Genomic DNA, 56,708 nt, shown 5'->3' with positions numbered 1-56,708 from the left:
CCCAGCGGGCCCGTCTCCGCCTCGGTGGTGACGACCGAGCAGGTCACCCACCACGCGGAGGGGTGGTCGTCGGCCAGCGTGCGGTCGCGCCAGAACTCGTAGAGCCCGGCCATCGCGAAGACCGAGCCGTCCGCCGGGGTCACGAAGTACGGCTGCTTCCGCGGCCGTTTCCGCTTCCCCTCGACCTCCAGGTCCCGCTCCCCCGCGCCGGTCACCCATTCGTAGTAGCCGTCGGCGGGCAGGATGCAGCGGCGGGCCGCGAACGCGCGTTTGAAGGAGGGCTTCTCGTGCAGGGTCTCCGCGCGCGCGTTGATCATCCGGGCCGCCCCCTCGGGCGACTTCGCCCAGGACGGGACGAGGCCCCACTTCAGCGCGCGCAGCTGGCGAACCGGACGCCGTGATCCGGCGTCTTTCAGAGGACGCTCCAGAACGGCCCAGACCTCTTTGGTGGGGGCCACGTTCCAGTCGGGGGCCAGAGTCTCCTCCGGCTCCCACTTCTCGATCCCGAAGGTCTCGACGAGATCCTCGGGCCTCCGACTCGCTGCATACCGTCCGCACATACGTGCCACACTGCCACGATCCCCGACCTCCCGAGGAGCGGCCCGAACGATGGACCTCTTCAGCCCGCAGGCCGCCCCGGCCGAGTGGCTGGTGATCGCCACCGCGGTCGCCGCCCTCGCCGTCACCGTGCCCCGCCGCGCCTGGCTCCTCGCCCGGAACGCGATCACCATCGCCCACGAGGGCGGCCACGGCCTCGTGGCCCTCGCGACCGGCCGCCGCCTCGAAGCGATCCGGCTGCACTCGGACACCAGCGGGCTGACCGTGACCCGGGGCCGCCCGACCGGCATGGGCGTGGTCCTCACCCTCGCCGCCGGATACACCGCGGCCCCGCTGCTCGGCCTCGGCGGCGCCGCCCTGCTCGGCGCCGGCCTGGTCACCCTGCTGCTCTGGATAGCGACCGGCCTGCTGCTCGCGATGCTGGTGATGGTCCGCAACGCGTACGGGATCCTCACCGTCGTCCTGACGGGCACGGCCTTCCTGCTGGTCTCCTGGCTGACCGGTCCCGAGGTCCAGTCGCTCTTCGCCTACGCGGTGGTGTGGTTCCTGCTCCTCGGTGGGGTCCGCCCGGCCTTCGAGCTCCAGTCGAAGCGGCGCCACGGCGGGGCCTCCGACTCGGACGCGGACCAGCTCTCGCGCCTCACCCACGTGCACCCGGGGGTGTGGCTGTTCTTCTTCCACGCCGTCTCGATCTGCTGCCTGATCGGCGGCGGCCGCTGGCTCCTGGGCTTCTGACTCACCCGTACAGTGATTCCATGACCGCAGCAGCTTCCGTGCGCCCCGACCCGTCCACCGACCTCTGGCCCGCCCCGTATGCCCGCGGCGCCGTCGACGCGACCGTCACCGTGCCCGGATCGAAGTCGGTCACCAACCGCGGTCTGGTCCTCGCCGCGCTCGCCGCCGAACCCGGCTGGCTGCGCCGCCCGCTCCGCTCCCGCGACACCCTCCTGATGGCCGAGGCGCTGCGTACCCTCGGTGTGAAGATCGAGGAGGGCGTGGGCCCCGACGGCACCGGCGAGGCCTGGCGGATCATCCCGTCCCCGCTGCGCGGCCCGGCCTCCGTCGACGTCGGCAACGCGGGCACGGTCATGCGCTTCCTGCCCCCCGTCGCGGCGCTCGCCGACGGCCCCGTCCGCTTCGACGGCGACCCCCGCTCCCACGAGCGTCCGCTGCACGGCGTGATCGACGCGCTGCGCGCGCTGGGCGCCCGGATCGACGACGACGGCCGGGGCGCCCTGCCCCTGACCGTGCACGGCGCCGGGGGCCTGGACGGCGGCACGGTCGAGATCGACGCCTCCTCCTCGTCCCAGTTCGTCAGCGCCCTGCTGCTCTCCGCGCCCCGCTTCAACCAGGGCGTCGAGGTACGGCACGTGGGGACGAAGCTGCCCTCGCTGCCGCACATCCGGATGACGGTCGACATGCTGCGCGCGGTCGGCGCCCAGGTCGACGAGCCGGAGCACGGCGGCGAGCCGAACGTCTGGCGGGTGGCGCCCTCCGCGCTGCGCGGCCGTGACCTCGTCGTCGAGCCCGACCTGTCGAACGCCCAGCCGTTCCTCGCCGCCGCCCTCGTGACCGGCGGCCGGGTGACGATCCCGGACTGGCCGGAGCGCACCACCCAGCCGGGCGACGAGCTGCGCCGGATCTTCACCGAGATGGGTGGCTCCTGCGAGCTGACCGAGGCCGGTCTGACCTTCACCGGCACGGGCCGGATCCACGGCATCGACGTGGACCTCGGCGAGGTCGGCGAACTGACCCCCGGCATCGCGGCGGTCGCGGCGCTCGCCGACTCCCCCTCGACGCTGCGCGGCGTCGCGCACCTGCGACTGCACGAGACGGACCGTCTCGCGGCGCTCACCAAGGAGATCAACGAGCTGGGCGGCGACGTGACGGAGACCGAGGACGGTCTGCGCATCGACCCGCGCCCGCTGCACGGCGGCGTCTTCCACACGTACCACGACCACCGCATGGCGACGGCGGGCGCGATCATCGGCCTCGCCGTCGAGGGCGTCGAGATCGAGGACGTGGCGACGACGGCGAAGACCTTGCCGGACTTCCCGAGGATGTGGACCGAAATGCTCGGGGTCTGAACCATGCGGCGTTACGGCAAGCACACCGACGAGGACGACATCCGCCAGCGGCCCAACCGCAAGGGCACCCGTCCCCGTACGTCCATCCGCCCGAAGCACGAGGACGCCGTCGAGGGCATGGTCCTCACCGTCGACCGGGGCCGGCTGACGTGCCTGGTCGAGGACCGGATCGTGACCGCGATGAAGGCGCGCGAACTGGGCCGCAAGGCCGCCGTGGTCGGTGACCGGGTCCAGATCGTCGGCGACCTCACCGGCGAGAAGGACACGCTCGCCCGGATCGTCCGGATCGGCGAGCGCAGCTCGGTGCTCCGGCGCACGGCCGACGACGACGACCCGTACGAGCGCGTGGTCGTCGCCAACGCGGACCAGCTGGCGATCGTCACCGCGCTGGCCGACCCGGAGCCGCGCCCGCGGCTGATCGACCGCTGTCTGGTCGCCGCGTACGACGGCGGGCTCTCCCCGCTGCTCGTCCTGACCAAGTCGGATCTGGCCTCCCCCGACGCGCTCCTGGAGATGTACGGGGCGCTCGGTGTCCCGTACGTGGTCACCACCCGCGACGAGTTCGTGGACGGAGTCGCCGCCGAGCGGGTCCACGAGCACCTCCAGGGCCGTACCACCGCCTTCGTCGGGCACTCGGGCGTCGGCAAGACGACGCTGGTCAACGCCCTGGTCCCGGCCGACCGGCGACGGACCACGGGTGTCGTCAACGCGGTCACGGGCCGCGGCCGGCACACGACCACCTCGGCGCTCGCCCTCCCCCTCGACTCCGAGGAGGGCGGCTGGGTCATCGACACGCCCGGCGTGCGCTCCTTCGGACTGCACCACGTCGACCCGTCCCGGGTGATCCTCGCCTTCCCCGACCTCGTACCGGGGACGGAGAACTGCCCGCGCGCGTGCAGCCACGACGAGCCGGACTGCGCGCTCGACGCGTTCGTGGCGGAGGGGCACGCGGACCCCGCGCGGCTCTACTCGCTGCGGCGACTGCTCGCGACGCGCGAGCGGCGCGAGGGTGACTGACCCGTCGGCGTTTCAGGTCGACCGCCACCGGTAAGTGCATAATCGCACCAAGTGCGACGAAAGCGGTCACCGAAGGCGTGGGAGGCACTGACGATGGCGTGGCTGCTGGTGGTGGTGGCCGGTCTCCTGGAGACCGGCTTCGCGGTCTGCCTGAAGCTCTCGCACGGGTTCACCCGGCTATGGCCGACGATCGCCTTCGCGGCCTTCGCCCTGGGCAGCTTCGGACTGCTCACCCTCGCGCTGCGGAAGCTGGACGTGGGTCCGGCCTACGCGGTGTGGACGGGGATCGGCGCGGCCGGAACGGCGATCTACGGAATGATCTTCCTCGGGGACGTCGTCTCCACCCTCAAGATCGTCTCGATCAGCCTGGTCATCGTGGGGGTCATCGGGCTCCAGCTGTCCGGCTCCTCGCACTGAGCGACCGTCGGCGGGACCGGCGCGACCACATGACTGAGGGCGAGCCGGAGGGCGAGCTCGCAGCCGGCCGCCCACCGCTCGCCGGCGCAGGCCGCGGTCGCCGCGACCAGCTCACCCGGCGCGGGCGGCCCCTCGTCGGCGCGCCGCTGGGCGGGTACGGGGGCGGGGCGGGCGCCCGGCCGGACGGGCCGGGGCACGGGGAGCCGTTCGTTCCAGGCCCCGGTGAGCAGGGCGCGCAGTATCGGGCGCGCGGCCGCCCGGGTGACGGTCCACTCGGCGACGGCGACGAGGTTCCGCTCGGGCGGGGCGGGCTCGGCGAGCAGCCGCCGCACCCCGTGGAGGTAGGCGTCGGCCTCGCGCCGGACGAGGGCGCGGGCGAGGCCCTCCTTGCTGCCGAACTCGTTGTAGAGGGTCTGCCGGGAGACCCGGGCGTCGACGGCGAGGTCGGCCATCCGTACGGCGGACCACGACCGGTGCGTGAGCGCGGCCAGCGCGGCGTCGAGCAGGGCCTCGCGGGCGTGCGCCATCGCCACCTCCAGGAGGGAACGGTTCTGCGCTCAGCGTCGACAGACGCCCCCGCCCTGTCAAGGGACTTCGAGGGAGTTCGAGGGAGTTCGAGGTGCTCCGGAGGACTTCGGGTGCCTTCGGGAGCCTCCGGGCGGGTCCCGGCCGTCCACCGGGGGCCACCGGGGCCCTCGACGGCCTCCGACGGCCTCCGACGGCCTCCCGGTGGACGGTTCTCCGCGCGGGGATCACGCGGGGATAGAGTGCCGACCATGGCCGATTACCACGATGACCTGCGTCTCGCCCACGTCCTCGCCGATGCCGCCGACGCGGCCACCATGGACCGGTTCCAGGCGCTCGACCTCAAGGTCGAGACGAAGCCGGACATGACCCCGGTGAGCGAGGCGGACAAGGCGGCGGAGGAGCTGATCCGCGGCCAGCTCCAGCGCGCCAGGCCGCGTGACGCGATCCTGGGCGAGGAGTACGGCGTGGAGGGCTCGGGCCCGCGCCGCTGGGTGATCGACCCGATCGACGGCACCAAGAACTACGTGCGCGGGGTGCCCGTCTGGGCGACCCTGATCGCCCTGATGGAGGCCGGCGAGACCGGCTTCCAGCCGGTGGTGGGCGTGGTGTCCGCCCCGGCGCTCGGCCGCCGCTGGTGGGCGGCGAAGGGCCTGGGCGCGTACACGGGCCGCAGTCTGGCCTCGGCGACCCGGCTCGGGGTCTCGAAGGTGTCCTCCCTGGAGGACGCCTCCTTCGCGTACTCCTCGCTGAGCGGCTGGGAGGAGCAGGGGCGGCTCGACGGATTCCTCGACCTCACGCGCGCGTGCTGGCGGACCCGCGCGTACGGCGACTTCTGGCCGTACATGATGGTCGCCGAGGGCTCCGTGGACATCTGCGCCGAACCGGAGCTGTCCCTGTGGGACATGGCGGCGGTGGCGGTCGTCGTTCAGGAGGCCGGCGGCACGTACACGGGCCTCGACGGCCGGCACGGCCCGCACAGCGGCAACGCGGCCGCGTCCAACGGCCTGCTCCACGGCGAACTGCTGAGCTACCTGAACCAGGAGAGCCCGGAGGCGTAGGGAGCGCCGGGCGGCCCGGCGCCGCCGTCACTCCCCGGGAGCGCCTCGCGCGCCCCCTTGTCGGGCCCCTCCCCCGGTGTCACTCTGAGAGTCCCCCCACTTGTGAACTTGTGAATCGGTTCTCGTTGAAGGCGGGAACGGTTCACGAAGGAGGTGGCTCCGTCCATGCTCGTCCGTGACGCCATGAGCACCGTGGTCCTCACCATCGGCCCCGCACACACCCTCCGGCAGGCGGCCCGGCTGATGTCGGCGCGCCGCGTCGGCGCGGCCGTCGTCCTCGATTCCGATGCCGGCGGCCTCGGCATCCTCACCGAGCGCGACATCCTCAACTCCCTCGCCAGGGACCAGGACCCCGACGTCGAGACCGCGGGCTCCCACACCACCCACGACGTCGTCTTCGCCGCGCCCACCTGGACCCTGGCGGAGGCGGCCGAGGCGATGACGCACGGCGGCTTCCGCCACCTCGTCGTCCTCGACGACCGGGGACCCGTCGGGATCGTCTCCGTGCGCGACATCATCCGCTGCTGGATCCCGGTGCACAGCGTCGCCGGCCGATGAACGAGACCGGGCCGGACTCCGTACGGAGTCCGGCCCGGGCCCTACCTACGACAAGCGCCCTCAGCCACGCAGGGCCTGGACCGCGGCGTCGAGCCGCTTGCCGAAGTCACCGTCCGCCTGGCGGAAGTTGTCGATCGCCCGCTCGGCGATGTCCTCGCGCGAGACCTTGGCGATGAAGCCCGCCAGGTTCTCGACGAGACGGCCCTTCTCGTCCTCCGACATCAGGCGGTAGAGGTTGCCCGCCTGGACGAAGTCGGTGTCCTCGGAGTGCGAGGGGGCCGCGTGGTCACCGGTGAGGCCGGTGACGGGGAGCGGCTGCCACAGCGCCCGGTCCGTCTGGTGCGGGCCGCCGAAGCTGTTCGGCTCGTAGTTCTTCGAGCCCTTGTGGCGGCCGTCGTAGAGGTGGCCGTCACGGGAGTTGGTCCGCGCCTCGGTGGCGTGCGGGCGGTTCACCGGCAGGTGGTCGGCGTTGATGCCGACGCGGTAGCGGTGGGCGTCGCCGTAGGCGAAGAGGCGGCCCTGGAGCATCTTGTCCGGGGACGGGCCGATGCCGGGCACGAAGTGCGCCGGGCTGAAGATCGACTGCTCGACCTCGGCGAAGACGTTCTCCGGGTTGCGGTTGAGCTCCAGCTTGCCGATCTCGATCGGCGGGTAGTCCTCGTGCGGCCACACCTTGGTGAGGTCGAACGGGTTGAAGCGGTACTCGGCGGCGTCGGCCGCGGGCATGATCTGGACCTGCACGGTCCAGGTCGGGAAGTCGCCGCGCTCGATGGCCTCGCGCAGGTCGCGCTGGTGCGAGTCCGGGTCCTCGCCGGCGAGGCGGTTGGCCTCGGCCTGGGTGAGGTTCTTGATGCCCTGGTCGGTCTTGAAGTGGTACTTGACCCAGAAGACCTCGCCGGCCTCGTTGTTCCACTGGAACGTGTGCGAGCCGTAGCCGTTCATGTGGCGGTACGAGGCGGGGATGCCGCGGTCGCCGAAGAGCCAGGTGACCTGGTGCGTCGACTCCGGGGAGAGGCTCCAGAAGTCCCAGACGTTGTCCGCCTCCTGCGAGCCCGTGTACGGGTCGCGCTTCTGGGTGTGGATGAAGTCGGGGAACTTGATGGCGTCCTTGATGAAGAACACCGGGGTGTTGTTGCCGACGAGGTCGTAGTTGCCCTCTTCGGTGTAGAACTTCAGCGCCCAGCCGCGGGGGTCACGGACCGCGTCGGCCGCGCCGAGGTTGCCCGCGACGGTGGAGAAGCGCAGGAACGTCTCGGTCTCCTTGCCGACCTCGGAGAGGAACGCGGCGCGCGTCCACTGCGAGACGTCACGGGTGAGCGTGAAGGTGCCGTAGGCGCCCGCACCGCGCGCGTGGACCACGCGCTCCGGGATGCGCTCGCGGTTGAAGTGGGCGAGCTTCTCCAGGAGGAGCTGGTCCTGCACGAGGACCGGACCGCCGACGCCCGCCGTCTCGCTGTTCTGGTTGTCGGCGACCGGCGCGCCGGCCTCCGTGGTGAGCGGTCCCTGCGTCACGTGCGCCTCCTGCGTCATGTCCTGCGAGTCCTGTCCTTCGGCCCGACCCCGTTCCGGGTCTTAGCCTGTGCCGGTCTCGATCCTACGATAGACATTGTCTAAGTCAAGTGCACTTCCAAAGTCACACCCGTTCGGGACCCGTTCCCGCCGACTGTTAGGCTGACCCCCATGAGTGACCTGTTGGAACGACTGCGCGGCCGCGGCTGGCGGATGACCGCGCAGCGTCGTGTCGTGGCCGAGGTGCTCGACGGGGATCATGTGCACCTGACCGCCGACGAGGTCCACGCCCGCGCCGTGACGCGGCTGCCCGAGATCTCGCGCGCGACCGTGTACAACACGCTGGGCGAGATGGTCACCCTCGGCGAGGTCATCGAGGTCGCCACGGACGGTCGCGCCAAGCGGTACGACCCCAACGCCCACCGTCCGCACCAGCACCTGGTCTGCGGCCGCTGCGGCGCCATCCGCGACGTCCACCCGGCCGGCGACCCGATGGCCGACCTCCCGGACACCGAGCGCTTCGGCTTCACGATCTCCAACGTCGAGGTCACCTACCGGGGCATCTGCCCGAGCTGCGCCACCACCGCCTGACCCGTACCCGAGAAGCCCCCGCCGCGGCGGGGGCTTCTTCGTACCCCGACGAGCCCGCGGAACACGCGCACATACGACGAAGACCCGGATCCGATGTGATCGGATCCGGGCCTTCGTTGCTACTGAGTAGCGGGGACAGGATTTGAACCTGCGACCTCTGGGTTATGAGCCCAGCGAGCTACCGAGCTGCTCCACCCCGCGTCGGTGAACCCAACCTTACGGGTCCCCCGTCACCAGCGCAAATCCGTTAAGCGGTGAGCTCCTGGTGCAAGGCCTCGCTCAGCCGGGCCGCGCGTTCGGCGACCTCCGCCGGGCCCAGCTCCACCGCGCGGGCGCACCAGTGCCGCCCCTCGGTGAGCTCGCCCCGGCGCGCCGCGAGCAGGGCGAGCCGGAGCGCGGCGCGGCCGTGGCCGGCCCGGGCGGCCCGGGTCCACCAGAGCGCCGCCTCGCGCTCGCTGCCCTCGCGGGCGAGGAGCAGCCCGAGGTTGAAGGCGCCGTTGCGGCTGCCCGCCTCCGCCGCCTCGCGGTACCAGCGGTCGGCCTCGGCGAGGTCGCCGCGGCCCGCCGCGAGCATCCCGACCCGCACCTGGGCGCGCCGGTGTCCCTGCTGGGCGGCCCGCTCGTACCACTCCTCGCACTCGGTCTTCTCCTCCCGGGGCGCGCCGAGCACGGCGGGGCCGGGCTCGGGGCGGCGCGCGTCGAGGACCGTGGCGAGCCGGAAGGCGGCCTCGGCGCTGCCGCCGCCGGCCGCGCACCGCAGGTGGCGCTCGGCGGTCCGCTCGTCGCCGTCGCGCAGGGCGGCGATGCCGACCTGGAGGGCGGCCTCGGTGTGCCCCGCGGCGGCGGCCCGCTCGTACCAGACGAGGGCCGTGCGGTCGTCGTCCCGGCCCGCGTGGAGGATGCCCAGGTTGAAGGCGGCGTCCACGCTGCCGGCCTCGGCGGCCTTGGAGAACCACGGCTCGGCGCCGTTCGCGTCGCCGGCCTGGAGGAGCAGCACCGCGAGCGCGTTGGCGGCCTCGCGGTGGCCCGCGTAGGCGGCGCGGCGGTACCACTGCTCGGCCTGCGGGATCCGGTCCTGGGCGGCGCAGAGCAGCCCGAGGTTGTACGCCCCGTTCACATCGCCCGCGTCCATGGCGGCGCGGTACCAGCGCTCGGCGGTCTGCTGCTCGCCCCGGGCGGCGTGCAGCGCACCGAGGGCGTTGGCCGCGTTGCCGTCGCCGTCCTGGGCGGCGCGCAGCCACCACACGGCGGCGCTCTCCTGGTCACCGGCATCGCGCAGGAGGAAGCCGAGGGCGCAGGCGGCCTTGGCCTCGCCCTCCTTGGCGGAGCTGAGGTACCAGCGGCCGGCCTCCTTGAGCTCTCCGCGCTTCTCCAGGATCACGCCGAGGTGCAGCGCGGCGCGCCGGTGCCCGCGGGCGGCGGCCTGCCGGAACCACTGCTCGGCCTCGGTCAGCTCGCTCTTCGGCGGCGCGGGGTCGGTCACGCCGCCGGGCGCCGCGCCGGCCGGGGCGATCGCGCCCGCGTCCGCGGCGCCACCGGGCACCCGGAGCCGGGAGCCGGTGTCGTGCGGCCCGCGACCGCCGTCGTGCGGCCCGCGGCCGGGTTCGGTCGCGCGGCGCTCCAGGGCCAGGGCGAGGCGGTAGGCGGCCTCGCGGTGGCCCTGCTCGGCGGCGGCGCGCAGCCAGCGTTCGGCGCCGACGTCGCTGCGGTGCTCCAGGAGGTCGGCCAGGGCGTAGGCGCCGAGGGCGTGGCCCTGCTCGGCGGCCTGGCGCAGCCAGTACTCGGCGGCGGGCTCGTCCCCGCGCTCGCGGTGGTGGCGGCCGAGGGCGTGGGCGGCGGGCGCGGAGCCGGCGACGGCGGCGACCCGCCACCAGCCGGCGGCCTCTTCGGCGTACCCCCGCTGGTGGAGCAGGACGCCCAGGTTGTTCGCGGCGGCCCGGTCCCCCTCGGCGGTGGCGCCGCGCAGGAAGGGCTCGGCGCCGTCGAGGTCACCGCGGCGCAGGAGCAGCGCGCCGAGCGCGCTCATCGAGGCGAGGTCTCCGCGCTCGGCCGCGCGCCGGTGCCGCGCCTCGCTCTCGGTCTCCGTCTCGTGCTCGGTGTCGGCATCGGTCCGGGCGGTGGTGTCGACGGCCGCATCGACGGCCCCCACTGCCTCGATGATCTCGTCCGCGGCGTTCCTGGCGTGCCGCTGCACAAACCGCCCTGTCTCCAACAGAGTTGCCCTGTCCCCCATAAATACCATCGTCGCACCACCCGCAACCCGAGCACACCTGGTATACCGCAGCCAGTGAGGTCACTCAGCGTTTTGTCGACATGCCCACAGAGAGACAAGTCAAACACGCCTCACACCAACTCGCCCCCTCCGTACCGCTCTTAGGCGCCCTCCGTCACGTCGACACACGACGAGGGCCCGGATCCTTATGGATCCGGGCCCTCGTTCTGAGTAGCGGGGACAGGATTTGAACCTGCGACCTCTGGGTTATGAGCCCAGCGAGCTACCGAGCTGCTCCACCCCGCGTCGGTGAAACCACAGTATCACGACGCGGGGACGGAAAACCTCAGGTCAGCCGCCTGCTCCCGTGCTCTTGAGCTTCGCTCCGGCGTCCGCCGCGCGCTGGAGGGCGTCCTGGAGGTCCTCCTGCGCCTTGCCGTACGCCGTCCAGTCGCCCTTCTGGAGGGCCGCCTCGCCCGCGTCGTACGCCTTCTGGGCGTCGGCGATGGCCGCCTTCAGCGCGGCGTCGTTCGACGTCGGCGGCGGGGGCGTGGTGCCCGGGGGCGGGGTGGTCGGCGGGGTCGGCGCGTCCACGCCGAAGACCGCGTTCAGCGCGTCGGTGAGGTTGTCCTCGAACACGGTGGTGTCCTTGGTCGTGTCACCGTCCGGCTGGTCCGCGTCCACGTAGGACACCGCGACCTTCTTCAGGAGCGGGTACAGGGCGTTCCGGCCCTGGGCGTACACCGGCTCCACGTACAGGAACCCGCCGTCGAGCGGCACGGTCAGCAGGTTGCCGTACTGGATGTCCGAGTCGGCGCCCTTCATGTCCCGGACGAACTGGGCGACGTCCGGGAGACCGTTGAGCTTGCTCTGCACCTGGGCCGGGCCGGGCACGTCCTCGGTGACCCGCAGCAGTCTCAGCCGGCCGTACTCCTTGCTGGTGGCGTCGGCGTCGACCGCCATGAAGCCGCCCAGGTTGGGCCGGCCGTTCGGCGTGAACGTCGTCGTCAGCGAGAAGCGCTGCGCCGTGTCCCCGGGCATCTTCATGCTCAGGTAGTACGGCGGGACCGCGTTGCCGTCCTTGTTGGTCGGGTCGTCCGGCACCTGCCAGGCGTCCGAGCCGCTGTAGAACTGCGCGGGGTCGGTGACGTGGTAGCGGGTCAGCAGCTCGCGCTGGACCTTGAACATGTCCTGCGGGTAGCGCAGGTGCTTCATCAGGTCGCCGTCGATCGCGGACTTCGCCTTCACGGTGCCCGGGAAGGCCTTCATCCAGGTCTTGAGGACCGGGTCCTGCGTGTCCCACTGGTAGAGGTTCACCGTGCCGTCGTAGGCGTCGACGGTGGCCTTCACCGAGTTGCGGATGTAGTTGACCTGGTTCTGCTGGGCGACGACGGCGCGCTGCTGGTTGCCGACGGTCAGGGAGTCGGCCGTGGTGTCGCCGAGCGTGGTCCGCGAGGCGTACGGGTAGCCGTTGGTCGTCGTGTAGGCGTCGACGATCCACTGGATCCGGCCGTCGACGACCGCCGGGTAGGCGTCGCCGTCGATGGTCAGCCAGGGCGCGACGGCCTCGACGCGCTCCTTGGGCGTGCGGTTGTAGAGGATCCGCGAGCCCTCGCCGATGGCCCCCGAGTAGAGGATCTGCGGCTCGCTGAAGGCCACCGCGTAGGCGGCGCGGTTGAACGCGCCGGAGAGGCTGACGCCGCTCTTCTCCTTGTAGCTGGTGGTCTTCTCGCCGTTCTCCTCGTAGTCCAGCTCCTTCTGCGGGCCGCCCACGATCGAGTACTGGTCGGTCTTCTCGCCGTAGTAGATCCGCTGCTGGTACTCGCCGACGTCACCGGTCGTCGGCAGCCCGGACTCGGTGAAGACCGGGGAGCCGTTGGCGTCCGTCTGCGTGCCCATGGCCATGATCGCGCCGTAGCCGTGGGTGTAGGTGAAGTGGTCGTTGATCCAGTTCCGCTTCGGGATGCCCTTGATGTTGAGCTCGCGCAGACCGATGACCGTGTCCCGGCCGTTGTAGCGGTCCACGTCCAGGGTCGTCGGGAACTGGTAGTACTTCCGCTTCTGCTCCAGCTGCTGGAACGTGGGCGAGACGATGTTCGGGTCGAGGACGCGGTAGCTGGCCGCCGAGTCGGCGTCCGTCCGGAGCTGGTCCTTGGCCTTGACCGTCGACTTGCCCGAGTAGTTCTCGGGCTTCGTCGAGTCGATCGCGTACGCCTTGCGGGTCGCGTCGATGTTCTTCTGGATGTACGGCGCTTCCTTGGCCTGCTCGTTCGGCTGGACCTGGAACTTCTGCACGATGGCCGGGTACAGGCCGCCGATCAGGACCGCCGAGAGCACCATCAGACCGAAGCCGATCACCGGCAGCTGCCAGGTGCGGCGCCAGAGCGTCGCGAAGAACAGCACCGCGCAGATCGCGGCGATGCAGAACAGGATGGTCTTCGCCGGCAGGTACGCGTTGGCGTCGACGTACCGCAGGCCCGTCCAGTTGCCCGTGGCCTTGAAGTCGCTGGACTTCACCGCCAGGCCGTACCGGTCGAGCCAGTACGCCACGGCCTTCAGCGAGACGAAGACGCCGAGCAGCACCGAGAGGTGCCCGGTCGCGGCGGCGGTCGCACGGGCGCCCGGGCTGGTGATCCGCAGTCCGCCGTACAGGTAGTGCGTGAGCGCGGCGGCGATCAGCGACAGGACGGCGGCGGCGAAGCCGAAGGCCAGGAGGAAGCGGTACCAGGGCAGATCGAAGGCGTAGAACGCCACGTCGAGACCGAACTGCGGGTCCTTCTGGCCGAACTTCACGCCGTTGACCCACATGAGCCAGGTGCGCCACTGGCCCGAGGCGGAGGCGCCGGCGATCAGCCCGACCAGGACCGTGACCGCGAGGAGCACCCACTTCTTGAAGGGGGCCACGCCCATCCGGTACCGGTCGAGGCTCTGCTGCTCCAGCGACATCGCACTGAGCGGCGGACGCAGCCGGTACGCCAGCCAGATGTTCAGGCCGACGGCGAGCCCCATGAGGAGACCGAAGACGGCGAAGAGGCCGATCTTGGTCCACAGGGTGGTGGTGAACACGGACGAGTACTTGACCGAGCGATACCAGAGCCAGTCCGTCCAGAACCCGGCGAACATCACGAACGCCATGGCCAGGACGGCCAGCACCCCGAGTGTCATGAGCAGGGTGCGGGCCCGCCGGGACGGCCGGCCGACTCTCATCCTCGGTCCGGACGGGCTACCGCCGCGGTCCGGCATCTGGAAAGCCAACGTGCGCCCCTCGATGTTGATGCGTCTGAAAGCAGGCCCCGCGATCGTAGAGCCCAATGGTGCAACTTACTGAGGCTTTACCTAGTTCCCGTCTTCGGGGCAAGACGAGGCAGGATATTGGTCATGTCCAACGTTTCCCCCTCAGGCCCGGCGATGGCCGCGAGCCCCCTCACCCGTGCCGTACTCGAGATCGACGAGTACGCCTCGGGTCTCGGCTGGGACCAGCCGGCCCGTCTCTTCGCCCTCGTCGACACCGCCCGGCTCCGCGCCAAGGAGCCCGCCCTCGCCTCCCAGCTCGGCCTGGGCGACGACGCCACCGCCTTCACCCCGATCGAGCAGGAGAAGCTGCCGCGCGGGAAGCCGCTCGACGAGTTCCTCGGCACGATCGCCTGGCCCTCCTCCGTGGCGGGCTGCGCCCTGACCGTGGAGCGGCTGATGCTGCCGCCGTCGGCGGAGTCCCAGGTGCCGCAGGGGCTGAACGAGAAGCAGCTCGCCAAGTGGGTCGCCGCCCACCCGGACCGCCAGGAGGTCCGGATGACCGTGGCGGTGCTGCGCGGCGGCGCCCGTGAGGCGGCGATCCGGCTGCGTGAGAAGGACTCGACGACCGAGGTCCTGACCGGCCCCGACCTGGTGCCGGGACTCGCCGAGGCGCTGTCGGCGACCTTCGAGTCGTAAGGCCCGGGGCCGCGCCGTTCCCCGGCCGCGGTACGAGAAGGGGGCGCCCGGTCGGCCGACCGGGCGCCCCCTCGTCCGTGCCGGGCCGGTCAGCCCGTGGAGCAGCGCGGCAGGTTCGCCGTGTCGCCCTTGCGGAGCTTCTCCAGCGACTTGGCGGCGTCGTCGATCGTGTCCACCTTGATCAGGGTCAGGCCCTCGGGGGTGTCGGCGGCGGCGGACGCGCAGTTGTCGGCGGGGGTGAGGAAGTACTCCGCGCCCGCGTTCCGCGCGCCGACGAGCTTCATGTCGATGCCGCCGATCGGGCCGACCTTCCCCTTGTCGTCGATGGTGCCCGTGCCGGCGATGAACTTCCCGTCGGTGAGGCTCCCCGGGGTGAGCTTGTCGACGATGCCGAGGGCGAACATCAGACCGGCGCTGGGGCCGCCCACGTCGGCGAGGTTGATGTCGATGGTGAACGGGAAGACGTGGTCCGTCCCGGCCTGGATGCCGACGACGGCCCGGTCGCCCTCCTCCGAGGTGGCGGTCTTGATGACCACCTTCCGGGTGACGGTGGGCTCCTTGCGGGCCTTCTCGGCCTCGGCGGCCTCCTTGGCGGGGACGATCGTGAACGCGACGTCCTGGCCGGGCTTGCGCTTCGTGACCTGCTCGGCGACGTCGCCCGGCTCGGTGACCTTCACGCCGTCGACGGCCCTGATGACGTCACCCGCGTGCAGCTTGCCCTCCGCCGGGGAGTCCTTGACGACCGTGGCGACGACGACACGGCTGGTCACCGGGATCCCCAGCTCCCCGAGGGCCGCCACCTTGGCGCTCTCCTGGGACTGGCTGAACTCCTCGGCGTTCTCCTGGCTCGACTGCTCCTCGGTCTTGCCGTCCGGGTAGAGCGTGTCGTGCGGCACCACCACGTTGTCGTGGGCGAGCCAGCCGTAGACGGCCTCGACGGCGTTCATCTTGTAGTCCGCGCTGGTGACGCGGACCGTCGTCATGTTGAGGTGGCCGTCGGTCGGGTAGGTCTTGCGTCCGGAGATCGAGAGGACGGGCTCTCCCCTGGCCTCGCCCAGGGTGTTGACCGTGGGACCGGGACTCATCTCCGCGTACGGCACCGGGATCAGGACGCCTGCGATGAGCAGACAGATCAACACCAGGGTGGAGGCGAGCATCGTCGCGGTGCGGCGTGGCATGGAACGACAGTACGGGACTCGCCTGTGGGTGCACCGCTGGGGCGGTCCGTACGGGGCGGCACGCCGCGGCGGGTGTCGGGCGTGACAGGTGCCGGGTACGGAGGCGGCCGACGGGCCGCGTCAGCTGGACGGTGTCGACAAGGGGGTGACCGTCGTGGCCGTCTCGCGCTCCTGGACCTCGGAGCCGGCGGTGGTCGCGGTGGTGGTGTGGGACCGCTCCATCGCGTCCCGGAACCGGGCGTAGCCGGCGAGCTCGGCCACGTCACCTATCGTCTTGTTCCTCGAAGCCCAGCTTCCCCATATCGCCGCGCCGACGACTGCGAAAAGCGGAATCAGCAACCAGGCCAGCGCTGCCATCCCGACCTCCCATCCCCAGTGAGTTGATCAGCAGACTATTCATCTGTGGCATCAACGCTGCTGCCTGGGGGCCGGTTACGCAAATCGGGCGTTCGGCTACGCGCTGTCGGCGCGTCGCCTTGCGGACGAGGACCGCTCCCTGCCGGGCCTCAGCAGGCCCCGACCCACTCCTCGGTGCCGTCGGAGAAGGTCTGGTGCTTCCAGATCGGAACCTCGTGCTTGAGGTCGTCGATCAGCTTGCGGCAGGCCTCGAAGGCCTCGCCGCGGTGGGGGCAGGAGACGGCGACGACGACCGCGATGTCGCCGATCCGGAGGTCGCCGACGCGGTGGACGGCGGCCAGCGCGCGGACCGGGTAGTCGGCGACGACCTTCTCCGCGACGCGGCGCATCTCCGCCTCGGCGGTGGGGTGGCAGGAGTAGCCGAGGGCATCGACGTCCGCGCCGCCGTCGTGGTTGCGCACGGTGCCGACGAAGAGGGTCGTGCCGCCGGAGGCGTCGTCGCCGACGGCCCGGAAGACCTCGTCCACGGAGAGCGGGGTGTCCCGGATCGCGAGGAGCTTGATCGGGTCGGCGGCGGCCTGCTCGCCGGGGTGGTCATGGGTGCGTGCCATGCGCCCATGGTGCCGTACGCCGCCGACATCCGGAATTGCGGTTTCGACCGGTCGTCGAAACCCTCCGTAGGAGGGTTCTACAGACACCTCCCCCGGGCCGGCCCCGGGAGCAGCCCCCGGCCGCCCGCCCCGGCTCCCCGGCGCGGGTCAGATCCCGCGCCGCTTCCGCATCTGCCGGACGAGCGCCGCCGTGCCCAGCAGCGCCACCGTCGCGCCGGCCGCGCCCGCCGCCGTCGCGTCCTTGCGGCCCAGGCGGCGGCCGGCGACCGTGTGGCGGCCCTCGACCTCCTCCAGGAGCGCGGTGAGGACCTCCTCGTTCGTCCACTTCGGGCGCCAGCCGGCGTCGTGGAGCCGCCCGACGCTGACCACCCAGGGGTGCATCGTGTACGCGAGGTCGCCCGCCGGGGACGGGGTGAGCCCGATCCGGTGGAGGCGGGCCGCCGCGCCGAGGGCGACGGCGGAGGGGAGCTCCATGCGCCGGATTCCGGAGAGCTCCTCGACCTCCTCCTGCTCCAGCCAGCCCTCGCAGCCGACCGCGAACTCCCCGTCGACCTTCTCCAGGGCCGCGTACTCCAGCGCGCTCACCAGGTCGTCGACGTGGCAGAACTGCCAGGTGGGGCGGGATCCGGCGACGACGAGCAGCCGGGGAGACTCGAAGTAGCGGGTCAGCGCCGTGTCCGTACCGCCGACGAGAACGGCCGGGCGGACGACGGTGACGTTCAGGCCGGGGTGCGCGCGGGGCGCGCGGCGGCCGAGGCGCTCGATCTCCAGCATGTCGCCGACGCCGGTGGCCTCGGCCGTCGCCCTGAGCTCGGCGTCCTCGGAGAGCGGGATGTCGTTGTCGGGCAGGGCTCCGTAGACCATCGCGGAGGTGCAGAGCACCACGCGGTGCACTCCGGCGGCCGCGGCGGCGGTCAGGACGGTCTGCGTGCCGCGCACGTTGTAGGCCGTTCGGGCGGCGGGGTCGGTCTCCAGGTCGAGATCGACGGCGAGGTGCACGACGACGTCCGCGCCGCGCAGCTTCTCGGCGATGGCCGGATCGCGCACGTCGAGGATGTGCCAGTGCGCCTCGGGGACATCGCCCCGGCGCTCGTCGATCGCGATGACCTGCTTGATCTCGTCGGACGCGGCGAGGCGCCTGGTCAGCAGGTCACCGACGCCGGAAGCGGCACCGGTGACCGCGACGACGGGTCCGCGCGCGGCGGACCGGGTTGAGTGGTTTCGCGCTGCGCGAACCTGAGGATCTGGGGAACTCACCGGGCGTCTCCAGCGGTTGTCTTCAGTACGTACACGCATGACGCGTACGGACCAGGTGGCGTCCATCCTGCCGCAGGGCACGCCTCGGCGGAGCACCGAGCCCATTTCCGGCCCGGATGTCTAGGCTGGTGGTGTGCGGGTCTGTCTGACAGGCCTGGTCGGGCAGTCGCCGTCGGCAGGAGGCCGGCGGCCCTACGAGCCGAGGAAACCTGTGAGTGACACCCCATTCGGATTCGGCCTTCCGCCGGAGGAGCCGGAGAACGGCGACGAGGGCAAGAAGAAGGACCCCAGCGGAGGTGGCCAGGGCTCCGGCAACCCGTTCGGGGCGAACCCGTTCGGCTTCGGTGGGCTGCCCGGCATGGGCCTGCCGGGCGGTCAGGGCGGCGCGGACAACCCCTTCGCGGCGATGTTCGGCTCGCTGAACCCGAACGATCTGGGCGCGGCCTTCCAGCAGCTCGGGCAGATGCTGAGCTACGAGGGCGGTCCCGTGAACTGGGACATGGCCAAGCAGATCGCCCGCCAGGTGGTGGCCCAGGGCACCCCCGACGGCACCAAGGACGCCAGCGTGGGCCCGGCGGAGAAGTCCGCGGTCGAGGAGGCCGTGCGGCTGGCCGACCTGTGGCTGGACGGCGTGACCTCGCTGCCCTCGGGCGCGAGCACCGCCGTGGCGTGGAGCCGCGCGGAGTGGGTCGAGGCGACGCTGCCGGCCTGGCAGCAGCTCGTGGACCCGGTCGCCGAGCGGGTCGGCGCGGCGATGGGCGACGTCCTGCCGGAGGAGATGCAGGCCATGGCCGGCCCGCTGATCGGCATGATGCGCTCCATGGGCGGCGCCATGTTCGGCCAGCAGATCGGGCAGGCCGTGGGCGCGCTCGCGGGTGAGGTCGTCGGCTCGACCGACGTGGGTCTGCCGCTCGGCCCGGCCGGGCGCGCGGCGCTGCTCCCGCTGAACATCGAGGCCTTCGGCAAGGACCTGGGCGTGCCCTCGGACGAGGTGCGGCTCTACCTGGCCCTGCGTGAGGCCGCGCACCAGCGGCTCTTCGCGCACGTGCCGTGGCTGCGGGCGCATCTGTTCGGCGCGGTCGAGGGGTACGCGCGCGGGATCAAGGTCGACACCTCGAAGCTGGAGGAGGCGGTCGGCCAGCTCGACCCGACGCACCCGGAGCAGCTGCAGGAGGCCCTCCAGCAGGGCATGTTCCAGCCGCAGGACACCCCGGAGCAGAAGGCGGCCCTGGCCCGGCTGGAGACGGCGCTCGCGCTGGTCGAGGGCTGGGTCGACGCGGTGGTCCACGAGGCCGCCAAGTCGCGGCTGACCTCGGCGGACGCGCTGCGCGAGACGCTGCGTCGGCGCCGGGCCTCGGGCGGTCCCGCGGAGCAGACCTTCGCGACGCTGATCGGCCTGGAGCTGCGTCCGCGGCGGCTGCGGGACGCGGCGCGCCTGTGGGCCTCGCTCACGGACGCGCGCGGGGTCGACGGCCGGGACGGGCTGTGGGAGCACCCGGACATGCTGCCGACGGCGACCGACCTGGACGACCCGGACGGCTTCGTCCACCGCGAGCACCTCGACTTCTCGGAGCTGGACAAGATGCTGGGCGAGGCGGCTCAGGGCCGCTCCGATGACGAGGGCGACGACAAGAAGTGAGCCTGTACGACGACGCGGTCCGCGTGCTGAGCGGGTACGGGGACCAGCCGGAGCTGCGCGGTGTCTATCTGGACCATCTCGCGGAGCACCCGGACGGCATGTACAAGCCCTGCGGGGCCGGGCATCTGACCTCCAGCGCGCTGGTGGTCGACCCGGCTCGGGGGCGGGTGCTGCTGACCCTGCACAAGAAGCTGGGCATGTGGCTGCAGATGGGCGGCCACTGCGAGGAGGGTGACGCGACGGTCGAGGCGGCTGCGCTGCGGGAGGCGACGGAGGAGGCCGGGATCGCGGGGCTGACCCTGCTGCGGGGCGGTCCCGTGCGGCTCGACCGGCATCCGATCCCGGCGCCGTGCCACTGGCACCTGGACGTGCAGTACGCGGCGCTGGCCCCGGCCGGCGCGGAGGCGGAGATCAGCGAGGAGTCGCTGGACCTGCGCTGGTTCGCGTACGAGGACGTGGCGGAGGTGGCGGACACCTCGGTGGTCGAGCTGCTGAAGGGCACGCTGGCGCGCCTCGGCTGAGTACGGGTGAGGGGCGGCCTCCGGAGAGGCCGCCCCTCACGCGCGTGCCGTGCTCAGTTCCAGGCGTTGTTCTGGTTCTGCGCGTGGGCGCCGTGCTGACCGGCGCCGAACTGGGCGGCGATGCCCTGGCCGATGGCCGCGTGCTGCGGGGGCATGACCTCGCTGGGCTGGACGAGCGCGAAGCCCTGGCCCAGGAAGCTGAGCTCCCAGCCCTCGCCCGTGTCGCCGCGGCGGCGGCGGACGCTGGAGTTGGTGGTCTGCGCCTGCATCTGGACGCGCAGCCCCGTGGACCAGGCGACGATCGCGTCCGCGTCGACGCTGACGTACTTCTCGGGCGTGACCTGCATCATCAGCGGCTGGCCGGAGGTCATGAGGGCGACCTTGCCACGGCCGGAGATGTTGAGCTGGTACTTGCCGGAGCCGGAGATGCCGTACTGGCTGTCGACGGCGATGACCTCGGTGTGGAGGGTCGAGTCGAGCGCCAGGACGTAGGAGCTGTCGACGGTCAGGCCTTCGTGGTCGACCTCCACGACGTGGACGTACTGCGCGAGGTTGGCGAAGTAGACCGTGCCCTGGCCGGAGCAGCGCATGAGGTCCAGGCCCTCACCGGTGCGGGCGCGGGCCCGGCGCTGGCTGGAGGTCTGGTACTCGCCGTCGAAGTCGACGAGTCCCTGGTACGCGACCATCGCGCCCTTGCGGGCGAGGACGTCGTCCTGCCCGGTCAGGCTGACCCGCAGGAGCTGCGGGTTCTGGATGACGTACCGCTCCTGGCTCTGCTGTTCCGCGTGGTTGAAAAGCGGGCTCTGCATGGTGTGTTCTCGCTCCCCCTCAGCCCCGGACCCGCAGGCGGTCGGTGCTGTCCTCGCTCGGCTGTACGACGACGATGCCCTGGCCCGAGAAGGCCATCTGCATGGCCTCGCCGCTGCCCCGCCCGATGAGGGAGGAGGCCTTGAAGCTGCGCTTGCCCTTGACCTTGAGCGACGGCGACCAGGCGACGAGCGCGTCGGGGTCGACGTAGGTCTCGTCCTCGCCGCGGCCGCAGTCGACGACGATCGGGGTGCCGCGCGAGGTGAGCGCGACCCAGCCCGTGCCGGCGATCTCCACGTTGAACAGGCCCTGGCCGGCGAACTTGGCGAGTCCCTTGACCCGCTCGACGCCCCACTGGAGGTGCGCGTCGAAGGCGAGGAGGTTGGTGCCGTTGACCGAGATCGAGTCGTTCTGGAGGTTGATCACGACGACGTCGGCGCCGTAGTCGGCGAGGTAGAGCAGTCCGTCGCCGGAGGCCTTCATGATCGGCGCGCCCTCGCCCGTGGCCCAGTCCTTGGCGGCCTGGCGGACGGCGGGCGGGTTGGGCTCGTAACTGATGAAGCCCTCGTAGGCGACCATCGAGCCGGTCCGGGCGAACAGGTCCTGGCCGGAGGCCATGGCGACCTTCAGCATGGTCCGGCCGTGGTTCTCCATCCGGGCCGCGACGGGGGTCGGGGCATAGCCCGCGAGTTGCTGGTTCATGACTTCGGGCTCCCTCAGACCTCGTAGGGCTGGACGACGATGAAGTTGCCGGGGGCGCCCCGGAACTGGAGGTTCACGGTCTCTCCGCTGTGGCCGGGGTAGGCGTTGCGGCGGAGCCGCACCTGGCTGGAGAGGATGACCTGGGACGCGGAGGACCAGGCGACGACGGCGTTGCAGTCGGCGAAGGTCGTCGGCGTGACGGGCAGGACCACGGGGATGCCGCGGGTCTTCACGACGACGGTGCCGGTGCCCTGGAACTGCATGGTGAACAGGGCTCCGCCGGGGATCCCGTGGCCCTCGATGCGGCGGACCTCGTACTGGAGGGACTCGTCGAACGCGAGGACGTTCTCCGCGGAGACGCAGATGCCGTCGCCCTGGAGCTCGATCGGGTGCAGGTGGGCGCCTTCCTCGGCGAGGAACACCTGGCCGCGGCCGTTGCACCGCATCAGCTGCATCTCCTGGCCGGTGGCGTTGCCGACGATCCGGCCGGCGAAGCCCGCGCCCTTGTGGGAGAAGTCGACCTTGCCCTGGTACATGACCATGGAGCCCTGCCGGGCGAGGACGGGGACGCCGCCCATGGCCAGGTCGACCCGCATGAGCTGCTGGTTCTGCGGGGTCCACCGGGCGCCGGTGGCGGTCTCCTTGAACGGCGCGAGCGCGGCGGCGAGTCCGGCGCCGGTGGCCGGGACGCCCTGCGGGACGCCCGCGGGCTGCTGGCCGAACTGCGGCTGCTGCCCGTACGGCGCGGGGGGCGCCTGCCCGTACCCGGGCTGCTGCGGCGGCTGGCCCTGGCCGGGGAACTGACCGGGTGCCTGGCCCGGGACCTGCCCGGGGTACTGGCCCGGGGGCTGACCCGGGACCTGGCCGTACTGCGGGGGCTGCGGCGGCTGTCCGTACGGCGCGGGGGCCGGTGCGGGCGGCGGGACCGGAGCGGGCGCCAGCGGCGCCACCATCGTCGGCGCCGTGTGGACGGGCTGCGCGGGCGCGGGCGGGGCCGGCGGGGCTCCGAACGCGGGCGCCGGGGCCGGCGGGGGCGCGGCCGGTGCGGGCGCGCCGAAGGCCGGGGGCGCCGCCGCCTGCTGCGGCGGGGCGAAGCCGGGGGCCGGGGCCTGGGCCTGCGGCGCCGCGGGCTCCTCCTCGGCGACCTCGCCGCCGAAGTTCCGCAGGAGCGCCTCCAGGCCTCCGTCGAAGCCCTGGCCGACGGCGGCGAACCGCCAGACGTCCTTGAGGTAGAAGTCGCCGAGCATGACCGCGCGCTCGGTGGAGAACTCGGCACCCGTGAAGGCGTACCGGGCGACCTCCTCGCCGCCCGCCACGATCCGCAGGTGGCCGGGGCCGACCTGGGACATCTGGCCGGCGCCGTCGATCGTCGCGGTGAACGACAGCTTCTGGATGTTCGCGGGGATGCGGTCGAGGGTGATGCGGAAGGACTCGGTGTCACCGGACTGGGCGCCGAGGAGCTGGATGGACTCCTCGGGCGACTTCGGCTGGTTGAAGAAGACGAAGTAGCGGTCGTCCGAGAGCCGCTCGTCCGCGTCGAGCCCGAAGCAGCTGATGTCGAAGGTGAGCCCGGGAGCCGCGATCTGCACACCCACGTACAGATCGGTACCCGCCGTCAGATCACTGATCTTGGCCTTGTGGCCGCGTTGGAATTCCCTGGCCATGCGTAACGACCGTCCCCCATCCCGAATGGCGAATGCTCGCGCCAGGCTAACGGCTGAGTGCGACATTGAGACAGGGCAGGTCGTTTTCGGTACCCAATCGGGAAAGACGCGCGCTGCCGGTGTCGGCGGCGTCACTCCTCGCGAGCGCCCGGGAGGCGGCCGGCCGCGACCACGCCCTCCAGGTAGCCGCGGGCCCGCTCGGTGCGGGGGTACGCCTCCAGGAGCCGCCAGAACCCGGGGCCGTGGCCCGGGACGAGGAGGTGGGCCAGTTCGTGCAGGAGGACGTAGTCGACGACGTACTCGGGCATGCCCTGGAGCCGGTGGGAGAGGCGGATGCTGCCCTCGGAGGGGGTGCAGGAGCCCCAGCGGGTGTTCTGGTTGGTGACCCAGCGGACGGAGCGGGGGCGGGCACGGCCGCCGTAGTACTGGTCGGACAGGTGCTGCGCCCGCTCGGTGAGCTCGCGGTCGCCGAGGACGCTCCGGCTCTCCTGGGCGGCGAGTTTGTCCAGCATGACGGTGACCCAGCGCTGCTCCTCCGCCTCCGACATACGGGCGGGGATGAGCACGATGGTCCGGTCGCCCTCGCGGTAGGCCGAGACGGTTCTGCTCCGTCGCGCGCTTCTGCGGACCTCGACCGCACTCGTCCCCGAACCGCGGGGCGGCTGGCTGGTCACGCTGCGCTGTGGGTCGGCGGGCACGGCCCCGACGTTACCCGCTGACCGCGGGGGAAGTCCTCCCTCCGGAGTGGTTTCGGGAAGGTTCCGGCCCCGCCCCGCAGCATTCGAATGACTAATGCGCGGGCCTGTGGACAACTTTCGGCGGCGTTCCCGGCGGCGGGGCATTCTCGCTTCAGGACGACGGAAGGGCCGTTGTCGATCTTGAATGCGGTCACGGGCGGGGGCGGGGAAATGCATCCGATGGTGAAGCCGGCGCTGCGACGCGCCTGGCGGAGTCTGCAGTGCGTCCAGTTCGGGATCACCCCCGCGCACGCGGTGGTGATGAGCCCGGTCGACACGGGTACGGGGGAGCTCCTCGCGCTCCTCGACGGCACCCGGGGGACGGAGCTGCTGCGGGCCGAGGCGCGGGCACGTGGTCTGCCGGACGGGCATCTGGAGGCGCTCCTCGGCCGGCTGGCGGCGGCCGGTCTCCTCGCGGACGCCTCGAACGGACGGCCGGGGAAGGCCGGTTCGTGCGCCGGTGCGGCGGGCATCGGTGCGGGGGGCGGCTCGGGGGGCGGCTCGGGGGGCGGTGCGGGTGACGGGGCGGTGGGTGCGGTGCTCGATCCGCTCCGGGCCGATCTGGCCTCGCTGTCCGTCGTCCACCGGGAGCCGGAGCGGGCGGCGCGGACGCTGGCCGCCCGCCGGGCGCTGCGCGTCCAGGTCCGGGGCGCGGGGCGGGTGGGGGCGACGGTGGCGGCCCTGCTGTCCGCGGCGGGCGTGGGCGCGGTCGAGGTGCTGGACTCCGGCCGGGTCGAGCCGTGGGAGACCGCGCCGGGCGGACTGCCGGCCGAGGCCGTCGGCGAGCGCCGGGCGACGGCGGCCCGGCGCCTGGTCCGCCGCTGGGCCCGGGGCGGCACACGCGCCGGGCCGACGGGCGGAGCCGCCGGACAGGGTGACGGGCGCGGCTCGCCCGGCTTGTCACTCGTCGTGGTGACACCGCGCGACGGGCTCGGCGCGTACGTCCCCGACCCCGTGCCCGCGGGACCCTGGATCGCCACGGGCACGCCCCATCTGTACGCCGGGGTGCTGGAGGCGACGGGGACGGTCGGGCCGCTCGTCCTGCCGGGCGGGACGGCCTGCGCCCGCTGCCTCCAGGAGGGGCTGACGGATCGCGAGCCCGTCCGGCCCCGGCTCCTCGCCCAGTGGCGTTCGGGCGCCCCGCATCCGCTGCCCTCCTGCGACCTGGCGCTGGCCACGGTCGTGGCGGGCCTCGCCGCCGCCCACGCCCTGGCCTTCCTGGACGGTGACCTCCCGGCGAGCACGGGCACCCGCTGGGAGGTGTCGCTGCCGCTGCTGGAGTGGCGGGCGGAGCGGTTGCGACCCCACCCGGACTGCCCGTGCGGGGCGGCGCGCGGCGGAGAAGGGGAGCGCGCCTCGGCAGCCGGAGGCACGCAGGACACAATGGCGGGGTAACGGCCCTGCGCGACACGGCAGTCTGGGATTTGGAGGGGCGCATGTCTGATCTTCCCCGGAAGGCGGTCACCCGGACCGCCAAGTTGGCCGCGTTGCCGCTCGGCTTCGCCGGCCGGGCGACATGGGGGCTGGGCAAACGGATCGGCGGCAAGTCCGCCGAGCTGGTCGCCCGCGAGCTCCAGCAGCGCACGGCCGAGCAGCTGTTCAAGGTGCTCGGCGAGTTGAAGGGGGGCGCCATGAAGCTGGGTCAGGCGCTGTCCGTCTTCGAGTCGGCCCTCCCGGAGGAGGTCGCCGGACCGTACCGGGCGGCGCTGACGAAGCTTCAGGACGCGGCGCCGCCGATGCCGACGGCCACCGTCCACGCGGTCCTCGGCGAGCGGCTCGGAGAGAACTGGCGTGAGTTGTTCCTGGAGTTCGAGGACAAGCCGGCAGCGGCCGCCTCGATCGGGCAGGTGCACCGGGCGGTGTGGCAGGACGGGCGCGAGGTCGCCGTGAAGGTGCAGTACCCGGGCGCCGGGGAGGCGCTGCTCTCGGACCTGACCCAACTGAGCCGCTTCGCCCGCCTCCTCGGCCCGCTCGTGCCGGGGATGGACATCAAGCCGCTGATCGCCGAGATGCGGGACCGGGTCTCGGAGGAGCTGGACTACGCGCTGGAGGCGAGGTCCCAGCGGGAGCACGCCGAGGTGTTCGCGGACGATCCCGACGTGGTCGTGCCGGCGGTGGTGCACCAGTCGGAGCAGGTCCTCGTGACCGAGTGGATGGACGGGATCCCGCTCTCGGAGGTGATCGCGGACGGCACGGCGGACCAGCGGGACCGGGCGGGGCAGCTGCTGGCCCGCTTCCTCTTCTCCGGTCCCGCGCGCACCGGCCTGCTGCACGCCGATCCGCACCCGGGGAACTTCCGGCTGCTGCCGGGCGCCGAGGGCGACGAGGATCCGGCGAGCTGGCGCCTCGGCGTCCTCGACTTCGGCACCGTGGACCGGCTTCCGGGCGGGCTGCCGGAGACGATCGGCGTCTGTCTGCGGATGGCGCTCGCCGGTGAGGCCGAGACCGTCTACGAACTGCTCCGCGCGGAGGGCTTCGTCAAGGAGTCCGTCGCCCTCGACCCGGACACGGTCCTGGAGTACCTGCTGCCGATCATCGAGCCGGCCGAGGCGGAGACGTACCTCTTCACCCGCGGCTGGCTGCGCGCCCAGGCCGCCCGGATCGCCGACCCCCGCTCCCCCGCCCACCAGCTGGGCAAGCAGCTGAACCTGCCGCCCTCGTACCTGTTGATACACCGTGTGACATTGAGCACCATCGGCGTGCTGTGTCAGCTCAACGCGACGGTACGGCTCAGGGACGAGCTGGAGGAGTGGCTGCCCGGCTTCCTCGCGACGGACACCGGCGAAGCCGCGTCCTGACGGCGCCGGGCCGAGGGCCGGTCACCACCAGGAGGAGTCGAGGCGGCCCTCGATCGCGCGGATGTTGGCGCGGGCACAGTCCTCGCAGAAGTACTCGCGCCGACCGTTCTCCACCGAACACGTCCAGGTCAGCGGGAGGGTGTCGGTGGTCTTGCCACAGCGCGCGCAGGCGAGGGGCGCCTCGGGGATACGGGCGTCGTTCACCCTCGTGACGATAACGCGGCAGGGGCGTCTCGGCCCGGTCAACGCACCGCGGGGGCCGGTCCGTCAGGACCGGCCCCCGGGTGGGCGCCCCGCGGGGCGCGAGGGGTGGGAACCCCTCAGTTCATGACGGCCATGGCCAAGGCGCGGCGGGCGCGCAGCGACACGCGCTCGGCGCGGCGCTGCATACGCCGGGCGGCGACCAGGCGCACGGCCTGGCGTTCCGCCTCGGCCTCACGCCGGCGCTCATGCATATGGGCACGAGCCAGGGCTTCTGGGATGAGTTGCATTTCGCGGATCCTGTTCTGACGCGCGGTGTGCGCGGCGGTGGTGGAGAAGTCGGGGGTCGCGGAGCCGATGGGCTCGATCGCGGAGGAGGTCATCGGGGCCTGATTCCGGGGGTCGTGCGTGTAGGGGCGGTCGATGGTTCCGGTGGCGCTCATGCCGCGACCGGGTTCTTGCGCGGACGGCCACGGGGCCGCTTCCGGGCCACGACCACGCCCTGGACGAAGAGCTCGCCGCCCCAGACACCCCAGGGCTCGCGGCGCTCCTGGGCGCCGGCGAGGCAGGCCGCCATGAGCGGGCAGGTCCGGCAGAGGGACTTGGCGTACTCGACATCGGCCGGGGACTCCGCGAAGAAGACCTCGGGGTCGTAGGCGCGACACGGGACGGGGACGCCGAGGTTCTCGATGGCGTCGTCGAGCGCGGTGAGCGCGGTGAGGGGGGTCAAAGCGTGGTCCTCCGTGGAGCCGGGCAGGGAGATCGAATCGGAAGGCGGTACGGACGGGGCGTGCGCTTCGAGTTGCACGGTGGTCTTTCCTCGTCTGGTCGTTCCGGCCTGTTGGCCGGGCTTTCGGCTGGTACCGGGTGTTTTCTGCCCGAGGCCCCTTCGCTCCGTCATCCCCGTTCGGGGACAAACAGAAGGGCCGCGGATCCCGGGTGGGGTTCCGCGGCCCTGAAGGCGCCTGCCTGATCATGGATCAGACTGGATCACTCCAGGGTTCGAGCCCACGGAAGGCCCACATCATGTGGTGGTGCGTCGTCGTCTGCCGCTGCTGGATTCCGGCACCGGTCGCTGCAAAGGCATAGGCCGTGGCCTTGCCGGCTGCTACTGCTTCCAGTGCCTTGGTCGGTCGCTCATTGCGCTCAATGGCGGGCGTGCCGAGACCGGACAGACCGGTGACGGGCAGACCACTGCCAAGGAACGCAGCGCCGGAGAGGCCGAGCGAGCAGGCGGAGGCGATGGAGCGATCGGTCATTTTGGCGGCGGTGACAAAGCCGGCGGTGCTGGTCTTGATGTTGCTGATCACGGGGAATCGCCTCCTCTCGGCGTCTCGGAGGGCTCGGGTGCGAGCCGGACCCTCGTATGTATTTGGACAAGTACAGCACGAAGACAGGGCTTCGAAGAAGCCGCTGTGTCCGTGGTTAAGAACCTATGGGGCTTGACGGGGCGGGCGCAAACTATTTTCGCGATGAGTTTTGCTCAGGCTCCTTCGTCCCCCGACCTTCCCTCCCCACCTGCGCAGATGGCCAGGACGTCGGCCCCGAAGCGGTCGAGCTTGCGGATGCCGACGCCGGAGATCGACGAGAGCTCGCCGTCGGTGGTGGGAACGCGCTCGGCGATGGCCATGAGCGTCTTGTCGGTGAAGACGCAGTAGGCGGGCTGGGCCAGCTCGCGGGCCTGCTCGGAGCGCCAGTCGCGGAGCCGCTCGTACAGCCCCTCGTCCATGTCCGAGGGGCAGTCCTCGCAGCGCATGAGCTTCATCGCGCCCGCCTCGGTGAGCGTGGCCCCGCAGACCCGGCACAGGACGGGCCCGCGCGGCTTGCGCCGGGCGCCGGCGACGCCCCGCTCGATGCCTCCGGAGGCGGCGGTGCCGACGGAGCCGAGGGAGCCCGAGCCGGGGCGCAGCCCCTTGAGGAAGCGGCTGGGGCGCCGGGAGGCACGGCCGCCCGGGGCGCGGGACAGCGCCCAGGAGAGCGAGAGGTGGAGGCGGGCCCGGGTGACGCCCACGTACAGCAGGCGGCGCTCCTCCTCGACCTGCTCGTCGGTCTTGGCGTAGGTGATGGGCAGCATGCCCTCGGTGAGGCCGACGAGGAACACGGCGTCCCATTCCAGGCCCTTGGCCGCGTGCAGCGAGGCGAGGGTGACGCCCTGGACGGTCGGCGCGTGCTGGGCGGCGGCCCGCTCGTCGAGCTCGGCGACCAGGTCGGAGAGGGTGGCGCCCGGCTTGGCGCGGGCGAAGTCCTCGGCGAGCCGGACGAGGGCGGCGAGCGACTCCCAGCGGTCGCGGGCGGCGCCGGAGCCGGTCGGCGGCTGGGGGGTCCAGTTCTTGGTGGAGAGCACGGCCCTGACCTGGGCGGGCAGGTCCTCGGCGTCGTCGAGGAGGGAGTCGTTCCCGCCGGCGCGGGCCGCGCCGCGCAGGGCGATGCCCGCCTCCCGTACCTCCTGGCGCTCGAAGAAGCGCTCGGCGCCGCGGAGCTGGTAGGGCACTCCGGCGTCGGCGAGGGCCTGCTCGTAGACCTCCGACTGGGCGTTGATCCGGTAGAGGACGGCGATTTCGCCGGCCGGCACGCCGGCGGCGATGAGGTCCCGGATGCGGCGGGCGGTGCCCTCGGCCTCGGCCGGTTCGTCGGCGTACTCCGTGTAGACCGGCTCGGGGCCCGGCTCGCGCTGGGAGATCAGCTCCAGGCGGTGCTCGGCGGCCCGGCCGCGGGCCTGGCTGAGCAGCCCGTTCGCGAGGTGGACGACCTGCGGGGTGGAGCGGTAGTCGCGGACGAGCTTGACCACCGTGGCGCTCGGGTGACGGTTGCGGAAGTTCAGCAGGTGGTCGGGGGTGGCGCCGGTGAAGGAGTAGATGGTCTGGCTGGCGTCGCCGACGACGCAGAGGTTGTCGCGGTCGCCGAGCCACAGGTCGAGCAGGCGCTGCTGGAGCGGGGAGACGTCCTGGTACTCGTCCACGACGAAGTGCTGGTACTGGCGGCGGATCTGCTCGGCGATGTCGTGCCGGTCCTGGAGGATGCCGACGGTGAGCAGCAGCACGTCCTCGAAGTCGATGACCGAGCGGTCGCGCTTGAGCTGCTCGTACAGCGCGTAGATCTGGCTGATCTCGGCCGGGTCGCGCGGGGCTTCCCTGACGGACTTGGCCACGGCGGCCGGATAGTCGGCGGGGACCGTCTGGGTGACCTTGGCCCATTCGATCTCGCTCGTGACGTCGCGCAGCTCGTTCCGGTCGAGGCGGATGCGGCAGCGGGCGGCGGCGTCGGCGACGAGCTGGATCTTCCGCTCCAGGAGCCGGGGCAGGTCGCCGCCGACGGCCTTGGGCCAGAAGAACTGGAGCTGGCGGAGGGCGGCGGAGTGGAAGGTCCGGGCCTGGACCCCGCCCGCTCCGAGCTGCCGGAGCCGGCCGCGCATCTCGCCCGCGGCGCGGTTGGTGAAGGTGACGGCGAGCACACTGGCGGGCTGGAGTATGCCCGCCCGCACCCCGTACGCGATCCGGTGGGTGATGGCGCGCGTCTTGCCCGTGCCGGCTCCCGCCAGCACGCACACCGGGCCGCTCAGGGCCTGCGCGACCTCGCGCTGCTCGGGGTCGAGCCCGTCGAGCACCGCGTCGGCCGTCTCCGGGACCTGCGGGAAGAGAGTGGAGTGCGTTGCTGCTGTCACCTGTCCATGCTGCCAGGTCCGGCGAGCGCGCCGCGGCGGCTTGTCCACAGGTGAGCGACACCGGTCATACGAATCCGGGGAATGGTGCGGCCGGGGTGTGCGTTCTCCCTCTCGGCACCCGTCCGCGAACAAGAGGAGCGCCAGGCCATGCAGGGCACTGTGACGATGTACAGCACCACGTGGTGCGGCTACTGCCGTCGGCTGAAGAGCCAGATGGACCGTGAGGGCATCGCGTACTCGGAGATCAACATCGAGCAGGACCCGGAGTCGGCGGCGTTCGTCGAGAAGGCCAACGGCGGCAACCAGACCGTGCCGACCGTCCTGGTGGTCTCCGCCCAGGGCAGCGAGTCGGTCATGACCAACCCGTCGCTCGCCCAGGTCAAGCAGGCCCTGGCTGTCTGAGGCCCGGCCTCCCCGACAGCGAGCCCCCGGCCACGACGGCCGGGGGCTCTGCCGTAGGTCGAGGGACGTAGGGCCACGGCCCCATGTGCTCGGCGATCTTGCCGACTAGCGTCGGTGGCCATGGAGAACAGAACCGCCGTCCGCCGCTCGACGGCCGAACGCCGGCGCGACACCCTCGACCGCCTCGCCTCGGAGCGGGACGTCTGGGTGGCGACCGCGCATCCCGATCACGGCCCCCACCAGATCCCCCTGTGGTTCGTCTGGCACGGGGAGGCCGTCTGGGTGTGCACGAAAGCGACGTCCGCGACGGTGCGCAACGCCCGCGCCGACCCGCGGGTGCGCCTCTCGCTGCCGGACACCCTCGACGTCGTGCTGCTCCAGGGGACGGCGCGGTGCTTCACGGACGAGGAGGTGCCGGCGGACGCGGCGGACGCGTTCGCCGGCAAGTTCGGCTGGGACCCGCGCAGGGTGGACTCCCCCTACGTGTACGTACGCGTCACGCCGAAGGTGGTGCGCGCCTGGCACGACACGCCCGAGCTGAGCGGCAGGGTCGTCATGCGTGACGGTGCCTGGCTGGAGTGACGGCCGGGGCGGTCGGGGGCGGGGCGGCGGACCGCAGGACGCAGGAACGGCCGCCTGGGCCGGGGCGGCGGACCGTCAGAGCCGCCGCGCCGACCGGGCGGCGGACCGTCAGAGCACGTCGCCGCGACCGGGCGGCGGACCGTCAGAGCACGTCGCCCGGCTTCGGGAGCGGCTTGCCGTACCAGCGTTCGATCAGACGGGAGGCGATCGAGATGCCGTACGGGGCCAGCACCTCGCCGGACTCGAAGGCCGCGGCGAGGTCCTCGCGGGAGAACCAGCGGGCCTCGTGGATCTCCTCGCCGTCCACGTTTATCTCCGAGGAGGTGGCGCGGGCGAAGAAGCCCAGCATGAGGCTGGACGGGAAGGGCCAGGGCTGGCTGGCGACGTACTCGACCTCGCCGACCGTGACACCGGCCTCCTCGAAGACCTCGCGGACCACCGACTGCTCGATGGACTCGCCGGGCTCGACGAAGCCCGCGAGGGTCGAGAAGCGGCCCTCCGGCCAGTGCACCTGGCGGCCCAGCAGGGCCCGGTCCCGGTCGTCCGTGACCAGCATGATGACCGCCGGGTCGGTGCGCGGGTAGTGCTCGGCGCCGCAGGCCTGGCAGCGGCGGATGTGCCCGGCGGCGGCGATGACGGTGCGCTCGCCGCAGCGCGAGCAGAAGCGGTGGAGCCGCTGCCAGTTCTCCAGGGCGACGGCGTGCACCATGAGGCCCGTGTCCCGGTCCGAGAGCAGCAGGCCCGCCTCGCGGAGCCCCGCGGGCCGCGCGGACTGGTCCATGCGGCCGGGCAGCGTGTCCTTCTGGAGCGCGAAGTAGGACACCCCGTCGGCGTCCGTGCCCAGGAAGTAGCGGTGGGTCTCGGTGACCGGGGCCTCGAAGGCCGGGGTCATGACGAGCTCCGTGGTGCCGTCGGGCCGGTCGTCGATCAGCACCTGCCCGCCGGAGACCACGAAGACCCGGGTCGTCGGGTGGCTCCAGGCCGCCGCCAGCCACGCCTCGTCGAGGCGGTGGTGGGCGGCCCGGTCGATGCCGGTCGGCGCGGTGAGCGAGATCGGGCGGTCCGGACGCTCGTCCGTCGACGGGTTCTTCAAGGTGCTCACAGGTGCTTCCAACTCCCCCGGATCGGTGTGTGGGTTCAGCGCGCGGCGGCGTGGAGGGCGGCGGGCAGGTCGCCCCACAGGTGCGCGGTCGTCTCGACGCCCTTCATGAGGAGATCGAGCTCGATCTTCTCGTTGGGGGCGTGCCAGCCGTCGGACGGGACGGAGATGCCGAGGAAGAGGACGGGTGCTCCCAGGACGTCCTGGAGGTCGGCGGCGGGGCCCGAGCCGCCCTCGCGGGTGTAGCGGACCTTGGCGCCGTCGAAGGCCCGGCTCATGGCCCCGGCCACCGCCTTCAGGGCGGGGTGGTCGAGCGGGGTGAGGCAGGGGCGGGTCGGGGCGCCGAAGACGATCCCGTACCGGATGCCGGCGGGGACGAGTCCGGTGAGCCAGTCCCGTACGGCGAGCTCGATCTTGGCCGGGTCCTGGCCCGCGACCAGCCGGAACGACAGCTTCAGCTGGGCGGAGGCGGGCACGATCGTCTTGCCGCCGGGGCCCTGGTAGCCGCCGCCGATGCCGTTGACCTCGGCGGTCGGGCGGGCCCAGACCCGCTCAAGGGTGGAGAAGCCGGCCTCGCCGAGCGTGCCGTGGGACTTGGCCGTACGCATCCAGGCGGCCTCATCGAAGGGGAGCTCGGCGACGAGGGCCCGCTCGGCCTCGGAGAGCTCGGTGACGCCCTCGTAGAAGCCGGGGATCGCGACGCGCTCGGTCTCGTCGTGCAGGGCGGCGACGATCCTGCCGGCGACGGTGGCCGGGTTCGGCACGGCGCCGCCGAAGGAGCCGGAGTGGATGTCCTGGTCGGGGCCGTGCAGCTCGATCTCGCAGTCGGCGACCCCGCGCATGCCCGTGCACACGGTGGGGGTCGTCTCGGACCACATGCCGGTGTCGGAGACGATCACGGCGTCGGCGGCGAGCCGCTCGGCGTGCGTCTCGACGAGCTCCCGGAAGTGCGGCGAGCCGGACTCCTCCTCGCCCTCCACGATCAGCTTGAGGTTGACGGCGGGGGCGGTGCGGCCGGTGGCGGCGAGATGGGCCCGGACACCGAGTGTGTGGAAGAACACCTGGCCCTTGTCGTCGGCGGCGCCCCGCGCGTACATCCGGCCGTCGATCACGGTCGGCTCGAAGGGCTCGGTGTGCCAGCCGTCCTCGCGGGCCGCGGGCTGGACGTCGTGGTGGCCGTAGACGAGGACCGTCGGGGCGTCCGGGTCGTCGGAGGGCCACTCGGCGAAGACCGCCGGGGCGCCGTCCGTCTCCCACACCTCGACCGTGCCGAAGCCGGTCTCCGTGAGCTTGGCGGCGAGCCACTCGGCGCTGCGCCGCACGTCCCCCGCGCGGTCGGGCTGTGCCGACACGGAGGGGATGCGCAGCCAGTCGGCCAGGTCGCCGAGGAAGGCGGCGCGGTGCTGCTCGATGTACGTACGCACGGCGTGGACGGCGCTGTCCGGGGTCTCGCTCATGCCTCCGAGCCTATCCGGCGCCGGGGGGTGCCCCGGCAAGGAGGACGGCCTCCAGCTCCGCACGCCCCGGCAGGCGGGCGGGGCGGGCGACCTCACCCGTCCGGACGTACACGAAGGCGGCCGTGACGTCCTCGGGCGCGAGGCCGTGCTGCTCGGCCCAGGCGAGCCGGTAGATCGCGAGCTGGAGGGGGTCGGCGGTGCGGTGGTGGCTGGTCTTCCAGTCGACGATCTCGTACGCGCCGGTGTCCGGGTCCCGGTAGACGGCGTCGATCCGGCCCCTGACGACCCGGCCCGCGAGGGTGAGGTGGACGGGGACCTCGACGCGGTACGGGGAGCGGTGGGCGTACGGCGTGCGCGCGAAGGCCTCCTTGAGGGCTTCGAGGTCCCGCTCGTCGAGGATCTCGGGCTCCCCCGCGAAGTCCTCGCCGCCGGGCAGCTCCTCCGGGCCGAGGAACGGCAGCGGCAGCTCCTCGAAGCGGGACTCCACCCAGGCGTGGAAGCGGGTGCCCCGGCGGGCCGCGGGCTGCGGCGGCTTGGGCATGGGGCGGGCCAGGTCCTGGGCGAAGCCGTCGGGGTCGGCGGCGAGGCGCAGCACCTGGGAGGCGGAGAGGTAGGCGGGCAGCAGGACGTCCCGGGTCGTCGCGCGGGCGCGGCGGAGCTCGGTGGTGAGGGCGGTGAGGTCGCGGTCCCAGGAGGCGATGGTTCTGGCGTCCTCGGGGGTGAGCGGCGGTGCCTCGCCGCGGGGAGCCGGGACGGCGTCCGCGTGGTTGTCTTCGGGGAGGGCCGCTTCGTCCTCGTCCCAGATGGGTTCCTCCTCGTCCGGCCAGAGGTCCTCCGGGTGCGGGTCCAGGAGGTTGGGCGCTGCGCTCGGGGGACTGTGCCCACCCGTTCCGCCCTCCGGAACGTATGCCCACAGCCTGGTCCGGACGGCCTCGGCCGCTTCCCTGCGGCGCCTCAACGACTCCGCGTCCAGCGGCAGGGGCCAGGTCTGGTCCCTGTCCGGTTCCGTCAGGGTCGGGTTCTCCGCTTCGGGCTCCGGGGTGTCCGCCCAGGCATCGATGTCGCCGTGGCCCGCCTCGCAGTGCTCGTACAGGGCCTGGAGGAAGTCCGAGGGGCCCCGGGGCTTCTTCTGGGTCGGGCCCCACCAGTGGGCCGAGCAGAGGAGGAGGGAGCGGGGGCGGGTGAAGGTGACGTAGCCGAGGCGGAGCTCCTCGGTGTGCTGGTGGTCGCGCATGGCGTTCTTGAACGCGGTGAGGGACGTGGCGTCCCAGGTGCCGATCCCCGGGAGCGTGTCCGCGTCGCCGCGCAGGGCGTGCGGGAGCACCTGGGGCTGCGAGGTCCAGGCCTCGCGGGCGCGGGCGCTGGGGAAGGCTCCGGCGACGAGACCGGGGACGGCGACGACGTCCCACTCCAGGCCCTTGGACTTGTGGGCGGTGAGGACCTTCACCGTGTTCTCGCCGCCCGGGAGGGCGTTGTCGAGGCCCTTCTCGAACTGGACGGCCGTGCGCAGGAAGCCGAGGAAGGCGAGCAGGCTCGCCTCGCCGTCGAGGGAGGCGAAGCCGGCGGCGATGTCCAGGAAGTTGGAGAGGGTCTCGCGTCGGCGGGCGGCCAGCGCGTGCGGGGAGGCCGAGAGCTCGACCTCCAGGCCGGTCGCGGTGAGGATCCGGTGCAGGACGTCCATGAGCGGGTCGGCGAGGGAGGTGCGCAGGGCGCGCAGCTCGGCGGCGAGGCGCGCGAAGCGGACCTTGGCCTCGGCGGAGAAGGGCAGGCCGTCGTCGGCGGCGCCGCCGGAGTCCAGGAAGGTGTCGAGCGCGTCGGCGAGCGAGACGACCTCCGCCGGGTCGACGCCCTCGACGGCGGCGGCGAGCCGCTGCTCGGGGTCCGGGTCGTCGCCGCCCCGGTGGACGAGGAGGCGGGCGCGGCGGCCGAGGAGGGCCAGGTCGCGGGGGCCGATCCGCCAGCGGGGGCCGGTGAGGAGGCGGACGAGGGAGGCGTTGGCCCCCGGGTCCTGGAGGACCTCGCAGACGGCGACGAGGTCGGCGATCTCGGGCAGGTGGAGGAGGCCGGAGAGGCCGACGACCTCGACGGGCACGTCGCGGGCGACGAGCGCGGCGTGGATCGCGGGGAAGTCGGTGGCGGTCCGGCACAGGACGGCGATCTCGCCGGGTTCGCGGCCGGTGCGGACGAGGTGGGCGAGGGAGTCGGCCAGCCAGTCGATCTCCTCGGCGTGGGTGGGCAGCAGGGCGATGCGGACGCTGCCGTCCCGCTCCGCGCCCGGGGCGGGGCGCAGGGCCTCCACGCCCGCGTGCATGGCGCGCAGGGGGGCGGCGAGGCCGTTGGCGAGGTCGAGGAGCCGGCCGCCGCTGCGCCGGTTCTCGGAGAGGGAGTAGCGGCTCGCGGGGGTGCCGTCGGCGTGCGGGAAGTGCTCGGGGAAGTCGTCGAGGTTGGCGACGGAGGCGCCGCGCCAGCCGTAGATGGCCTGGCAGGGGTCGCCGACGGCGGTGACCGCGTGTCCGGTGGTGGTGCCGGAGGGGCCCTGGCCGAAGAGGCCGGAGAGCAGCAGTCGCTGGGCGACGGAGGTGTCCTGGTACTCGTCGAGGAGGACGACCCGGAACTCCTCGCGCAGCAGGGCGCCGACCTCGGGCCGGGTGGTGGCGAGCTCGGCGGAGAGGGCGATCTGGTCGCCGAAGTCGAGCAGGTCGCGGGAGCGCTTGGCGGCGCGGTAGCGCACGACGAGGTCGAGCAGCTCCCGGCGGGCGGCGGTGGCCTCGGGGATCTTGCGCAGTTCGGCGTTGCTGAGCTTGGCGCCGGCGAGCGTGGTGAGGAGCTCGGAGTCGTACGCCCTGAGGTCCTGGGGCCGTACGAGGTGCTCGGCGAGCTCGCCGTCGAGGGCGAGGAGGTCGGTGACGAGGGTCGGGAAGGACTTGGTCAGCGCCGGGTACGGGCCGGGGGCCTCGCGCAGCACGCGCGCGGCGAGCTGGTAGCGGGTGGCGTCGGCGAGGAGCCGTGCGGTGGGCTCCAGACCGATGCGGAGGCCGTGGTCGGTGAGGAGCTGCCCGGCGAAGGCGTGGTACGTGGAGATGCGGGGTTCGCCGGGGGGTTCGTCCGGGTCGATGACGTCGGGGTCGGTGACCCCGGCGCGGACGAGGGCGGTGCGGACGCGCTCGGCGAGTTCGCCGGCGGCCTTGTTGGTGAAGGTGAGGCCGAGGACCTGTTCGGGGGCGACCTGTCCCGTGCCGACCAGCCAGACCACGCGGGCGGCCATCACCGTCGTCTTGCCGGAGCCGGCTCCGGCCACGACGACCTGCGGGGCGAGCGGCGCGGTGATGCAGGCCGTCTGCTCCGGGGTGAACGGGATGCCGAGGAGCTCCTTGAGCTGCTCGGGATCGGTGAGGTGTGCGGTCACCTCAAAGAGGCTAACGCGGCCCACCGACAGTGCGGCCGGGAGCGGCTCCCTGTCCGCCGGGAGGCGCTCCCGCTGTGGGACGGATCACGCGTTCGTGCCCTGGTCGAGCTTCGAGAGGTCCACCGTCTCGTCGGCGGGCGGGACGGTCACGTCGACGGGTTCGTCGAACTCGGAGAGCGTCATGGCGCCGGGTTCCTCGCCGCCCGTCTTGTCCATCTTGAGGATGTAGGGCTTGCCCTCCTGGGAGACGGAGACGGTGGTGGTCTCCGGTTCGGTCGTCTCCGGTTCGGCCGATTCCGGTTCGGCCGTCCCCTCGGCTGTCGCGGTCGTCTCCTTGCCGGTGTCCTTCTTCACCAGCGTCGCGACCGGGGTGCCGTCCACCTCGCCGTCGGGCCCGCGCGCCAGCGCGCCCGGCTCCGCCCTGTCCTCGTCCAGGGAGGCCAGGAGGCCCTCCAGGTCGCAGACCCCGCTGAGGTCACTGGCGCCCGCCTGCCCCGGGGCGATCTTCAGCCAGCGGCCCTTGACGAGCTCGATCGTGGCGTCGATCTGCGCCTCGGGCATCCCCTGGCTGGCCATGGAGACGCGCCAGAAGGCCTCGTCGCCCTTCATGTACGTGAAGTCGTCGACGCGGCGCAGTTCGGCGGTGCCGCCGCCGATCTTCATCTGGCCGGTGCACTCGTCGCGCTCGTTGACGGCGAAGTCGATGTCGAGCGGCTCGCCGTCGGCGACGACCCGGCCCGTCATGCGGAGCGAGGTCGCGGACTGGGTGGCGGTGATCGCCCGGTCGGCGATCTCGTCCGGGGTGAGGTCCGCGAAGGGATCCGGGGAGGGGGAGGGGGCGCGGGGCGCGGCCTGCTGGACCGCCGCCCCGGCGGCTGCCGGTGGCGCCGCCCAGGCCGCCGCCGACGCGGGACCCGCGACGGCGACGGCGGCGCAGACGACGGCCGCGGCACGGAGTTTTCGGTGGGACGCCATGCGAGCCTCCTCGCGGATTCCCCGGCCCCTGTCCACCAGGGTCGCCCCACGCGCGCGTGCCCGCGACCGGACGGGGCGGTCAGGAGGCGCCGGCGAGCTCCGCCATGTCGACGACCTGGTCGGCCGGGGGCGCGGTGACCGTGATCGGCTTGTCGTAGTCGGTGAAGGTGACCGTGCCGGGCTCCTTGCCGCCGGCCTCCACGACACGGAGGACGAACGGCTTGGCGGAGTCCTTGGCCACGTAGAAGGTCGTGGTCTCGCCCTTCGCGTCCTTCTTGGTCAGCACGGCGGCGGGCGTGCCGTCGACGTCGGCGTCCTCCCCGCGGGTCAGGCCCTTGCGCGGCGTGTCCTCGTCCATGTCCTTGACGATGGTCTTGAGGTCGCAGAAGGCGTCGGGGCCCTCCTCCCCGGCGGGCATCTTCATCCAGCGGCCCTTGAGCAGCGCGGTCACGGCGCCCGACTCCTCCGAGGAGTCGCTCTCCCCGCCGGTGGTGGAGCTCCAGAAGGCCTCGTCGCCCTTCATGTAGCTGACGCCGCCGGTCTCGATCATCTCGGCCTTGCCGCCCTCGTCGGTCTGCATGGTGCCCTTGCAGGAGCCCTTGCTGTCGACGGAGAGGTCGACGGTCATGTCCTGGCCGTCGTTCGTGCCCTTGCCGGTCATGTGGAAGGCGGTGGCCGCCTTCGTGGCCTCGACCGCCTTGTCGGCGATGGCGTCGGCCGTGAGTCCCGCGAAGGGGTCGGCGGCCTTGTCGTCGCCCTGGGAACAGCCCGTGACCCCCGCGACCACGGCCGCGCAGACAGTCGCCGTCGCCCAGAGCTTCCGGTTGGGCCTCATTCGCGTACTCCTCAAAACGTTCGTTCACAGCTCGTCTTCACGGCGGCCTTGTGCGGGCCGCCGTGAAGAGTGACCCGTGAGGACGGGCGAAGGATGCACGAAGCGGAATGTGATGCTCCGCATATCTCGTCGTCCGGACACCGCCTCGTGCGGACACCGCGTCGTCCGGACACCGCCTCGTCCGGACACCCCGTCGTCCGGACACCGCCTCGTCCGGACACCCCGTCGTCCGGACGCCCCGTCGTCCCGCTCGTCATTCGACGATCTGGCGGCCCTCCGGCTGGGCGCTGCACGAGGCGCGGAAGGCGCAGTTCGCGCAGTGCTGGCCGGTGGAGGGCGCGAAGCGCTCGTCGAGGACACGGCCTGCGGCGGTGGCGAGCAGGTCGCCGACCCACTCCCCCTCCAGGGGTTCCTGGGCCTGGACCTTCGGCAGCGCGTCCCCGCCCTCCTTCTTCGGGGCGGCCTGCCTCAGCTGGACGAGTTCGGCGCCGCCCGGCTCCGGCCGGTGGCCGTCGAAGACCTCGTCGAGGGCGCCGTTGCGGACCGCGAGCTGGTAGACGGCGAGCTGCGGGTGGTGGGCGACCTCGTCCCGGGTGGGGGCCGACTTGCCGGTCTTGAAGTCCACGACGTAGGCGCGGCCCTGCTCGTCGGTCTCGACGCGGTCCATGGACCCGCGGATGCGGACCTCGTACTCCCCCGCGTCGAGGGTCACGTCGAAGCCGTGCTCGGAGGCGGCGGGGGTGCGGCCGCCGCGGTCCATGACGTGCCACTGGAGGAAGCGTTCGAGTGCCACGCGCGCGTGGGCCTTCTCCTGGGCCGACTTCCAGGGCGCGTCGAAGGCGAGGGCGTCCCAGACGGAGTCCAGGCGGGCCATGAGGACATCGAGGTCGGCAGGGGTACGGCCGGAGGCGACCTCGTCGGCGAGGACGTGCACGACGTTGCCGAAGCCCTGGGCGGCGGTGGCGGGGGCCGCGGCCTTGACCTCGCGGCCCAGGAACCACTGGAGCGAGCAGGTGGTGGCGAGGTTCTCCAGGGCGCTCGGCGAGAGCGCGACGGGCAGTTCGCGGTCGCGCAGCGGCACCGTGCTGTGCGTCGGCTCGAACAGGCCCCACCAGCGGTCCGGGTGCGCGGCCGGCACCAGCGGCTGGCCGTCCTCGTCGGCGAGCGCGGCGAGGGAGGCGAGCCGGTGGGCGGCGGCGTCGCGGAGCGCGGGCGAGGCCGCCGGGTCGACGGTCGTCGCCCGGAGCTCGGCGACCAGGGCGGAGACGGCGAGGGGGCGGCGGGGGCGTCCCGGCACCTCCTTCGGCTCGGCGCCGAACTCGGTGAGGAACCGGGAGGGCTGGTCGCCGTCCTCCGCCGGCGCCTTCACCGCCGTGACGACGAGGCGGTCGCGGGCGCGGGTGGCGGCCACGTAGAAGAGGCGTCGTTCCTCGGCGAGGAGGGCGCCGGGGGTCAGGGGCTCGGCGAGGCCGTCGCGGCCGATGCGGTCGGCCTCCAGGAGGGAACCGCGGCGGCGCAGGTCGGGCCAGAGGCCCTCCTGGACGCCGGCGACGACGACGAATCCCCATTCGAGGCCCTTGGAACGGTGGGCTGTCATGAGGCGGACGGCGTCCGGGCGGGCGTGGCGGCGGGTGAGGGTGTCCGCGGCGATGTCCTGGGCGTCGAGCTCTTCGAGGAAGTTGAGAACACCGCGGCCGCCGACGCGTTCCTCGGCGCGGGCGGCGGTCTCGAAGAGCGCGCAGACGGCGTCGAGGTCGCGGTCGGCGTTGCGGCCGGCCGGGCCGCCGCGGAGGGCGGCGCGCTCCAGGCGGCCGGGCCAGGGGGTGCCGTTCCAGAGCACCCAGAGGGCCTCCTCGGCGGTGCCGCCGGCGTCGAGGAGCGTACGGGTCTCCTGGAGCAGCTTCCCGAGGCGCTGGGCGCCGCGGGCGTAGGCGGGGTCGTGCGCGACGAGGCGCTCGGGCTCGGCGAGGGCGCGGGCGAGGAGGACGTCGGAGGGGGGCGGGACCTTGTTGCCCCCGGCGCGCTCCTCGTCGCGGAGGGCGCGGCCCAGGCGGCGGAGGTCGGCGGGGTCTATGCCGGCGAGGGGGGAGGCGAGGAGTTCCTGTGCGGTCTCGACGGGGAGCCATCCGGCGGTGGCGGTGGTGGGCTCCGGCTGCGCCGGGGCGTCGCCGTCGGACGCGGGCTCGGGTGCGGCAGGTGCGTGGGGCGAGGGGGGCGCCGACGGTGCGGCGCCGTCGTGGCTTGTGCCCACCCTCCCCCGGAGCTCCGCCTGGGAGGTGCCCCCGGCCCCGGCGGAACGCATGCCCCCAACGAGGTCCGTCCCGGGCTCGGGAACGCCCACAACGAGGTCCGCACCGGGCTCAGGAACGCGCACGACCGGGTCCGCCCCCGGCTCGCCCGCGTGCGGGGCGTCTTCGGGACCGCCCGCGACCGGGGCCGGCGGCGTCGTCCCCGTCGGCTTGGCCACCGCTCTGAGGGCCAGGAGCAGGGGGGACACCGCCGGTTCGTGGCGGAGGGGGGTGTCCGCGGCGTCCGTCTCCACCGGGACTCCCGCCGACGTGAGGGCGCGGCGGAGGGACGGGAGGGCGGCGGCGGCGCGGGTGAGGACGGCCATGTCCTGCCAGGGGACGCCGTCCTCCAGGTGCGCCCGGCGCAGCAGGTCGGCGATGTTCTCGGCCTCCGCCGAGGCCGTCGGGTACGTGTACGCCTCGGCCCGGCCGCCGGGGCGGGCCGCCGTCAGTTCGCGGTGCGCGCGGACCTTGTCGGAGGGGAGCCGGGTCAGCGGCATGCGCTGGGTGAGCAGCCTCGTCGCCCCGAGCAGTTCGGCGCCCGCGCGGCGCGAGGTGCCGAGGACCTTGACGGCCCCGCCGCCGAAGGCGTCCGGGAAGTCGAGGATGCCGTTCACGTCGGCGCCCCGGAAGGCGTAGATGGACTGGTCCGGGTCGCCGAAGGCGACGACCGTGCCGTGGCCCCCGCCGGTCAGGGCGTGCAGGAGCCGGACCTGCGCCGGGTCGGTGTCCTGGTACTCGTCGACGTAGACCGCGTCGTACCCGGGCAGGCGGCTGCTCCCGGCGAGCGGTACGGCCCGGTGGACGAGCTCGGTGTAGTCGAGGACGCCCTGGAGGTCGAGGACGTCGAGGTACTCGGCGAGGAAGCCGGCCGCCGCCTTCCAGTCCGGGCGGCCGACGCGCTCCGCGAAGCGGGCGAGGGCGTCCGGGCCGAGGCCCAGTTCGCGCGAGCGCGCGAGGACGGCACGGACCTCGTCGGCGAAGCCGCGGGTGGTGAGGCAGGCGCGGAGTTCGTCGGGCCAGCCGACGCGTCCGAGGCCCGCCTTCTCCAGGTCGATCTGGCCGGCGAGCAGCTCGCGCACGGCGAGGTCCTGCTCGGGTCCGGAGAGCAGTCGCAGGGGTTCGGCGAAGAGCTCGGCGTCCTGGTGGGCGCGGATCAGGGCGTAGCAGTACGAGTGGAAGGTCGTCGCCTGCGGCGGGCGCCGGCCGCCGAGCCGGGTGGCCATCCGGTCGCGGAGCTCGACGGCGGCCTTGCGGCTGAAGGTGAGGACGAGGATCCGCTCCGGGTCGACGCCCCGCTCCATCCGGGCCGCGACCGACTCGACCAGCGTCGTCGTCTTTCCGGTGCCGGGTCCGGCGAGGACGAGGAGCGGTCCGCCGGTGTGGTCAACCACTTCCCGCTGGGCTGCGTCCAGCTGAGGGGGATCCAGCGGGGCCGGCGCGGTACGCACCAGTCGGTACGCGCCCGGGGTCCGCTGCCGGCCCGGACCCGGGTACGGCTGTCCCTGGTGCGGCGTGTGCCGGGTGGTGGAGGAGGAGCTCACGTGGTTCGCCGGTCCTGGGGGAAGTGGTGGTGCGGGTGATGCGGATGTTGCCTGTGTCGCGCCCGTGCGCCGCGGCCGTCGCCGCGGAAGGCGCGAACGTCGACGTTACGCGAAACGGACCGGCGCCGAGCCGTACTCCGGGCCGGATCCGGCACCGTGCCACAGGCCGGACGCGGCACCGCGCTCCGTCCCGCGTCCCCTCCACCAGGCCCGCCCCACCCCCGCGGCCCGCGGCCCCCGGGGCTCCGGGCTCAGGTGTGAGATCCGTCCCAGCGCGCCCGCCGCATGTCGATCCTCGGCACGTGCCCCTCGGCCGACCGGGCCGCCTCGCGCAGCGGGGTGCCCTCCTCGCGGTAGTGGTCGAGAGCCCGCAGCTCGTGCCCCGGAAGCAGCGTCCCGTCCGCGCGGACCACGCGCCACCACGGCGCCGTCCCGCCGTACAGGGCCATCACGCGGCCGACCTGACGCGGTCCGCCCTCGCCCAGCCACTCGGCGACGTCGCCGTAGGTCATCACCCGGCCGGGCGGGATCCCGTCGGCGACGTCGAGCACACGCTCCGCGTACTCGGGCAGTTCTCCGGGCTCCCCCACGGGTTCCTCCACGCTCATCCGTCTCATCCTGCCTCACCCCACCGACATGGCCCTGATGCCTCCGCGCGGCGGCTCTTCGTGCCACCATCGTCCGGGCGGTGACTGGTGATACGAGATCAAGAGCGACAAATACAAGAACAAGAACGCGAACATAGACAAGAGCGGGAACGACAAGACGCACATGCAGAGACGGACATGGTGATGGGGCAGGACACGCAGCCTCCCAAGGAGGACGGGGCCAACCTCCCCGAGCGGGTCTCCGGGGACGAGCCCCTGCTCGCCGCCCGCGTGCACCGGCCCTCCGACCTGATGCGGCTGCTCGCGGGTCTCCTCGGCATCGGTCTCGTCATCGCCGTCGCCGCCTTCGCGCACGGCACGACGTCGGGCCTCGAACAGGACATCAACAAGGGCGCCGGCGGCGCCCCCGACGTCTTCGTCAAGATCGCCGGTCTCGTCTCCTCCATCGCCGTGCTGCTCGTCCCGGTCGCCTTCGCCATCGAGCGCCTGATCAAACGGGACGGGCTGCGGATCGCCGACGGCGTCCTCGCCGCCGTCCTCGCGCACGGCGTCACCCTCGCCACCGACCTCTGGGTCGCCGAGTCCGCCCCCAGCACCATCCAGGAGGCGCTGACCCAGCCGGCGTCCGGGGGCGGTCTCACCGACCCGGTGCACAACTACCTCGCCCCGGTCATCGCGTACATGACCGCCGTCGGCATGGCCCGCAGGCCCCGCTGGCGGGTGTCGCTCTGGGCGGTGCTGCTGCTCGACGCGTTCACGATGCTCGTCGCCGGCTACACGACGGCGCTGTCGATCGTGCTGACCGTGCTGATCGGCTGGACGGTGGCCTACGGCACGCTGTACGCCGTCGGCTCCCCGAACGTCAGACCCACCGGCCAGACGCTCCTCGCCGGCCTGCGCCGGGTCGGCTTCAAGCCGGTCACGGCGCTGCGCGCCGAGGGCGTGCCGGACGCCTCGGACACCGGCGACCGGGGCCGCCGGTACATCGTGACCCTGGAGACCGGCCCACCGCTCGACGTCACCGTCGTCGACCGCGAGCAGCAGGCGCACGGCTTCTTCTACCGGGTGTGGCGGCGGATCACCCTGCGGACGATCACCACCCGCCGGTCGATCGTCTCGCTCCGCCAGGCCCTGGAGCAGGAGGCGCTGCTGGCCTACGCGGCCATCGCCGCCGGGGCGAACGCGCCGAAGCTGATCGCCACCTCCGAGCTCGGCCCGGACGCCGTGATGCTCGTGTACGAGCACATCGGCGGCCGGAGCCTCGACTCGCTCGACGACGAGGAGATCACCGACGAGCTCGTGCGCGGTGCCTGGCGGCAGGTGCGGGCGCTCCAGTCGCGCCGGATCGCCCACCGCAGGCTCGCCGGCGACGCGATCTTGGTGGATCGTTCCGGCAGAGTGGTCCTGACCGACCTCCGAGGCGGCGAGATCGCGGCCGGGGACCTGATCCTGCGGATGGACATCGCGCAGCTCCTCACCACCCTCGGCCTGCGGGTCGGGGCAGAGCGGGCGGTCGCGGCGGCCGTGGAGGTCCTCGGGCCGGACAGCGTCGCCGACTGTCTGCCGCTGCTCCAGCCGATCGCGCTGAGCCGCTCCACGCGCGCGACGCTGCGGCGTCTGGCGCGCGAGCGGTCGCAGCGCGAGCGCGAGGCCGTGCTCGCCGCCTCCGCGGCGGCCAAGCACGAGCGGGAGCTCGCGAAGGCCGCGGCCGCCGCGGACCGGACGGCCGACCGGGCCGCCGAGGGTTCCGTCGCGGCCGGGGCCAAGGCGGGGAGCAAGGCCGAGAAGAAGGCGGACAGGAAGGCCGAGAAACGGGCCCTCGACACCGCTCTCGACGAGGCCCGCGAGGAGGACCTGCTCGCCCAGATCCGCCGGCAGGTGCTGCTGATCCGCCCGCAGGCGCCGGTGGAGCCGGTCCGCCTGGAGCGGATCAAGCCGCGGACCCTGGTCAGCATGATCGCGGGCGCGGTGGCCGCGTACTTCCTGCTGTCGCAGATCGCCAGTACGCCGCTGTCGACGGTCCGCGACGCGGACTGGTGGTGGGTGGCGGCGGCCGTCCTGTTCTCGGCCATCAGCTACCTGGCGGCGGCGATGAGCCTGCTGGGCTTCGTCCCGGAGCGCGTCGGGTTCTGGCGGACCGTGGTGGCGCAGGTCGCCGGCTCGTTCGTGAAGATCGTCGCCCCCGCGGCGGTCGGCGGCGTGGCCCTGAACACCCGCTTCCTCCAGCGCTCGGGCGTACGGCCCGGACTCGCGGTGGCCAGCGTCGGCGCGTCGCAGCTCTTCGGTCTCGGGGCGCACATCCTGCTCCTGCTCCTCTTCGGCTACCTGACGGGGACGGAGAAGACGCAGTCGTTCAGCCCGTCGAGGACGGTCATCGCCGGACTGCTGACGGTCGCGGTGATCGTCCTGGTGGTGACCGCCATCCCGTTCATGCGCAAGTTCGTGTCGACGCGGCTGCGCTCGCTCTTCGCCGGTGTGGTGCCGCGCATGCTGGACGTGCTCCAGCGGCCGATGAAGCTGCTGACCGGCATCGGCGGGATGCTGCTCCTGACCGGCGCGTTCGTGTTCTGCCTGGACGCCTCGATCCGGGCCTTCGGCCACGGCAACTACGCCGTCAGCTACGCGAGCGTGGCCGTCGTCTTCCTCGCGGGCAACGCGCTCGGTTCGGCCGCGCCGACCCCGGGCGGCATCGGCGCGGTCGAGGGCGCGCTCATCGCCGGTCTGGTCACCTTCGCCCAGCTGCCCATCGAGGTCGCCACGCCCGCCGTGCTGCTGTACCGCCTGCTGACCCTGTGGCTCCCGGTCCTCCCGGGCTGGATCTGCTTCAACTGGCTGACGAAACGCGGAGCCCTGTAGGGCGTGTTGCGAAAGTCCCGCCTGCCCGACGGTGCCCGGCACGCACGCTCGCCGCGTTGTCGGGATCGCCCCGATACGTCCAGTATCGGGGCGACCCTCCGCCTTGCGATCGCACGCACCAGACGCCGTCGGGCCCGCCCTGCGGGCGGTCGGCGCTACTTTCACCACACGCTTTAGTCGCCACCCGTCCGGACCTCCGCCCCGCGCGGAGGTCCGGACGGCGGCCCACGATGGGCCTATGCCGATCTCCGCCGCCCAGCGCGCCGCCCTGATCACCGCCACGACCGTGCTGCTCGCCGCCGGGTGCTCGGACGGCTCGGACGACACGGCGGGGACGACGCAGCCGACCGGCTCGGCCGGGATCTCGGCGCTGACCGAGCAGAAGCTGGTCTGGGCCCCGTGTACGGCCCCGTCCGCCGCCGAGGGCGGCGGACCCGCCCCCTCGCCGCTGCCCGGCGGCACGGCCTGGGAGTGCTCCTTCCTCCAGGCGCCGCTGGACTGGGCGAAGCCGGCCGGCGAGACCATCGAGCTGGCCCTCATCCGGGCCCGGGCCCGCGACCCCGAGGCCCGCATCGGCTCGCTGATCTTCAACTTCGGCGGGCCCGGCGGCTCCGGCATCACCGGCCTGCCGGGCTTCGCCAACGAGTACGAGTCCCTCCGCTCCCGCTACGACCTCGTCTCCTTCGACCCTCGCGGGGTGGGCCGCAGCGACCCCGTCGAATGCGCGACCGACAAGGAGCTCGACGCGTACTACGCCCTCGACTTCACACCCGACGACACCGCCGAGGAGCGGACCCTGTCGGACGCGCAGAAGAAGTACGCGGCCGGCTGCGAGAAGGACGCCGGACCGGCCCTCCCGCACGTCGGCACCGAGAACGCCGCCCGGGACCTGGACCTGATGCGCCAGGTCCTCGGCGACGACAAGCTCCACTACTTCGGCATCTCGTACGGCACCGAACTCGGCGGCGTCTACGCCCACCTCTTCCCGGAGAACGTGGGCCGGGCCGTCCTGGACGCCGTCGTCGACCCCGACGCGGGCGTCGAGGAGGGCGCGCTCGCCCAGGCGAAGGGCTTCCAGCTCGCCCTCGACAACTTCGCCCAGGACTGCGTGGACCGCGGTGACGAGTGCGCCCTGCCCGGTACGAGCGTCGCCGAGGTCGAGTCCTTCGTCACCGACCTCCTGGCCTCGCTGGACAGGAAGCCGATCCCCGGCATCGGCTCCCGCGAGCTGACCCAGACGCAGGCCACCAACGGCATCGCGCAGTCCCTCTACTCCAAGGACTACTGGCCCTACCTCGAACAGGGCCTCGAAGCGGCCGAGGGCGGCGACGGCGCACTGCTCCTCTCGCTGTCCGACTCGATGAACGGCCGCAGCCAGACCGGCACGTACAGCAACATCCAGGCCGCCAACGCCGCCATCAACTGCGTGGACTTCAAGGAGCGCTACACCCTCGGCCAGGCGAAGGAGCGGCTCGGGAAGTTCCGCGAGGCCTCCCCGGTCTTCGGCGACTTCATGGGCTGGGCGCTCGCGAGCTGCTCGCAGTGGCCGGTGCCGGGCACCTGGGAGCACCCCGACGTCTCCGCGCCCGGTTCGGACCCGCTCCTGGTCATCGGCACGACCGGGGACCCGGCCACGCCGTACGAGGGCACGCGCGCGATGGTGAACGCGCTCGGCCAGGGCGTCGGCATCGAGCTGACGTACGAGGGCGAGGGCCACGGCGCCTACAACAGCGGCAACGCGTGCGTGAAGAAGGCGGTGGACGCGTACCTCCTGGACGGAAAGCTGCCGGCCTCGGGAACCGTCTGCAAGTGAGCCCTCCGGCGGACACCCCCTAGGATGGGCGGCCTTGCCGGGATCGTGGGGGAACACATGTCCATACGTGTACGCATGACGGTGCTCGCCGTGACGGGGCTCCTCGTCGCGGGCTGTACGAGCGGCGGGAGCGACGGGGCGGACGGGAGCACGACGGCGGCCCCCTCCGCCGGCACCCCGTCATCGCCGCCGGCCGCCGACGCCAAGCCCTCGGCGGCCGCCACTCCCCCCGCGCTCCCCGCCTCCCTCACCGGCCAGCGCCTCGACTGGAAGCGCTGCGACGCCCCCGAGAACGGCCCCCGGCCCGGTCCGGAGTGGCGGTGCACGGAGGTCAAGGTCCCGCTCGACCACGCGAAGCCCGAGGGCGCCACGATCCCCGTCGCGCTGATCCGCAAGGAGGCCGGAGACAAGCGCGCACGGATCGGCTCGCTGCTCTTCAACTTCGGCGGCCCCGGCGCCTCCGGCGTCGAGATCCTGCCCCGGGCGGCCGAGGAGTACGGGAAGCTGGGCGAGCGCTACGACCTGGTCGGCTTCGACCCCCGCGGCGTGGGCCGCAGCGCCGGCGTGGTCTGCCGGGACGACGCCGAGCAGGCAGCCGCCGAGGCCTCGGTGGACCTCACCCCGGACACGGCCGCCGAGGAGGCCGCGTACCTCGCGGACAACACCGCCTTCGGCGCCGGCTGCGCCCGCCGCTCCGCCACCGTCCTCCCGCACACCACGACCAGCGCCACCGCCCGCGACCTGGACCTGGTCCGGCAGGTCCTCGGCGACGACAGGCTCCACTACTTCGGCATGTCGTACGGCACGCAGCTCGGCGGCACGTACGCGCACCTCTTCCCCTCCCGCGTGGGGCGGCTCGTCTTCGACGCGGTCGTCGACCCGACCGCCGACTCCACCGGGCACGCCCGCCACCAGACGATCGGCTTCCAGCGGGCCCTGGACAACTACCTGAAGAGCACCGGCGAGGACCCGGAGGCCGGGTCGGAGCGGATCGCGCGCCTGCTGCGGAAGCTGGACCGCGCGCCGCTGACCGTCGGCGACCGCAGGCTGACCGAGGGCCTCGCGCTCACGGGCATCGCGGTCACGCTCTACGGGCAGTCCAACTGGCCCCTGCTCACGCAGGCCCTGGCGGATGCCGAGCAGGGCCGCGGCGCCGCCCTGCTCGAACTCGCCGACTTCTACAACGACCGGGACGCGAAGGGCCACTACTCGACCCAGTCGCACTCCCAGCGGGCGATCTCCTGCGCGGACTCCAGCGAGCGCCCGACCGCGGCGCGGGCGAAGGCGCTGATCCCGGAGTTCCGCGGGCTCTCCCCCGTCTTCGGGGCCTTCCTCGCCTGGGACACGGCCGGCTGGTGCGCGAACTGGCCGGTGAAGGGCGAACGGGCGACCCCGGAGGCGAGCGCCCCGGGCGCGGCCCCGATCCTCGTCGTCGGCACGACCGGCGACCCGGCGACCCCGTACGAGGGCGCGGAGAAGATGGCGAAGGAGCTCGGGGACGGGGTCGGTGTCCTGGTCACCAACGAGGGCGAGGGGCACGGCGCTTACGGCACCTCGCCCTGTGTGACGCGGACGGTGGACGCGTACCTCCTGAACGGCAAGGTCCCCGCGTACGGCACGACCTGCTCCAGCGGGACGGCCCGCAGCGGGGCGTGACCCCTCGGCGGGGCACGCGGAAGGGCCCGGACCTCGTGGCGAGGTCCGGGCCCTTCCCTGTGTGGCCTAGTAGACCGGCTTCTCGGGCTCGATCTGGTGGACCCAGCCGATCACGCCGCCGCCGACGTGCACCGCGTCCGCGAAGCCCGCGGACTTGAGCACCGCGAGGACTTCCGCACTGCGGACACCCGTCTTGCAGTGCAGGACGATCCGCTTGTCCTGCGGGAGGTCCTGGAGGGCGGTGCCCATCAGGAACTCGTTCTTCGGGATCAGTCGCGCGCCGGGGATCGAGACGATCTCGTACTCGTTCGGCTCGCGGACGTCGATGATGTCGATGTTCTCGCCCTCGTCGATCCACTCCTTGAGCTGCTTCGGAGTGATCGTCGAGCCGAGCGCCGCCTCCTGGGCCTCCTCGGACACGACGCCGCAGAAGGCCTCGTAGTCGATGAGCTCGGTGACGGTGGGGTTCTCGCCGCAGACCGCGCAGTTCGGGTCCTTGCGGACCTTCACCTGGCGGTACTGCATCTCCAGGGCGTCGTAGATCATCAGGCGGCCGACCAGCGGGTCGCCCACGCCGGCGAGCACCTTGATGGCCTCGGTGACCTGGATGGAGCCGATGGACGCGCACAGCACGCCCAGGACGCCGCCCTCGGCGCAGGACGGGACCATGCCCGGCGGCGGGGGCTCCGGGTAGAGGCAGCGGTAGCAGGGGCCGTACTCGGACCAGAAGACCGAGGCCTGGCCGTCGAAGCGGTAGATCGAACCCCAGACGTACGGCTTGTTCAGCAGCACGCAGGCGTCGTTCACCAGGTAGCGCGTGGCGAAGTTGTCCGTGCCGTCGACGATCAGGTCGTACTGGCCGAAGATCTCCATCACGTTGTCGGCCTCGAGCCGCTCCTCGTGAAGGATCACGTTCACGTACGGGTTGATGCCGAGCACGCTGTCGCGCGCCGAGGCGGCCTTGGAACGGCCGATGTCGGCCTGGCTGTGGATGATCTGGCGCTGGAGGTTCGACTCGTCGACCTCGTCGAACTCCACGATGCCGAGCGTGCCCACGCCGGCGGCGGCCAGGTACATCAGCGCCGGCGAGCCGAGACCGCCGGCGCCGACACACAGCACCTTCGCGTTCTTCAGCCGCTTCTGCCCGTCCATCCCGACGTCCGGGATGATCAGGTGGCGGGAGTACCTGCGGACCTCGTCTACGGTGAGCTCGGCAGCCGGCTCGACCAGGGGTGGCAGCGACACGGGGACTCCGGTTGTCGGTATGTCAGTACGGTTGTTCTCCCCGTAACACTGCCACGCCCCTCCTCATTCCGAGACACCCGGTCCGATCCGCGAGACGATTTCGTCCCAGTAGCCGGGCAGCGAGTGGAATGGCGTGGTTTGTCCCGGGCCTCCCGCGCGGTCGGTGAAGAAGATCGTCCCCGCGCCCTGCCAGCGGGCGATCCGCAGCGCCTCGTCGAGGTGCGTGCGCGGGACCCCGTGGACGAGGTGGACGAACTTCGCCTCCGGGTACTCGGCGGTCCACTCCGCCACCTGTGACCAGCGGTAGTCCACCCAGGAGCCGGAGAAGGTGACCAGCTGGTCGGCGATCTCCGCGTACCCCGGATGGGGATGGGTGCCGTGCCCGAGGACGAGGTGCGCCTCGCCGCCGAGGACGGCCTCCAGGGTCGCGGTGAGCCGCCGCGTACCGCCCAGGTCGGCCCGGTCGGCGGGGGCGCGGTCCAGGTAGTAGCCGTCCACCTTGTACCAGTCGAGGAAGCGGTGGGCGTCCGAGACCAGCTCCCCGAAGGGCCGGGAGCCGTGGGCGAGGTCCAGGTGGCCGAGGACCCGGACCCCGGCGTTGCGGAGCCTCCCGGCGGCCTCCAGGCAGTGCGGGTCGGGGCGGCTGCCCGGGCCGTCCGCGACGTTGAGCACGGCCCAGTGCAGCGGGGTCCCGGGGCGGGTCAGCTCGCCCCACTCGACGGGGGCGAGCAGCGGGTGGGCGTAGCCGGGGACGCCCACCCCCAGGGCCTGGACCGCTCCTGTGGCCGTGGTCGTCGTCAGATGCGACACGCCGCCTCCATCCAGATGTCCGCGAGCGACTCCTCCAGGTTGATCCGGGGCCGCCAGCCGAGCCGGTCGCGGGCGGTCCGGACGTCGGCCTGCTGCCAGGGGCCGCAGCCGTCGGGGTACGGGTACGGGGCGGCGGCCAGCTGCTCGGCGATGGTCCCCTCGGTGCGGGGGGCGCCGATCATGGGGCGCTGCGGGATGCCGTGCGGGGCGTCCAGCTCGTGGAGGTTGCCGGTGTAGCCGGCGACCCGGGCGAGCACGGCGGCGGCGTCCCGGAGCCGGACCGCGCGGCCGGTGCCGATGTTGACGACGCCCTGGGCGGCGGACAGGGAGGCCGCGTGGACGGCCCTGGCCACGTCCCGTACGTCGACGAAGTCGCGCTGCACGCCGAGTCCGCTGAGCTTGAGCTCGCCGTCCCCGGCCTGCATCGCGCGGCGCATCGCCTCGGCGAGGCGGCCGAGGGGGGAGCCGGCGGGCGTGCCGGGGCCGACGGGTGAGAACACCCGCAGGACGACGGCGTCGAGGCCCGAGCCGAGGACGAGTTCCGTCGCGGCCAGCTTGGACACCCCGTACGGGCCGCCGGGGCGGGGTACGGCGTCCTCGGCCGTGGAGGAGCCGGGCTGGCTGGGCCCGTACTCCGAGGCGCAGCCGACCTGGACGAGCCGGGCGCCGCAGCCGCTGCGGCGCAGGGCCTCGCAGACGGTGGCGACGGCGATGGTGTTGTGCCGGGTCAGCTCGCGGGCGCCGCCGCGGGTGGCGCCCGCGCAGTTCACGACGACCCCGGGGTGGACGGCGTCCAGGAAGCGGGTGAGCGCGCCGGGGCTGCCGGAGGCGAGGTCGAAGCGCACGTCGGCGTCGTCGCCGCGGCCGAGGGCGGTGAGGTGGACCGCCGGGTCGGCGAGCAGTCGGTCGGCGACGAAGCGGCCGATGAAGCCGTTGGCTCCGAGCAGTAGCACCCTCATCGTGCGGCCCCTACGTGCCGACCGGCCGGTCCTTGGGATCGAGGGGTCATGGTCTTCGGTCTCCTTGCGGGTGATGAGAGAGGTGACGGGGCACGCCCGCGGCGTCGGCTCCGCGGGTGTGAAAGGTGTGTCGGCGAGAGGCTCGGCGGTGTGGTTCCTGCGGTGCCGGCCAGGCCTTCGCTCGGGGTTTCACGGGGTTGCGTGGGCCGAGGCCCGGGCGAGGGCGCCGGTCGCGTGGGCCAGGAGGCCGAGCGCGGCGGCGCCGCAGACGAGGGTGGGTACGGCCCCGGGTCCGGCGGCTTCGGTGAGGGCGCGCACAGGGGCGGCGAGCACGTCGAAGCCGGGGGCGGGGACACGGGCGGCGAGGACGCTCGCGAGGGCGAGCGCCTCGGCGGCGCAGGCCGCGGCGAGCGCGGCGGAGGCCGTCTCGGGGAAGCCGTGCACGGTGAGGAGCCGGGCCAGCAGGAGGAGCGCGCCGAGGGCGAGGGCCCCCGGGCTGAAGCCTGTGAGGGCCAGCAGCCCCGTGAGGGCGAGGAGCTGGAGCGTCACGGTGCCGAGGAGCAGGGGCCTGGCCCGGGCGGCGAAGTCCGCGAGGCCCCGGCTCTCGGCGATCCGGCGGCGGGCCCGGCTCGCGAAGAGGTGGGCGCCCCAGGCGGCGGGGGCGACGGCGAGCGCGAGGGCGAGGAGGGGGCCGGGGGTGAGGTCCCAGGGTCCGTCGGGGCCGCCCGTCAGGACCTGTGCCAGGAGTCCGTCGCCGGCGACCGCGTACGCGAGGAGCCAGAGGGTCCAGAGGCCGGCGGCGGGCACGGTCCGGCCGCCGGGGGCGCGGAGCGGTCCGCGCCGGACGGCGAGGACGAGTGCCGCGGTGAGGGCGAGGGCCCCGGCGGCGCCGGCGGCGAGGCGTACGGGCCCGTCGGTGAGGGTGAGTCCGAGTGCGGCGAGCGCGGCGGCGGCGCCGGGCGCGAGGGCGGCGAGCACCCAGGGGGCGCGGAACGGTTCGGTGGGCGTCGGGGCCGGGGGCGTGCCGGTGCCGCGGGGCACGCGCGCGTACAGCTCCTCGGCGAGCGTGAAGACGTCGCGGTGCCGGAAGCGGGCGGCGGTCCGATCGGTGAACCCCTGGGCTTCGAGCCCGGCGGCGATCTCCAGCGGGTCGACGGCTCGCTCGCAGAGCTCCCGGTGGCGGTGCATGAGCACCTTGACGGGGTCGGCGTTGCCGCGCCGGGTCCGCGGGGCGGAGGCAGAGGGGGCGGGCGCCGGCGCACCCGTCCCCCCGGCCGGTAGGGGGGACCCGGGGCCGGGGTCGCGGCCCGCCGCCTCCGCCCAGGCCTGGCCGGGCTCCGGGGCGTCGGGACGGTCGGCGCCTCCGTACGCGGGCGGGGCGGCGGCCGGCGTGTCGGCGGACGGAAGATCGGCAGACGGCAGGTCGGCAGACGCGGTGCGGGTCGCCGACGCGTCTGCGGACAGCGGGGCGGCGGACGGCACGTCGACGGACACGGCTTCGACGGACGGTGGTTCGGCGCGTGGGGGTTCGATGGTGCCCGGGGCTATCCCGGACGGTGTGTCCCCCGCCTTCTCGGGGGCACGGAGGTCGAGGGTGGTTCCGGTCCCGGTGGTGGCCGGGGTCAAGGCCGGGGTGCCGAGGAGGGCTTCGGAGCGGGCGTCCCAGGCTCCGGGGCTCGTGGGGGCGGCGGGGCCGCGCATGGGGGTGCCTCCTTCAGGCATCGGGGGCTCCTGTGCCCGCGGTCACGGCCTGGTGCGTCCAGCTGCCGGGCACATGGGCCTCGGCCGGGTGGGCGAAGGGCACGCCGTCCCCGGGGCGGTGGCGCACCGGCGCGTGGGAGAGGAGTTCCAGGTAGATGCCGCGGAACGCGGCGAGGTTCTGTTCGACGGTGAAGAGTTCGAGCGCGCGGGCGCGGGCCGCCGCGCCCAGGCGGTGGCGGCGCCCGGGGTCCCGGAGCAGCGCGAGGCACGCGTCGGCGAGGGCGCGCGGGTTGCGCGGCGGGACGACGAGGCCGGTGCCTCCGATGACCTCGACGACCGCGCCGACGTCGGTCGAGACGGTGGCGCGGGCGCAGAACATGGCCTCGACGAGGCCCGTCGGGAAGCCCTCGACGACGCTGGAGAGGACGACGACGGCGGCGGAGGCGTAGGTGTCCTCCAGGGTGGGGGCCTCGGGGCCGCCGAGTTCCTCGAAGGTGACGGGGTTCTCGCCGACGGCGTGCGCCCCCGGGGCCTCGTCGGGGAAGAGCTGCGCCGCGAAGCCCTTGCAGTGGGTGAGGTACGCGTCGGCGCACGGCTCGCCGGTGGGGACGGCGACGATCCGGAGCCGGGCGTCGGGCTGCCGGGCGCGGAGGTCGGCGAAGGCGTGCAGCAGGGCGACGAGGTCCTTGGCGGGCTCGACGCGGCCGACCCAGACGAGGGTGGCCGGGTCACCGCTCTCCTCGTCCTCGCCGACCTCGGCGAAGCGGTCGGCGGCGAGGCCGGGGTGGACGGTGCGGATGCGGGTGCGGTCGGCGCCGCACTTCTCCTGCCAGCGGCGGGCGTGGGCGTTGCCGGGGGTGAGGAGCGCGGCCTGTCCGTAGGTCTCGGCGGCCAGCCGGCCGTGGAGGGCGGCGAGGAGGGCGCGCAGCGGGGCGGAGCGGTCGGCGGCGGCCGGCGAGAGGTAGTGGGCGCGGAGCTGTACGCCGTACTCGGTGACGAGGAGCGGTGTGCCGAAGAAGCGTTTGGCCAGGAGGCCGGGGAGGGCGGTCGTGCCGCCGGCGGTGGCGTGGCAGAGGTCGACGGAGCCGAGCGCCTCCTCCGCGTACCAGTCGAGGGAGAGCGGGCGCAGGGCGCGCTCCAGGTGGTCGGCGAAGGCGAGGTGGTCGGAGAGGCCGGCCGCCGCCGCGGTCCGACGGGCGCCGGGGGCGCGGCAGGCGGTTTCGAGGGTGCGGACGGCGTCGTCGGAGCGGAGCGCGCCGGGCAGTCCGCCGCGCTCGCGGGCGAGGTCGGCGAGGGCGTAGAGGCCGGTGGCGAAGGAGGTCTCGTCGTGTTCGGCGCAGAGGCCGGTGGCGAGGGCGTGGAAGGCCTCGGTGAAGCGGCGGCGCTCGCGGCGGCCGTAGGCGCGGCGGGAGGTGCGGTCGTCGCCGAGGGCGGCCCGCTCGGTGCGGCTCGACGCGGTCTCGGCGTCGGAGGCGGGGACGTCACCCGTGCGGACGGTCCGGGCGTTCGGCGGCGGGGGCAGCGGGCCCGGGGGCGGCGGGGTGCCGGCGGGGCCGAGGACGTAGAGGTCGAACTGGTGCTGTCCGAGCCCGCGTACGAGCCGTTCGCACCAGGGTCCGGCCTCACCGGTGGCGTACGGGTGGCCACCTTCCCTCAGCAGTCCGATCCGCACGAGCACACCCCCGATCTCCCTTGACGACGGCCACCGTCGGTCCGGTGACTTCGCAGCGGGAAGAACGTAAGCGGAGATACCGGTGGTGGGGGGGGGGGGGGGGGGGGGGGCCCCCCCCCCGGGGGGCGGGGCGGGAAAATGGAACACACCCCCCCCCCCCGGGGGCGGGGCGGGGGGGAGGCGGAGGGGGGGGGGGGGGCGG

47 protein-coding genes and 2 tRNA genes (1 of these 49 running past the window's edge) are annotated in these 56,708 nt (G+C 73.2%); 17 read left to right on the top strand and 32 right to left on the bottom strand.

Going from position 1 to position 56,708, the window contains the following annotated elements; all coding sequences use genetic code 11:
• Positions 1 to 560, bottom strand: the 5' portion of a protein-coding gene (locus ACF08F_RS29520) for an SOS response-associated peptidase (protein ID WP_392301566.1). 256 nt of this gene lie to the left of the window's left edge; only the first 560 of its 816 coding nucleotides appear in the window; the start codon lies at positions 558 to 560; its stop codon lies off the left edge, out of view.
• A 49-nt stretch (positions 561 to 609) separates the two neighbouring features.
• On the opposite strand from ACF08F_RS29520, the gene ACF08F_RS29515 reads away from it, so the two are divergent.
• From ACF08F_RS29515 to ACF08F_RS29500, 4 genes are all read left to right on the top strand, one after another.
• A complete protein-coding gene (locus tag ACF08F_RS29515; protein ID WP_392301565.1) occupies positions 610 to 1,293 on the top strand; it encodes a M50 family metallopeptidase in 684 nt (227 codons plus the stop codon).
• 20 nt (positions 1,294 to 1,313) lie between these two features.
• Positions 1,314 to 2,645, top strand: a complete 1,332-nt coding sequence (aroA, locus tag ACF08F_RS29510; protein ID WP_392301564.1) for a 3-phosphoshikimate 1-carboxyvinyltransferase — start codon at positions 1,314 to 1,316, stop codon at positions 2,643 to 2,645.
• Positions 2,646 to 2,648: 3 nt separating this feature from the next.
• Positions 2,649 to 3,662, top strand: coding sequence for a ribosome small subunit-dependent GTPase A (gene rsgA / locus ACF08F_RS29505; RefSeq protein ID WP_392301563.1), 1,014 nt, complete (start codon positions 2,649 to 2,651; stop codon positions 3,660 to 3,662).
• Positions 3,663 to 3,755: 93 nt separating this feature from the next.
• Positions 3,756 to 4,079, top strand: coding sequence for a DMT family transporter (locus tag ACF08F_RS29500; protein ID WP_390482290.1), 324 nt, complete (start codon positions 3,756 to 3,758; stop codon positions 4,077 to 4,079).
• On the opposite strand, the gene ACF08F_RS29495 is transcribed toward ACF08F_RS29500, so the two are convergent.
• A complete protein-coding gene (locus ACF08F_RS29495; RefSeq protein WP_392301562.1) occupies positions 3,971 to 4,606 on the bottom strand; it encodes a TetR/AcrR family transcriptional regulator in 636 nt (211 codons plus the stop codon). The genes ACF08F_RS29500 and ACF08F_RS29495 overlap by 109 nt on opposite strands.
• 249 nt (positions 4,607 to 4,855) lie before the next feature.
• Here ACF08F_RS29495 and hisN point away from each other — a divergent pair, with 249 nt between their 5' ends.
• Both hisN and ACF08F_RS29485 read left to right on the top strand, forming a co-directional pair.
• A complete protein-coding gene (gene hisN, locus ACF08F_RS29490; protein ID WP_359669830.1) occupies positions 4,856 to 5,665 on the top strand; it encodes a histidinol-phosphatase in 810 nt (269 codons plus the stop codon).
• A 165-nt stretch (positions 5,666 to 5,830) separates the two neighbouring features.
• Complete coding sequence (locus tag ACF08F_RS29485; protein WP_055641419.1) at positions 5,831 to 6,223, top strand: cyclic nucleotide-binding/CBS domain-containing protein; 393 nt, start codon at positions 5,831 to 5,833, stop codon at positions 6,221 to 6,223.
• A 60-nt stretch (positions 6,224 to 6,283) separates the two neighbouring features.
• On the opposite strand, the gene ACF08F_RS29480 is transcribed toward ACF08F_RS29485, so the two are convergent.
• A complete protein-coding gene (locus ACF08F_RS29480; protein WP_392301561.1) occupies positions 6,284 to 7,753 on the bottom strand; it encodes a catalase in 1,470 nt (489 codons plus the stop codon).
• A 150-nt stretch (positions 7,754 to 7,903) separates the two neighbouring features.
• Here ACF08F_RS29480 and ACF08F_RS29475 point away from each other — a divergent pair, with 150 nt between their 5' ends.
• Complete coding sequence (locus tag ACF08F_RS29475) at positions 7,904 to 8,323, top strand: Fur family transcriptional regulator (protein ID WP_150266252.1); 420 nt, start codon at positions 7,904 to 7,906, stop codon at positions 8,321 to 8,323.
• Positions 8,324 to 8,450: 127 nt separating this feature from the next.
• On the opposite strand, the gene ACF08F_RS29470 is transcribed toward ACF08F_RS29475, so the two are convergent.
• The 4 genes from ACF08F_RS29470 to ACF08F_RS29455 form a co-directional block, all read right to left on the bottom strand.
• Positions 8,451 to 8,524, bottom strand: a tRNA-Met gene (locus ACF08F_RS29470).
• A 46-nt stretch (positions 8,525 to 8,570) separates the two neighbouring features.
• Positions 8,571 to 10,565, bottom strand: coding sequence for a sel1 repeat family protein (locus ACF08F_RS29465; protein ID WP_392301560.1), 1,995 nt, complete (start codon positions 10,563 to 10,565; stop codon positions 8,571 to 8,573).
• Positions 10,566 to 10,767: 202 nt separating this feature from the next.
• Positions 10,768 to 10,841: transfer RNA gene (locus tag ACF08F_RS29460), tRNA-Met, on the bottom strand.
• A 45-nt stretch (positions 10,842 to 10,886) separates the two neighbouring features.
• On the bottom strand, positions 10,887 to 13,778 hold the full coding sequence (locus ACF08F_RS29455; RefSeq protein WP_392301684.1) for a UPF0182 family protein: 2,892 nt from the start codon (positions 13,776 to 13,778) through the stop codon (positions 10,887 to 10,889).
• Between the two features lie 135 nt (positions 13,779 to 13,913).
• Between ACF08F_RS29455 and ACF08F_RS29450 the strand changes: the two genes are divergently transcribed.
• Complete coding sequence (locus ACF08F_RS29450; protein ID WP_392301559.1) at positions 13,914 to 14,465, top strand: PPA1309 family protein; 552 nt, start codon at positions 13,914 to 13,916, stop codon at positions 14,463 to 14,465.
• Positions 14,466 to 14,554: 89 nt separating this feature from the next.
• Here the strand turns inward: ACF08F_RS29450 and ACF08F_RS29445 are convergent, their stop codons facing one another.
• The 4 genes from ACF08F_RS29445 to ACF08F_RS29430 all read right to left on the bottom strand — a co-directional run bounded on the left by ACF08F_RS29445 (position 14,555) and on the right by ACF08F_RS29430 (position 17,868).
• Entirely contained in the window at positions 14,555 to 15,643 is a 1,089-nt protein-coding gene (locus ACF08F_RS29445; RefSeq protein ID WP_392301558.1) for a PDZ domain-containing protein, read from the bottom strand.
• Between the two features lie 120 nt (positions 15,644 to 15,763).
• Positions 15,764 to 15,904, bottom strand: coding sequence for a hypothetical protein (locus tag ACF08F_RS29440; RefSeq protein WP_392301690.1), 141 nt, complete (start codon positions 15,902 to 15,904; stop codon positions 15,764 to 15,766).
• A gap of 245 nt (positions 15,905 to 16,149) precedes the next feature.
• Positions 16,150 to 16,611 carry a molybdenum cofactor biosynthesis protein MoaE gene (locus ACF08F_RS29435; protein ID WP_390534249.1) on the bottom strand — a complete coding sequence of 154 codons (462 nt, stop codon included), beginning with the start codon at positions 16,609 to 16,611 and terminating at the stop codon, positions 16,150 to 16,152.
• A 147-nt stretch (positions 16,612 to 16,758) separates the two neighbouring features.
• Positions 16,759 to 17,868, bottom strand: coding sequence for an SDR family oxidoreductase (locus ACF08F_RS29430; RefSeq protein ID WP_392301557.1), 1,110 nt, complete (start codon positions 17,866 to 17,868; stop codon positions 16,759 to 16,761).
• A 211-nt stretch (positions 17,869 to 18,079) separates the two neighbouring features.
• On the opposite strand from ACF08F_RS29430, the gene ACF08F_RS29425 reads away from it, so the two are divergent.
• Complete coding sequence (locus tag ACF08F_RS29425; RefSeq protein ID WP_392301556.1) at positions 18,080 to 19,507, top strand: zinc-dependent metalloprotease; 1,428 nt, start codon at positions 18,080 to 18,082, stop codon at positions 19,505 to 19,507.
• Positions 19,504 to 20,028, top strand: a complete 525-nt coding sequence (locus tag ACF08F_RS29420) for an NUDIX hydrolase (protein WP_392301555.1) — start codon at positions 19,504 to 19,506, stop codon at positions 20,026 to 20,028. The genes ACF08F_RS29425 and ACF08F_RS29420 overlap by 4 nt, the downstream gene beginning before the upstream one ends.
• 53 nt (positions 20,029 to 20,081) lie before the next feature.
• Here ACF08F_RS29420 and ACF08F_RS29415 read toward each other — a convergent pair whose 3' ends face one another.
• The 4 genes from ACF08F_RS29415 to ACF08F_RS29400 form a co-directional block, all read right to left on the bottom strand.
• Positions 20,082 to 20,837: an AIM24 family protein gene (locus ACF08F_RS29415; RefSeq protein WP_392301554.1), complete on the bottom strand. Its 756-nt coding sequence runs from the start codon at positions 20,835 to 20,837 to the stop codon at positions 20,082 to 20,084.
• 19 nt (positions 20,838 to 20,856) lie between these two features.
• Complete coding sequence (locus tag ACF08F_RS29410) at positions 20,857 to 21,537, bottom strand: AIM24 family protein (RefSeq protein ID WP_392301553.1); 681 nt, start codon at positions 21,535 to 21,537, stop codon at positions 20,857 to 20,859.
• A 14-nt stretch (positions 21,538 to 21,551) separates the two neighbouring features.
• Positions 21,552 to 23,201 (bottom strand): TerD family protein, encoded by a 1,650-nt coding sequence (locus tag ACF08F_RS29405; RefSeq protein ID WP_392301552.1) that lies wholly within the window; start codon positions 23,199 to 23,201, stop codon positions 21,552 to 21,554.
• Between the two features lie 131 nt (positions 23,202 to 23,332).
• Positions 23,333 to 23,899 (bottom strand): M48 family metallopeptidase, encoded by a 567-nt coding sequence (locus ACF08F_RS29400; RefSeq protein ID WP_392301551.1) that lies wholly within the window; start codon positions 23,897 to 23,899, stop codon positions 23,333 to 23,335.
• A gap of 210 nt (positions 23,900 to 24,109) precedes the next feature.
• On the opposite strand from ACF08F_RS29400, the gene ACF08F_RS29395 reads away from it, so the two are divergent.
• On the top strand, positions 24,110 to 25,333 hold the full coding sequence (locus ACF08F_RS29395; RefSeq protein ID WP_392301550.1) for a TOMM precursor leader peptide-binding protein: 1,224 nt from the start codon (positions 24,110 to 24,112) through the stop codon (positions 25,331 to 25,333).
• Positions 25,334 to 25,374: 41 nt separating this feature from the next.
• Positions 25,375 to 26,736, top strand: a complete 1,362-nt coding sequence (locus tag ACF08F_RS29390; RefSeq protein WP_392301549.1) for an ABC1 kinase family protein — start codon at positions 25,375 to 25,377, stop codon at positions 26,734 to 26,736.
• A 21-nt stretch (positions 26,737 to 26,757) separates the two neighbouring features.
• Here ACF08F_RS29390 and ACF08F_RS29385 read toward each other — a convergent pair whose 3' ends face one another.
• The 5 genes from ACF08F_RS29385 to ACF08F_RS29365 all read right to left on the bottom strand — a co-directional run bounded on the left by ACF08F_RS29385 (position 26,758) and on the right by ACF08F_RS29365 (position 30,598).
• Positions 26,758 to 26,940: a hypothetical protein gene (locus tag ACF08F_RS29385; RefSeq protein WP_189509479.1), complete on the bottom strand. Its 183-nt coding sequence runs from the start codon at positions 26,938 to 26,940 to the stop codon at positions 26,758 to 26,760.
• A gap of 116 nt (positions 26,941 to 27,056) precedes the next feature.
• Entirely contained in the window at positions 27,057 to 27,380 is a 324-nt protein-coding gene (locus ACF08F_RS29380; protein WP_055641436.1) for a hypothetical protein, read from the bottom strand.
• Positions 27,377 to 27,745, bottom strand: a complete 369-nt coding sequence (locus ACF08F_RS29375; protein ID WP_055641437.1) for a WhiB family transcriptional regulator — start codon at positions 27,743 to 27,745, stop codon at positions 27,377 to 27,379. The genes ACF08F_RS29380 and ACF08F_RS29375 overlap by 4 nt, the downstream gene beginning before the upstream one ends.
• Positions 27,746 to 27,917: 172 nt before the next feature.
• Positions 27,918 to 28,244: a hypothetical protein gene (locus tag ACF08F_RS29370; protein WP_392301683.1), complete on the bottom strand. Its 327-nt coding sequence runs from the start codon at positions 28,242 to 28,244 to the stop codon at positions 27,918 to 27,920.
• Between the two features lie 176 nt (positions 28,245 to 28,420).
• Complete coding sequence (locus tag ACF08F_RS29365; RefSeq protein WP_392301548.1) at positions 28,421 to 30,598, bottom strand: ATP-dependent DNA helicase UvrD2; 2,178 nt, start codon at positions 30,596 to 30,598, stop codon at positions 28,421 to 28,423.
• A 147-nt stretch (positions 30,599 to 30,745) separates the two neighbouring features.
• Between ACF08F_RS29365 and ACF08F_RS29360 the strand changes: the two genes are divergently transcribed.
• Together ACF08F_RS29360 and ACF08F_RS29355 are read left to right on the top strand one after the other, a co-directional pair.
• Entirely contained in the window at positions 30,746 to 31,000 is a 255-nt protein-coding gene (locus ACF08F_RS29360) for a mycoredoxin (protein ID WP_392301547.1), read from the top strand.
• A gap of 120 nt (positions 31,001 to 31,120) precedes the next feature.
• A complete protein-coding gene (locus ACF08F_RS29355) occupies positions 31,121 to 31,582 on the top strand; it encodes a pyridoxamine 5'-phosphate oxidase family protein (RefSeq protein ID WP_392301546.1) in 462 nt (153 codons plus the stop codon).
• A gap of 142 nt (positions 31,583 to 31,724) precedes the next feature.
• Here ACF08F_RS29355 and nudC read toward each other — a convergent pair whose 3' ends face one another.
• From nudC to ACF08F_RS29320, 7 genes are all read right to left on the bottom strand, one after another.
• The gene (nudC, locus tag ACF08F_RS29350; protein WP_392301545.1) at positions 31,725 to 32,684 is read right to left on the bottom strand and encodes an NAD(+) diphosphatase; all 960 of its coding nucleotides are present in this window, start codon (positions 32,682 to 32,684) and stop codon (positions 31,725 to 31,727) included.
• A 35-nt stretch (positions 32,685 to 32,719) separates the two neighbouring features.
• Positions 32,720 to 34,138, bottom strand: a complete 1,419-nt coding sequence (locus ACF08F_RS29345; protein ID WP_392301544.1) for a dipeptidase — start codon at positions 34,136 to 34,138, stop codon at positions 32,720 to 32,722.
• 10 nt (positions 34,139 to 34,148) lie between these two features.
• Positions 34,149 to 37,544, bottom strand: a complete 3,396-nt coding sequence (locus ACF08F_RS29340) for a UvrD-helicase domain-containing protein (protein ID WP_392301543.1) — start codon at positions 37,542 to 37,544, stop codon at positions 34,149 to 34,151.
• Positions 37,545 to 37,628: 84 nt separating this feature from the next.
• Positions 37,629 to 38,519, bottom strand: coding sequence for a hypothetical protein (locus ACF08F_RS29335; RefSeq protein WP_392301542.1), 891 nt, complete (start codon positions 38,517 to 38,519; stop codon positions 37,629 to 37,631).
• A gap of 79 nt (positions 38,520 to 38,598) precedes the next feature.
• Positions 38,599 to 39,354, bottom strand: coding sequence for a hypothetical protein (locus ACF08F_RS29330; RefSeq protein ID WP_392301541.1), 756 nt, complete (start codon positions 39,352 to 39,354; stop codon positions 38,599 to 38,601).
• 253 nt (positions 39,355 to 39,607) lie between these two features.
• Positions 39,608 to 43,186: an ATP-dependent helicase gene (locus ACF08F_RS29325; RefSeq protein WP_392301540.1), complete on the bottom strand. Its 3,579-nt coding sequence runs from the start codon at positions 43,184 to 43,186 to the stop codon at positions 39,608 to 39,610.
• 251 nt (positions 43,187 to 43,437) lie between these two features.
• Positions 43,438 to 43,794, bottom strand: a complete 357-nt coding sequence (locus tag ACF08F_RS29320; RefSeq protein ID WP_392301539.1) for an MGMT family protein — start codon at positions 43,792 to 43,794, stop codon at positions 43,438 to 43,440.
• Between the two features lie 177 nt (positions 43,795 to 43,971).
• Between ACF08F_RS29320 and ACF08F_RS29315 the strand changes: the two genes are divergently transcribed.
• From ACF08F_RS29315 to ACF08F_RS29305, 3 genes are all read left to right on the top strand, one after another.
• Positions 43,972 to 46,650 carry a flippase-like domain-containing protein gene (locus ACF08F_RS29315; protein ID WP_392301538.1) on the top strand — a complete coding sequence of 893 codons (2,679 nt, stop codon included), beginning with the start codon at positions 43,972 to 43,974 and terminating at the stop codon, positions 46,648 to 46,650.
• A 238-nt stretch (positions 46,651 to 46,888) separates the two neighbouring features.
• Entirely contained in the window at positions 46,889 to 48,463 is a 1,575-nt protein-coding gene (locus ACF08F_RS29310) for an alpha/beta hydrolase (RefSeq protein WP_392301537.1), read from the top strand.
• A gap of 57 nt (positions 48,464 to 48,520) precedes the next feature.
• On the top strand, positions 48,521 to 50,119 hold the full coding sequence (locus ACF08F_RS29305) for an alpha/beta hydrolase (RefSeq protein ID WP_392301536.1): 1,599 nt from the start codon (positions 48,521 to 48,523) through the stop codon (positions 50,117 to 50,119).
• 66 nt (positions 50,120 to 50,185) lie between these two features.
• Here ACF08F_RS29305 and moeZ read toward each other — a convergent pair whose 3' ends face one another.
• From moeZ to ACF08F_RS29280, 5 genes are all read right to left on the bottom strand, one after another.
• Entirely contained in the window at positions 50,186 to 51,364 is a 1,179-nt protein-coding gene (moeZ, locus tag ACF08F_RS29300) for an adenylyltransferase/sulfurtransferase MoeZ (RefSeq protein ID WP_366307331.1), read from the bottom strand.
• 63 nt (positions 51,365 to 51,427) lie between these two features.
• Complete coding sequence (locus ACF08F_RS29295; protein WP_392301535.1) at positions 51,428 to 52,174, bottom strand: spherulation-specific family 4 protein; 747 nt, start codon at positions 52,172 to 52,174, stop codon at positions 51,428 to 51,430.
• Positions 52,162 to 53,133, bottom strand: coding sequence for an NAD-dependent epimerase/dehydratase family protein (locus tag ACF08F_RS29290; RefSeq protein WP_392301534.1), 972 nt, complete (start codon positions 53,131 to 53,133; stop codon positions 52,162 to 52,164). The genes ACF08F_RS29295 and ACF08F_RS29290 overlap by 13 nt, the downstream gene beginning before the upstream one ends.
• Before the next feature lie 189 nt (positions 53,134 to 53,322).
• The gene (locus ACF08F_RS29285) at positions 53,323 to 54,834 is read right to left on the bottom strand and encodes a hypothetical protein (protein WP_392301533.1); all 1,512 of its coding nucleotides are present in this window, start codon (positions 54,832 to 54,834) and stop codon (positions 53,323 to 53,325) included.
• 13 nt (positions 54,835 to 54,847) lie between these two features.
• Entirely contained in the window at positions 54,848 to 56,506 is a 1,659-nt protein-coding gene (locus tag ACF08F_RS29280; RefSeq protein WP_392301682.1) for a glycosyltransferase, read from the bottom strand.
• Positions 56,507 to 56,708: the final 202 nt, after the last annotated feature.

This window comes from Streptomyces sp. NPDC015130 (genome assembly GCF_043080005.1).
GTDB lineage: Bacteria > Actinomycetota > Actinomycetes > Streptomycetales > Streptomycetaceae > Streptomyces.
The sequence above is the reverse complement of the archived record's forward strand: the minus strand, read 5'-3'. Positions and strand labels throughout refer to the sequence as shown.

Excerpts from the sequence above, each read along its gene's own strand:
- ACF08F_RS29515 (WP_392301565.1), top strand. The coding sequence starts at position 610 with ATGGACCTCTTCAGCCCGCAGGCCGCCCCGGCCGAGTGGCTGGTGATC.
- aroA (WP_392301564.1), top strand. The coding sequence starts at position 1,314 with ATGACCGCAGCAGCTTCCGTGCGCCCCGACCCGTCCACCGACCTCTGG.
- rsgA (WP_392301563.1), top strand. The coding sequence starts at position 2,649 with ATGCGGCGTTACGGCAAGCACACCGACGAGGACGACATCCGCCAGCGG.
- ACF08F_RS29500 (WP_390482290.1), top strand. The coding sequence starts at position 3,756 with ATGGCGTGGCTGCTGGTGGTGGTGGCCGGTCTCCTGGAGACCGGCTTC.
- ACF08F_RS29495 (WP_392301562.1), bottom strand. The coding sequence starts at position 4,606 with ATGGCGCACGCCCGCGAGGCCCTGCTCGACGCCGCGCTGGCCGCGCTC.
- hisN (WP_359669830.1), top strand. The coding sequence starts at position 4,856 with ATGGCCGATTACCACGATGACCTGCGTCTCGCCCACGTCCTCGCCGAT.
- ACF08F_RS29485 (WP_055641419.1), top strand. The coding sequence starts at position 5,831 with ATGCTCGTCCGTGACGCCATGAGCACCGTGGTCCTCACCATCGGCCCC.
- ACF08F_RS29480 (WP_392301561.1), bottom strand. The coding sequence starts at position 7,753 with ATGACGCAGGAGGCGCACGTGACGCAGGGACCGCTCACCACGGAGGCC.
- ACF08F_RS29475 (WP_150266252.1), top strand. The coding sequence starts at position 7,904 with ATGAGTGACCTGTTGGAACGACTGCGCGGCCGCGGCTGGCGGATGACC.
- ACF08F_RS29465 (WP_392301560.1), bottom strand. The coding sequence starts at position 10,565 with ATGGTATTTATGGGGGACAGGGCAACTCTGTTGGAGACAGGGCGGTTT.
- ACF08F_RS29455 (WP_392301684.1), bottom strand. The coding sequence starts at position 13,778 with ATGCCGGACCGCGGCGGTAGCCCGTCCGGACCGAGGATGAGAGTCGGC.
- ACF08F_RS29450 (WP_392301559.1), top strand. The coding sequence starts at position 13,914 with ATGTCCAACGTTTCCCCCTCAGGCCCGGCGATGGCCGCGAGCCCCCTC.
- ACF08F_RS29445 (WP_392301558.1), bottom strand. The coding sequence starts at position 15,643 with ATGCCACGCCGCACCGCGACGATGCTCGCCTCCACCCTGGTGTTGATC.
- ACF08F_RS29435 (WP_390534249.1), bottom strand. The coding sequence starts at position 16,611 with ATGGCACGCACCCATGACCACCCCGGCGAGCAGGCCGCCGCCGACCCG.
- ACF08F_RS29415 (WP_392301554.1), bottom strand. The coding sequence starts at position 20,837 with ATGCAGAGCCCGCTTTTCAACCACGCGGAACAGCAGAGCCAGGAGCGG.
- ACF08F_RS29410 (WP_392301553.1), bottom strand. The coding sequence starts at position 21,537 with ATGAACCAGCAACTCGCGGGCTATGCCCCGACCCCCGTCGCGGCCCGG.
- ACF08F_RS29405 (WP_392301552.1), bottom strand. The coding sequence starts at position 23,201 with ATGGCCAGGGAATTCCAACGCGGCCACAAGGCCAAGATCAGTGATCTG.
- ACF08F_RS29395 (WP_392301550.1), top strand. The coding sequence starts at position 24,110 with ATGCATCCGATGGTGAAGCCGGCGCTGCGACGCGCCTGGCGGAGTCTG.
- ACF08F_RS29390 (WP_392301549.1), top strand. The coding sequence starts at position 25,375 with ATGTCTGATCTTCCCCGGAAGGCGGTCACCCGGACCGCCAAGTTGGCC.
- ACF08F_RS29380 (WP_055641436.1), bottom strand. The coding sequence starts at position 27,380 with ATGAGCGCCACCGGAACCATCGACCGCCCCTACACGCACGACCCCCGG.
- ACF08F_RS29360 (WP_392301547.1), top strand. The coding sequence starts at position 30,746 with ATGCAGGGCACTGTGACGATGTACAGCACCACGTGGTGCGGCTACTGC.
- ACF08F_RS29355 (WP_392301546.1), top strand. The coding sequence starts at position 31,121 with ATGGAGAACAGAACCGCCGTCCGCCGCTCGACGGCCGAACGCCGGCGC.
- ACF08F_RS29345 (WP_392301544.1), bottom strand. The coding sequence starts at position 34,138 with ATGAGCGAGACCCCGGACAGCGCCGTCCACGCCGTGCGTACGTACATC.
- ACF08F_RS29335 (WP_392301542.1), bottom strand. The coding sequence starts at position 38,519 with ATGGCGTCCCACCGAAAACTCCGTGCCGCGGCCGTCGTCTGCGCCGCC.
- ACF08F_RS29330 (WP_392301541.1), bottom strand. The coding sequence starts at position 39,354 with ATGAGGCCCAACCGGAAGCTCTGGGCGACGGCGACTGTCTGCGCGGCC.
- ACF08F_RS29320 (WP_392301539.1), bottom strand. The coding sequence starts at position 43,794 with ATGAGCGTGGAGGAACCCGTGGGGGAGCCCGGAGAACTGCCCGAGTAC.
- ACF08F_RS29315 (WP_392301538.1), top strand. The coding sequence starts at position 43,972 with ATGGTGATGGGGCAGGACACGCAGCCTCCCAAGGAGGACGGGGCCAAC.
- ACF08F_RS29310 (WP_392301537.1), top strand. The coding sequence starts at position 46,889 with ATGCCGATCTCCGCCGCCCAGCGCGCCGCCCTGATCACCGCCACGACC.
- ACF08F_RS29305 (WP_392301536.1), top strand. The coding sequence starts at position 48,521 with ATGTCCATACGTGTACGCATGACGGTGCTCGCCGTGACGGGGCTCCTC.
- ACF08F_RS29290 (WP_392301534.1), bottom strand. The coding sequence starts at position 53,133 with ATGAGGGTGCTACTGCTCGGAGCCAACGGCTTCATCGGCCGCTTCGTC.
- ACF08F_RS29285 (WP_392301533.1), bottom strand. The coding sequence starts at position 54,834 with ATGCGCGGCCCCGCCGCCCCCACGAGCCCCGGAGCCTGGGACGCCCGC.